Annotated in this window: 54 protein-coding genes and 3 pseudogenes (2 of these 57 only partly in view); 27 read left to right on the forward strand and 30 right to left on the reverse strand. The window is 57.7% G+C overall.

Annotated elements, in window-relative coordinates:
* From LRS40_RS04120 to LRS40_RS04130, 3 genes and pseudogenes are all read right to left on the reverse strand, one after another.
* A protein-coding gene (locus LRS40_RS04120; RefSeq protein WP_231313157.1) for a penicillin acylase family protein crosses the window boundary here: on the reverse strand, positions 1-1,984 show its 5' portion. Its footprint begins 554 nt before the window's first position; only the first 1,984 of its 2,538 coding nucleotides appear in the window; it begins with the start codon at positions 1,982-1,984; its stop codon lies off the left edge, out of view.
* 224 nt (positions 1,985-2,208) lie between these two features.
* Positions 2,209-3,579, reverse strand: coding sequence for an NAD-dependent succinate-semialdehyde dehydrogenase (locus LRS40_RS04125; protein ID WP_142488100.1), 1,371 nt, complete (start codon positions 3,577-3,579; stop codon positions 2,209-2,211).
* Between the two features lie 131 nt (positions 3,580-3,710).
* Positions 3,711-3,845 (reverse strand): annotated as a pseudogene (locus LRS40_RS04130) (type VI secretion system tube protein Hcp); the annotation flags it as partial.
* A gap of 57 nt (positions 3,846-3,902) precedes the next feature.
* On the opposite strand from LRS40_RS04130, the gene LRS40_RS04135 reads away from it, so the two are divergent.
* The 3 genes and pseudogenes from LRS40_RS04135 (at position 3,903) to LRS40_RS04145 (ending at position 5,903) form a co-directional block, all read left to right on the forward strand.
* A protein-coding gene (locus tag LRS40_RS04135) for an IS1-like element IS1B family transposase (protein ID WP_095033700.1) occupies positions 3,903-4,600 on the forward strand; the annotation gives its coding sequence in 2 pieces (ribosomal slippage) (positions 3,903-4,152 and positions 4,152-4,600; 699 coding nt in all).
* Positions 4,601-4,622: 22 nt separating this feature from the next.
* A pseudogene (locus LRS40_RS04140) lies at positions 4,623-5,330 on the forward strand (restriction endonuclease subunit S); the annotation flags it as partial.
* A 237-nt stretch (positions 5,331-5,567) separates the two neighbouring features.
* Complete coding sequence (locus LRS40_RS04145; RefSeq protein WP_231313158.1) at positions 5,568-5,903, forward strand: SymE family type I addiction module toxin; 336 nt, start codon at positions 5,568-5,570, stop codon at positions 5,901-5,903.
* Positions 5,904-5,959: 56 nt separating this feature from the next.
* Here the strand turns inward: LRS40_RS04145 and LRS40_RS04150 are convergent, their stop codons facing one another.
* Positions 5,960-6,766 (reverse strand): hypothetical protein, encoded by an 807-nt coding sequence (locus LRS40_RS04150; protein WP_231313159.1) that lies wholly within the window; start codon positions 6,764-6,766, stop codon positions 5,960-5,962.
* Complete coding sequence (locus tag LRS40_RS04155) at positions 6,729-7,727, reverse strand: type IV toxin-antitoxin system AbiEi family antitoxin (RefSeq protein ID WP_231313160.1); 999 nt, start codon at positions 7,725-7,727, stop codon at positions 6,729-6,731. Before LRS40_RS04155 ends, LRS40_RS04150 begins: the two co-directional genes overlap by 38 nt.
* A 114-nt stretch (positions 7,728-7,841) precedes the next feature.
* Between LRS40_RS04155 and LRS40_RS04160 the strand changes: the two genes are divergently transcribed.
* Both LRS40_RS04160 and LRS40_RS04165 read left to right on the forward strand, forming a co-directional pair.
* On the forward strand, positions 7,842-8,585 hold the full coding sequence (locus LRS40_RS04160; protein ID WP_231313161.1) for a metallophosphoesterase: 744 nt from the start codon (positions 7,842-7,844) through the stop codon (positions 8,583-8,585).
* A gap of 103 nt (positions 8,586-8,688) precedes the next feature.
* Entirely contained in the window at positions 8,689-9,969 is a 1,281-nt protein-coding gene (locus LRS40_RS04165) for a DUF445 domain-containing protein (RefSeq protein ID WP_231313162.1), read from the forward strand.
* 3 nt (positions 9,970-9,972) lie between these two features.
* On the opposite strand, the gene LRS40_RS04170 is transcribed toward LRS40_RS04165, so the two are convergent.
* From LRS40_RS04170 to LRS40_RS04210, 9 genes are all read right to left on the reverse strand, one after another.
* Entirely contained in the window at positions 9,973-11,040 is a 1,068-nt protein-coding gene (locus LRS40_RS04170) for a DUF2955 domain-containing protein (RefSeq protein WP_231313163.1), read from the reverse strand.
* 5 nt (positions 11,041-11,045) lie between these two features.
* Positions 11,046-12,113 carry an HlyD family secretion protein gene (locus tag LRS40_RS04175; protein WP_142488090.1) on the reverse strand — a complete coding sequence of 356 codons (1,068 nt, stop codon included), beginning with the start codon at positions 12,111-12,113 and terminating at the stop codon, positions 11,046-11,048.
* Complete coding sequence (locus tag LRS40_RS04180) at positions 12,113-12,580, reverse strand: MarR family winged helix-turn-helix transcriptional regulator (protein ID WP_231313164.1); 468 nt, start codon at positions 12,578-12,580, stop codon at positions 12,113-12,115. The genes LRS40_RS04175 and LRS40_RS04180 overlap by 1 nt, the downstream gene beginning before the upstream one ends.
* 115 nt (positions 12,581-12,695) lie before the next feature.
* On the reverse strand, positions 12,696-13,037 hold the full coding sequence (locus tag LRS40_RS04185; RefSeq protein WP_142488088.1) for a hypothetical protein: 342 nt from the start codon (positions 13,035-13,037) through the stop codon (positions 12,696-12,698).
* Between the two features lie 17 nt (positions 13,038-13,054).
* Positions 13,055-13,618, reverse strand: a complete 564-nt coding sequence (locus LRS40_RS04190; protein ID WP_231313165.1) for a helix-turn-helix transcriptional regulator — start codon at positions 13,616-13,618, stop codon at positions 13,055-13,057.
* Between the two features lie 307 nt (positions 13,619-13,925).
* Positions 13,926-14,315, reverse strand: a complete 390-nt coding sequence (locus LRS40_RS04195) for a hypothetical protein (protein ID WP_231313166.1) — start codon at positions 14,313-14,315, stop codon at positions 13,926-13,928.
* 295 nt (positions 14,316-14,610) lie between these two features.
* Positions 14,611-15,306, reverse strand: coding sequence for a helix-turn-helix transcriptional regulator (locus LRS40_RS04200; protein ID WP_231313167.1), 696 nt, complete (start codon positions 15,304-15,306; stop codon positions 14,611-14,613).
* Positions 15,281-15,676, reverse strand: a complete 396-nt coding sequence (locus tag LRS40_RS04205; RefSeq protein ID WP_142488084.1) for an amino acid-binding protein — start codon at positions 15,674-15,676, stop codon at positions 15,281-15,283. The genes LRS40_RS04200 and LRS40_RS04205 overlap by 26 nt, the downstream gene beginning before the upstream one ends.
* On the reverse strand, positions 15,669-15,992 hold the full coding sequence (locus tag LRS40_RS04210; protein WP_231313168.1) for an antibiotic biosynthesis monooxygenase: 324 nt from the start codon (positions 15,990-15,992) through the stop codon (positions 15,669-15,671). Before LRS40_RS04210 ends, LRS40_RS04205 begins: the two co-directional genes overlap by 8 nt.
* A gap of 162 nt (positions 15,993-16,154) precedes the next feature.
* Between LRS40_RS04210 and LRS40_RS04215 the strand changes: the two genes are divergently transcribed.
* Positions 16,155-16,424, forward strand: coding sequence for a DUF1778 domain-containing protein (locus LRS40_RS04215; RefSeq protein ID WP_142488082.1), 270 nt, complete (start codon positions 16,155-16,157; stop codon positions 16,422-16,424).
* A gap of 24 nt (positions 16,425-16,448) precedes the next feature.
* Positions 16,449-16,949: a GNAT family N-acetyltransferase gene (locus LRS40_RS04220; RefSeq protein ID WP_231313860.1), complete on the forward strand. Its 501-nt coding sequence runs from the start codon at positions 16,449-16,451 to the stop codon at positions 16,947-16,949.
* Between the two features lie 88 nt (positions 16,950-17,037).
* On the opposite strand, the gene LRS40_RS04225 is transcribed toward LRS40_RS04220, so the two are convergent.
* On the reverse strand, positions 17,038-18,453 hold the full coding sequence (locus LRS40_RS04225) for an aldehyde dehydrogenase family protein (protein ID WP_231313169.1): 1,416 nt from the start codon (positions 18,451-18,453) through the stop codon (positions 17,038-17,040).
* Between the two features lie 100 nt (positions 18,454-18,553).
* Between LRS40_RS04225 and LRS40_RS04230 the strand changes: the two genes are divergently transcribed.
* Positions 18,554-19,456 carry a LysR family transcriptional regulator gene (locus LRS40_RS04230; protein WP_231313170.1) on the forward strand — a complete coding sequence of 301 codons (903 nt, stop codon included), beginning with the start codon at positions 18,554-18,556 and terminating at the stop codon, positions 19,454-19,456.
* Here LRS40_RS04230 and LRS40_RS04235 read toward each other — a convergent pair.
* Positions 19,443-19,922: a carboxymuconolactone decarboxylase family protein gene (locus tag LRS40_RS04235; protein WP_231313171.1), complete on the reverse strand. Its 480-nt coding sequence runs from the start codon at positions 19,920-19,922 to the stop codon at positions 19,443-19,445. The genes LRS40_RS04230 and LRS40_RS04235 overlap by 14 nt on opposite strands.
* 100 nt (positions 19,923-20,022) lie before the next feature.
* Here LRS40_RS04235 and LRS40_RS04240 point away from each other — a divergent pair, with 100 nt between their 5' ends.
* Positions 20,023-21,414 (forward strand): PLP-dependent aminotransferase family protein, encoded by a 1,392-nt coding sequence (locus LRS40_RS04240; RefSeq protein ID WP_231313172.1) that lies wholly within the window; start codon positions 20,023-20,025, stop codon positions 21,412-21,414.
* A 115-nt stretch (positions 21,415-21,529) separates the two neighbouring features.
* Positions 21,530-21,784: a DUF4282 domain-containing protein gene (locus LRS40_RS04245; RefSeq protein WP_142488077.1), complete on the forward strand. Its 255-nt coding sequence runs from the start codon at positions 21,530-21,532 to the stop codon at positions 21,782-21,784.
* A 90-nt stretch (positions 21,785-21,874) separates the two neighbouring features.
* Here LRS40_RS04245 and LRS40_RS04250 read toward each other — a convergent pair whose 3' ends face one another.
* Complete coding sequence (locus LRS40_RS04250; protein ID WP_142488076.1) at positions 21,875-22,036, reverse strand: DUF1127 domain-containing protein; 162 nt, start codon at positions 22,034-22,036, stop codon at positions 21,875-21,877.
* A gap of 176 nt (positions 22,037-22,212) precedes the next feature.
* Here LRS40_RS04250 and LRS40_RS04255 point away from each other — a divergent pair, with 176 nt between their 5' ends.
* Positions 22,213-23,628 (forward strand): PLP-dependent aminotransferase family protein, encoded by a 1,416-nt coding sequence (locus LRS40_RS04255; protein WP_231313173.1) that lies wholly within the window; start codon positions 22,213-22,215, stop codon positions 23,626-23,628.
* 98 nt (positions 23,629-23,726) lie between these two features.
* Here LRS40_RS04255 and foxA read toward each other — a convergent pair.
* The 3 genes and pseudogenes from foxA to LRS40_RS04270 form a co-directional block, all read right to left on the reverse strand.
* A pseudogene (gene foxA / locus LRS40_RS04260) lies at positions 23,727-25,836 on the reverse strand (ferrioxamine B receptor FoxA).
* Between the two features lie 120 nt (positions 25,837-25,956).
* Complete coding sequence (locus LRS40_RS04265; RefSeq protein ID WP_142488073.1) at positions 25,957-26,937, reverse strand: helix-turn-helix domain-containing protein; 981 nt, start codon at positions 26,935-26,937, stop codon at positions 25,957-25,959.
* 147 nt (positions 26,938-27,084) lie between these two features.
* Positions 27,085-27,318: a DUF2171 domain-containing protein gene (locus tag LRS40_RS04270; protein ID WP_106995659.1), complete on the reverse strand. Its 234-nt coding sequence runs from the start codon at positions 27,316-27,318 to the stop codon at positions 27,085-27,087.
* A gap of 212 nt (positions 27,319-27,530) precedes the next feature.
* On the opposite strand from LRS40_RS04270, the gene LRS40_RS04275 reads away from it, so the two are divergent.
* The 4 genes from LRS40_RS04275 to LRS40_RS04290 all read left to right on the forward strand — a co-directional run bounded on the left by LRS40_RS04275 (position 27,531) and on the right by LRS40_RS04290 (position 32,067).
* On the forward strand, positions 27,531-27,716 hold the full coding sequence (locus tag LRS40_RS04275; protein ID WP_142488072.1) for a DUF2767 domain-containing protein: 186 nt from the start codon (positions 27,531-27,533) through the stop codon (positions 27,714-27,716).
* A 385-nt stretch (positions 27,717-28,101) separates the two neighbouring features.
* Entirely contained in the window at positions 28,102-29,436 is a 1,335-nt protein-coding gene (locus tag LRS40_RS04280) for a DUF262 domain-containing protein (RefSeq protein WP_231313175.1), read from the forward strand.
* The gene (locus LRS40_RS04285; RefSeq protein WP_231313176.1) at positions 29,426-31,378 is read left to right on the forward strand and encodes a DUF262 domain-containing protein; all 1,953 of its coding nucleotides are present in this window, start codon (positions 29,426-29,428) and stop codon (positions 31,376-31,378) included. Before LRS40_RS04280 ends, LRS40_RS04285 begins: the two co-directional genes overlap by 11 nt.
* 29 nt (positions 31,379-31,407) lie before the next feature.
* Positions 31,408-32,067 (forward strand): hypothetical protein, encoded by a 660-nt coding sequence (locus LRS40_RS04290; protein WP_231313177.1) that lies wholly within the window; start codon positions 31,408-31,410, stop codon positions 32,065-32,067.
* Between the two features lie 51 nt (positions 32,068-32,118).
* On the opposite strand, the gene LRS40_RS04295 is transcribed toward LRS40_RS04290, so the two are convergent.
* Entirely contained in the window at positions 32,119-33,240 is a 1,122-nt protein-coding gene (locus LRS40_RS04295; RefSeq protein ID WP_231313178.1) for a cupin domain-containing protein, read from the reverse strand.
* A 206-nt stretch (positions 33,241-33,446) separates the two neighbouring features.
* On the opposite strand from LRS40_RS04295, the gene LRS40_RS04300 reads away from it, so the two are divergent.
* On the forward strand, positions 33,447-33,743 hold the full coding sequence (locus LRS40_RS04300) for an SH3 domain-containing protein (RefSeq protein ID WP_231313179.1): 297 nt from the start codon (positions 33,447-33,449) through the stop codon (positions 33,741-33,743).
* Here the strand turns inward: LRS40_RS04300 and LRS40_RS04305 are convergent.
* A complete protein-coding gene (locus LRS40_RS04305; protein WP_156262814.1) occupies positions 33,740-34,510 on the reverse strand; it encodes a DeoR/GlpR family DNA-binding transcription regulator in 771 nt (256 codons plus the stop codon). The two genes, LRS40_RS04300 and LRS40_RS04305, sit on opposite strands and share 4 nt — an antisense overlap.
* Before the next feature lie 98 nt (positions 34,511-34,608).
* Here LRS40_RS04305 and LRS40_RS04310 point away from each other — a divergent pair, with 98 nt between their 5' ends.
* The 6 genes from LRS40_RS04310 (at position 34,609) to LRS40_RS04335 (ending at position 38,390) form a co-directional block, all read left to right on the forward strand.
* Complete coding sequence (locus LRS40_RS04310) at positions 34,609-34,767, forward strand: hypothetical protein (RefSeq protein WP_156262813.1); 159 nt, start codon at positions 34,609-34,611, stop codon at positions 34,765-34,767.
* Positions 34,764-35,921, forward strand: coding sequence for an MFS transporter (locus LRS40_RS04315; protein WP_231313180.1), 1,158 nt, complete (start codon positions 34,764-34,766; stop codon positions 35,919-35,921). Before LRS40_RS04310 ends, LRS40_RS04315 begins: the two co-directional genes overlap by 4 nt.
* 1 nt (position 35,922) lies before the next feature.
* The gene (locus tag LRS40_RS04320) at positions 35,923-36,309 is read left to right on the forward strand and encodes a VOC family protein (RefSeq protein WP_231313181.1); all 387 of its coding nucleotides are present in this window, start codon (positions 35,923-35,925) and stop codon (positions 36,307-36,309) included.
* 155 nt (positions 36,310-36,464) lie between these two features.
* Positions 36,465-36,926 (forward strand): helix-turn-helix domain-containing protein, encoded by a 462-nt coding sequence (locus LRS40_RS04325; protein WP_106995644.1) that lies wholly within the window; start codon positions 36,465-36,467, stop codon positions 36,924-36,926.
* Entirely contained in the window at positions 36,926-37,501 is a 576-nt protein-coding gene (locus tag LRS40_RS04330) for a PIN domain-containing protein (RefSeq protein ID WP_142488063.1), read from the forward strand. The genes LRS40_RS04325 and LRS40_RS04330 overlap by 1 nt, the downstream gene beginning before the upstream one ends.
* Positions 37,502-37,790: 289 nt before the next feature.
* Positions 37,791-38,390: a response regulator transcription factor gene (locus LRS40_RS04335; RefSeq protein WP_231313183.1), complete on the forward strand. Its 600-nt coding sequence runs from the start codon at positions 37,791-37,793 to the stop codon at positions 38,388-38,390.
* Positions 38,391-38,399: 9 nt separating this feature from the next.
* Here the strand turns inward: LRS40_RS04335 and LRS40_RS04340 are convergent, their stop codons facing one another.
* The 5 genes from LRS40_RS04340 to LRS40_RS04360 are packed head-to-tail and all read right to left on the reverse strand — an operon-like array spanning position 38,400 to position 45,670.
* Positions 38,400-44,003: an ATP-binding sensor histidine kinase gene (locus LRS40_RS04340; RefSeq protein ID WP_231313184.1), complete on the reverse strand. Its 5,604-nt coding sequence runs from the start codon at positions 44,001-44,003 to the stop codon at positions 38,400-38,402.
* Positions 44,004-44,059: 56 nt separating this feature from the next.
* Complete coding sequence (locus LRS40_RS04345) at positions 44,060-44,428, reverse strand: response regulator transcription factor (RefSeq protein ID WP_142488060.1); 369 nt, start codon at positions 44,426-44,428, stop codon at positions 44,060-44,062.
* A gap of 26 nt (positions 44,429-44,454) precedes the next feature.
* A complete protein-coding gene (locus LRS40_RS04350) occupies positions 44,455-44,712 on the reverse strand; it encodes a DUF1427 family protein (RefSeq protein ID WP_142488059.1) in 258 nt (85 codons plus the stop codon).
* Complete coding sequence (locus LRS40_RS04355) at positions 44,709-44,918, reverse strand: DUF1427 family protein (protein WP_032616311.1); 210 nt, start codon at positions 44,916-44,918, stop codon at positions 44,709-44,711. Before LRS40_RS04355 ends, LRS40_RS04350 begins: the two co-directional genes overlap by 4 nt.
* A 59-nt stretch (positions 44,919-44,977) precedes the next feature.
* Complete coding sequence (locus LRS40_RS04360; protein WP_142488058.1) at positions 44,978-45,670, reverse strand: hydrolase; 693 nt, start codon at positions 45,668-45,670, stop codon at positions 44,978-44,980.
* 239 nt (positions 45,671-45,909) lie between these two features.
* On the opposite strand from LRS40_RS04360, the gene LRS40_RS04365 reads away from it, so the two are divergent.
* From LRS40_RS04365 to LRS40_RS04380, 4 genes are read left to right on the forward strand one after another with little or no spacing between them, the layout of a single operon-like run.
* Positions 45,910-47,781: an amidohydrolase gene (locus LRS40_RS04365; RefSeq protein WP_231313185.1), complete on the forward strand. Its 1,872-nt coding sequence runs from the start codon at positions 45,910-45,912 to the stop codon at positions 47,779-47,781.
* A 5-nt stretch (positions 47,782-47,786) separates the two neighbouring features.
* The gene (locus tag LRS40_RS04370) at positions 47,787-48,197 is read left to right on the forward strand and encodes a DoxX family protein (RefSeq protein ID WP_370649956.1); all 411 of its coding nucleotides are present in this window, start codon (positions 47,787-47,789) and stop codon (positions 48,195-48,197) included.
* Entirely contained in the window at positions 48,194-49,804 is a 1,611-nt protein-coding gene (locus LRS40_RS04375) for an MFS transporter (protein WP_231313187.1), read from the forward strand. Before LRS40_RS04370 ends, LRS40_RS04375 begins: the two co-directional genes overlap by 4 nt.
* 30 nt (positions 49,805-49,834) lie before the next feature.
* Positions 49,835-50,656: an alpha/beta fold hydrolase gene (locus tag LRS40_RS04380; RefSeq protein ID WP_142488055.1), complete on the forward strand. Its 822-nt coding sequence runs from the start codon at positions 49,835-49,837 to the stop codon at positions 50,654-50,656.
* A 52-nt stretch (positions 50,657-50,708) separates the two neighbouring features.
* Here the strand turns inward: LRS40_RS04380 and LRS40_RS04385 are convergent, their stop codons facing one another.
* The 3 genes from LRS40_RS04385 to LRS40_RS04395 all read right to left on the reverse strand — a co-directional run bounded on the left by LRS40_RS04385 (position 50,709) and on the right by LRS40_RS04395 (position 54,233).
* Entirely contained in the window at positions 50,709-51,134 is a 426-nt protein-coding gene (locus LRS40_RS04385) for a FosA8 family fosfomycin resistance glutathione transferase (protein ID WP_231313188.1), read from the reverse strand.
* Between the two features lie 160 nt (positions 51,135-51,294).
* Positions 51,295-52,719 carry an aminobutyraldehyde dehydrogenase gene (gene patD, locus LRS40_RS04390; protein ID WP_231313189.1) on the reverse strand — a complete coding sequence of 475 codons (1,425 nt, stop codon included), beginning with the start codon at positions 52,717-52,719 and terminating at the stop codon, positions 51,295-51,297.
* A 32-nt stretch (positions 52,720-52,751) separates the two neighbouring features.
* A complete protein-coding gene (locus LRS40_RS04395; protein WP_231313190.1) occupies positions 52,752-54,233 on the reverse strand; it encodes an APC family permease in 1,482 nt (493 codons plus the stop codon).
* Positions 54,234-54,586: 353 nt separating this feature from the next.
* Between LRS40_RS04395 and glaH the strand changes: the two genes are divergently transcribed.
* Positions 54,587-55,401, forward strand: the 5' portion of a protein-coding gene (gene glaH / locus LRS40_RS04400; protein WP_231313191.1) for a glutarate dioxygenase GlaH. It continues 163 nt past the right edge of the window; the window shows 815 of its 978 coding nt (coding positions 1-815); it begins with the start codon at positions 54,587-54,589; its stop codon lies beyond the right edge, outside the window.

The raw sequence follows: 55,401 nt of genomic DNA on the forward strand, positions 1-55,401 counted from the left end.
TGGCGCTATACCATTTGTTGAACGGCTCCGGCACCGCCGCCGCGACGGTCTGTTTCAACATGCTGCTCAGCCAGACGTTTAAAATCGCCGAGCCCGGCTGTTGCAGCGTTTTGCCATCCTCGTTGAGAAGGTTCACCCCATCCCAGTCGCTTAACCGTTTTACCAGCTGCTGGCGCGGATCGTCACCCGGCAACTGTGCCGTGGCGTTTTGCAGAGCGGGTAAAAACAGCCGGCGGGTCAGATCCTGACGGCTGGTCTGCCGGATCAGATCCCAGGCCTGCTCGTAAGTAAAGGTGGGTTGTTTATCGATAAGCTGGCTAATCTCGGTCACGCGATCCGCGCTCCCCCATAAGAAGGCAAACAGATCCGAGGCCGGATAGCCCTGCTGGGGTGAGTTATTCCAGTTGGCGATATAGCCCGACTTCGGGTTATAGACCTTAGGATTAAGATCGAACGGCAGCAGCCCCTGCCAGTCCCACTTGCCGGTGCCCGGCACCGGCAGACGCGGATCGTGCCCTGGCTGACGCTGCGGATAAGCCCCGCCATGCACGTAGCCAATGTTGCCGTCGATATCGGCGTAATACCAGTTGATGGTCAGGGCCTGCTTCGCCGCCTGCTGCGTCCACTCCTGCCAGTTTTTCGCCTTCATCTGATGGGTCCAGGCCAGCAGGGAGGCCACCTCTTTGCCGTCCCAGGCCCGCGCTTTGGCATACGCCGTTTGCGTGGCCGAGTCGGTTTTTATCACGTTGCCATGTAGGGTGCGATAGACGGTAAAGGTCTCTGGCTGCCCGTCTTTAACGACGATTTTCTCTTCGCGGCTGAGCATCTTGATCCACTCGCCATTATGCAGGTACTGCCCTGGCTTTTGATCGGAAAGTTGTTCCACAAAAATGTCGACATCATCGCCAAAACCGGCGGTAGATCCCCATGAAATGGTGCCATTATGGCCAAACACCAGCCCCGGATAGGCAAAGGGCGTATTGCCCGTGACATCATAACCCGCGCCGTGCAACCCAATACCGTAGGTGTACGCCGGCGCATACCAGCCGAACTGCGGCCCATTGACCATGATCGCTTTGGCATCCTGGGTTTTGCCCTTACCCAGCACCCACATGTTGCTGGTGGTGGGATACCCCGCCAGGCCGTTGGCTCCGCCGTGAACAAACTGCGCCATGATCGTCTCGCGGTTCTGCGCCGTGGTCAGCGCCAGCAGGCCACCATCATCACCTTTGGCCGGTCGATCCAGCATTGGCGGCGACATATCGTAACGCGGCAACAGGGCGGCGGTTTGCGTGGTGTTGAGATCGAACTTAACCGGATACTGACTCTCCTGCGGAGCGATGGTGGTCGGCGCCGCCGGATTGACCAGCCATTTCAGCTGGTTGAAGACCGCCATTCCCTTGTCGCCATACTTATCTTTTAACGCCGTCAGCAGAGCGAGGTTGTCGATCTCGCTGGTGGCGTCAGAAAAACGGTTCGCCATGGTCCCGACAAAGACCATCGCCACATCAAAAGGCTCCCAGCGTTTTGGCGTAAAGCCGAAGGTGGAGAATTGTTTTGGCAACAGTTTGCCGGGATCGCCGTTCACCCGGTCGATCCAGGCGTTCATCCCATCGGCATAGCCCTGCAGAATGGCTTTATCATCCGCACTGAGCGCAGCGATTTGCGCGCGGATCGAATCCGGCCAGTAGTTCTGGCGGATATCCTTATCGAATTTAACAAAAGTACTGCCGAGAACTTCGGCAACCTGTCCCTGGGTGCTGCGACGCGCCATCTCCATCTGGAACAGGCGATCCTGCGCCACCACATAGCCGTAGCCATAGAACAGACGGTAGGTGTCATCGGCGTAGATGTGCGGCATGCCGTATTGATCGCGCACGATTTTGACTTCGGTTGCGGGATGTTCAGCTCGTGCTGTCAGGGTCCATGTACAGGCCAGGGAAGCCACAATACCGTTCACGATCATACGATTTCTGTTTATCATTGTATCCTCTTGCAGGTGTATGATTAGCGAATTCATACTAGCAACGGGCCAATGGTTATCCAGAATTGCGGGATGGTTTCTCTGCGAACTGTGAGGGCGCTAGCTAATTTATGACACACAAATAATTCTGTATCACATTTATTCGAATCACTTAACGAGCCTATGGACTGCGGGTTGGTTCCCTCTCCCCTTTGGGGAGAGGGTCAGGATGAGGGGGAAAATACCTACCGGCGGATGACCACCAGCTTCTGGTTCACAAACTCTTTAATCCCCAGATCCGACAGCTCGCGACCGTAGCCGGAGCGCTTCACGCCGCCAAACGGCAGCTCGGCGGCGGTATCGGTGAGCCAGTTGATCCACACCATCCCGGTCTCGATTTTCGAGGCCATCTTTTTAGCGCGATCGATATCCTTACTGAACACCGCACCGCCCAGGCCGTAGTGCGAGTCGTTGGCCAGCTTCACCGCCTCGTCATCGTTTTTCACCACGTAGATCTGCGCTACCGGGCCGAAAAACTCTTCAAAATACGCCGGGTTATCGCGGGTAATGTTGGTCAGAATGGTCGGCTCAAAGAAGCTGCCTTCACGCTGGACCGGTTTGCCGCCGAAATGCAGCGTCGCGCCATTTTTCACCGCCTCGTCCACCTGTTTCGTCAGGGTCTCAAGCGCCTCTTTCGATGACAGCGGCCCGAGTCGGGTGCTCTCGTCGAGCGGATCGCCTATTTTGATGTTGCGGAATGCCTCGGTGTATTTCGTCAGGAACTGCTCGGCCACCTTCTCGTGCACGATAAAGCGCTTGGCGGCAGTACAGACCTGTCCGGCATTGGCAAGGCGGGCGTTGACGCCGATCTTCACCGCTTTCTCCAGATCCGCATCGTCCAGCACCACGAACACGTCATTACCGCCCAGTTCGAGGGTCGATTTCTTGATGTGCTTCGCCGCCTGAGCGGCCACCACGCTACCGGCCTTCTCGGACCCGGTCAGGGCCGCGCCCTGCACGCGATCGTCGGCGATAATATTCGCCACCTGATCGGAAGAGATAAACAGGTTAGTCCATGCTCCGTCCGGCGCACCGGCTTCGCGCACCAGATGGGCGAAGGCCTCCGCACAGTGCGGAACGATGCTGGCATGTTTGGCGATCACCGGGTTACCCGCCGCCAGGTTCGGGGCCAGCACGCGCATCAGCTGGTAGTAAGGGAAGTTCCACGGCTCCACGGCCATCACCACGCCGATCGGATGGTGCTCCACCCACGCCTCGCCCATCTCAGAGGGGTATTTCACCGGGGCGAGAAATTGTTTGGCATTATCCGCGTAGTAGCGGGCAATCTGCGCGCAGAGCTTCACCTCGCCGCGGCTCTGGGCAATGAGTTTACCCATCTCCTCGCTGGCAATTTTTGCCAGCTCTTCGCTACGGGAATCAATCAGATCCGCCAGCTTGTGCAGCACCGCCAGGCGCTTGTCGATGCTGCCTTTTGACCAGTCGGAATGGTAGAGCGCGTCGGCGGTACTCAGCGCCGCCTCGACATCAGCATCGGTATGAGAAGGATATTCTTTGATGAGTTTGTTGTTGGCAGGATTCACTGTCTTATAGGCCATTGTTGCCTCCTTTTTTACCGCGTTGGGTATTAAGGGTAGTCAAAATGGCTGAGTTCGCAGGTAAAGTTAGGTATACAGGTAACGCCACCGGGAGGGTGGCGTTAGAGATTAAAGCCTTAGAACACAGCCATCTATGCGACGCAGCGTTCGTTCCAGCTGTCTTTAAAGACAATATTTCCGTCAACATACTTCCACTGAATAGACTCGTAGCGAAGCTCAATATTTTCTAAATGAGTTCCTGTACCAGAGCCGGGATGAAGACTGGGTGGGTGATGCTGCCAACTTACTGATTTAGTGTATGATGGTGTTTTTGAGGTGCTCCAGTGGCTTCTGTTTCTATCAGCTGTCCCTCCTGTTCAGCTACTGACGGGGTGGTGCGTAACGGCAAAAGCACTGCCGGACATCAGCGCTATCTCTGCTCTCACTGCCGTAAAACATGGCAACTGCAGTTCACTTACACCGCTTCTCAACCCGGTACGCACCAGAAAATCATTGATATGGCCATGAATGGCGTTGGATGCCGGGCAACCGCCCGCATTATGGGCGTTGGCCTCAACACGATTTTCCGCCATTTAAAAAACTCAGGCCGCAGTCGGTAACCTCGCGCATACAGCCGGGCAGTGACGTCATCGTCTGCGCGGAAATGGACGAACAGTGGGGATACGTCGGGGCTAAATCGCGCCAGCGCTGGCTGTTTTACGCGTATGACAGGCTCCGGAAGACGGTTGTTGCGCACGTATTCGGTGAACGCACTATGGCGACGCTGGGGCGTCTTATGAGCCTGCTGTCACCCTTTGACGTGGTGATATGGATGACGGATGGCTGGCCGCTGTATGAATCCCGCCTGAAGGGAAAGCTGCACGTAATCAGCAAGCGATATACGCAGCGAATTGAGCGGCATAACCTGAATCTGAGGCAGCACCTGGCACGGCTGGGACGGAAGTCGCTGTCGTTCTCAAAATCGGTGGAGCTGCATGACAAAGTCATCGGGCATTATCTGAACATAAAACACTATCAATAAGTTGGAGTCATTACCGATCAATTCTTGTATTGGTGAATTAGCACAAGTACTAACCGGAAAAACACCTAAGCGAACCAATAATAGTTACTGGGAAAATGGCACAATCCCTTGGCTGACAAGTGCGAGTACTGGTAAGCATTTTGTAGAAAATGCAGAACAATTCATTACAAAGACAGCATTAAAAGAGTGCAGTCTTAAAATATTTCCTCGTGGAACATTACTGTTGGCGATGTATGGTGAAGGGAAAACACGTGGTCAAGTTACTGAATTAAAGATAGATGCAACATGCAATCAAGCCTGCGCGGCGATAATATGTAATCAAGATAAAATTGAGCTTCAATTTTTGAAACTACGATTAATAGAAAACTATCAAAAAACGCGTAAAGCCGCCGCAGGTGGAAACCAACCAAATCTAAACTTAAATAAGGTAAGGGAAATTCCTGTCATAGTTCCTTCTCTAAAAGAACAAGCCGAAATCGTCCGCCGTGTCGAACAGCTCTTCGCCTACGCCGACACCATCGAAAAGCAGGTCAACGCCGCTCTGGAGCGCGTCAACAACCTCACCCAGTCGATACTGGCGAAAGCCTTCCGGGGTGAACTGACCGCCCAGTGGCGTGCAGAAAACCCGGATCTGATCAGCGGTGAAAATAGCGCCGCAGCATTACTGGAAAAAATAAAAGCCGAACGGGCAGCCAGCGGCACAAAAAAAACCGCACGTAAAAAATCCTGACTCTTATTATTCGCGCACCTCCGGGTGCGCTTTTTATATTATCCCGCCAGCACACCGCATTCATAAACAGCAAAAAAGCGCACCAGTAAACGCCATAACCCCTCTTATTTTTACCGATTATCAGCTGGACTTAATTTGACCACTGGTTATATTAGCAGGGTTATTTAGCGCCCCCGCCGCGTGCTGCAACACGCAACGGGGACTCATCACAACCCCTATTTAGAGAGAATAGAGACTATGACTGACATCGATTCTATTGCAGAACTGATTAAACCTGTAGTGTTTCCTTCCACCCTGCGCAGTTATACCGTGTCGTATGTGAGCAATTATCCAAAATACGATCGTTCCCCGGCGCTGATATTAAAAGGCCAGTGGCTGGAAAAAGCAGGTTTTCCTACCGGCAGAAAGCTGGAGGTGCGGATGATGGAGGAGTGTATCGTCATTACCGCCAAAGCCATGGAGCCGACGCTCGAAGACACCTTCCGCCGGGTGCAGAATCTGTCTAATCGCAAACAGCAGCAGATCCTTGAGTTTATTAACATGGTCGAGCGGAATAAAAATACCTTCCGCTAAGCGTCACCCGGCCCACGGTAACCCGGCGGTTACCGTGGGGAATATCCGCAAGTTCACTACCCCAGAAGGGTTTGCCAGAAATCACCCACCAGCCGTTCAATGCGTTCTTCAGAAACATCAACCCGTTGCCTTACCATGACGTCCACCAGTTTTTGCATATCAAACTGGCGCAGGCTTTCCCGGTTTTCGGCTGACATCAGCGTCGCGACATCACTTCCCGCCAGCAGTGCCCCCATGCGCTCTGGATCCCAGTCAACAGAATCACCCCACTCTTCATTTTCATATAACCGGGCCTCCTCCACGTACTGGTACTCATGCAGAATTTTGTAAATATCGACGGCGTCTTTTGTGTATTCATCGCCGCGAGTACGCCAGGCAAAAAGCTTTAACAACAGCAAACCCGGCAAGGAACTGAATCGCACGTCGCCGCAACCAGGTATCTTAACTGTCAGCGTATTCGCGTAAGCTTCTGCAAAACCTTCTACCGACATCGTCACTGCCAGTTCGGGAGGCCAGCGAATTTCGTTTCCCTGAGCAACCTCGCCAAAAGGTAAAATATCAATCTCTACCCCTTCCCACAGCACCCGCTGTACGTTGCCAGGAATGTCTGTGGCACCCTGTGCCAGCATGCTGTTTTTCAGCAGGTTAAACTGCGCCCAGTCTCTTATCAGCACCGCAATATCAATATCACGCGTATGTCGCCCGGCACTTCGGCCATGCACATGGGTAAGAAGCACTTCACGCGCCATTGCGCCTGCGACAAAAAATTCGCTTCCGGTCTCATTACAAATACGCGTAATCCGTTCCAGCGTGGCACGAATATCCTCAGAAAGAGGGCTTTGCAATGTGCAGGTATTGCTCATTAATTCTTCTCGCGGTTTCAATATTTCGATCGTCATTCGATGCCAGCAGCTCAGCGACGGTTAATAATGCCCAGGCGCGCTCATCAATCGTAAAGGTTTCACCCCAAAAACGTTGAATAAGCAGCCAGTTACCCGTTGGTGACGGACGCAAACCCAGCGCTTTCCATCGTTCAGTAAACGGATGGGATGTGAAAATCTCGAATTTCTCAGGGTATAAATATCCACCGCTGAGTTTATGCCCTGCAACCTCACCGGCCCAGCATTCGCCCTCAAGTAAGGATGCATTTTGCCACGGCAGCTCGCCCGTCAACCTCAGGGTTTTTAGTTTTGGTCGAAGAACGATGGGATACTCTTGCACCCACAGCCAACAGAGCTCGTTGATTCGCGTAAAACGTCGGCCATCGTTACTTTCACGGTACAACTTTTTGCTGGCCAGATAATCAAAGCCTTTGCTCACCATGCCCAGAGAAATACCGGCTAATCCTGCAATTTCCCGATAGGTGTAGTTGATTGCCTTTTCATCGGATAACAGCACAAACAGCAGTTTCATAATGCCGATGGAAAGTGAGCCTGAATGTTCAGTGCGCCTTTCGCTCTTCTTCCCTGAGACATGCACATAGAGGCCCGGTGCAGAGATAAAAGCGTTACCTGCACCGTCAATAAAGTTCAGCGCATTGTCGATGCAATACTGCTGATGCGCAGGTGATAAATAAAGGCAGATAAGGAGCCCGGCATGCCTTGCCCCCACGCTATCGACCCTTTCCCGCCACTTTTCAAGCCACTCGCTGCGCGGCTGTGTTTTGACTTCAGTACAAAAGGACATTTCTCTGCCGTCAGACATGCTTAACAACAGAGTACCGTCGAAGGTATTTTGTACAGGCAAAGGGGTATACTGGAATCGTCCTGGAGCTGCGGGCAACTGCGTAAGGGCGGTTTCAACTATCTCAATTTCATTGCTCATTTTGTTCACGCCTTTATTTGTGTTCACGCTTCATGAACACCATGATTTTATGAACAAACCGTCATTTCATGCAACTACTGTTTACTCTTCAGGACGTCATTGCAGGGAAGAAAGATGATTCTCACACTGCTTTACAACCCCATCGGTCGGGATTTTATTATTGGAGATTTGCACGGTGCCCTTCCGATGCTGAATGCTTTGCTGGGGCATGTTCGTTTTGATTCGACAAAAGATCGTCTTATTGCGGTGGGCGATCTTTTCGATCGGGGGGCATCACCGAAAGACTGCCTGTTTTTACTCAATCAGCCATGGTTCCATACAGTTCGCGGTAATCACGAACACAACTTACTCCTCTGGAACAATGCCGTTTCACAAGAACAAAAACAGGCAGCACGGTCGCAGATCCTCGCGGCTGGTGGGGAATGGTTTTTCGCGTTGCCAGAACCTGAACAGACGTCATTGTGTCACCTGATTGCCGGGTTACCGCTGGTCATTCTGCTTTCATCACGCGAACAACGCTACTGTGTGATCCACGCTGAGGTGGCACAAGGTTACGATGATATCGATGCCTTTCTGATGGCATTGCTGGATGAGGAACCCGCCGTTTTACGCAACTGCTTGTCAGGGAGATGGCGTCACAGAACAGCAGACAGATGTCCGATAGCGAATATCGACTGGGTTGTCTGCGGACACACCACTGTCTTACCGACCAACAGGATCAGAGGGAATAGCCTTAACCTTGATTATGGACTCCCTTCCACACACCCAATGTCGGCACTGGGTATGTACGAAACGGGGACAGACTCGCTGTGGCTTTGCAACCAACAGCTTCAGGTTGCGAAGCACAACGACACATAATCCGTTCACGAACACTTTCCGTTCATGATTCGTGAACAAATTAAATTCGTGAACATCGCCACGCTTTTGCATTTTCCCCGTTCCTGCCTCTATCCTTAACCCTATGGAAAAACTCGCTGAACTCAAACGCGCCAAGCTCCTGGCGCTGTCGCTGCTGCTGATTGCCGCCGCGACCTTTATCGCCACCCTCTTCCTGCCACAGACTTTCTGGGTGCGGGGGGTGAAAGCTATTGCCGAAGCGGCGATGGTCGGCGCCCTGGCCGACTGGTTTGCCGTGGTGGCCCTGTTCCGCCGGGTGCCGATCCCCTTTATCTCGCGTCATACGGCAATTATCCCGCGCAATAAGGACAGGATTGGTGACAATCTTGGCCAGTTCGTGCAGGAGAAATTCCTCGATACCCAGTCGCTGGTGGCGCTGATCCGCCAGCATGAACCGGCTCTGCTTATCGGTAACTGGTTCAACAAGCCGGATAACGCCCAGCGCGTCGGGCAGCATATCATGCAGGTGATGAGCGGTTTCCTTGAGCTGACCGACGACGGGCGCATCCAGCGGATGCTTAAGCGGGCGGTGCATAAGGCGCTGGATAAGGTCGATTTCAGCGAAACCAGCGCCGCGATGCTGGAGAGCATGACCAAAAACAGCCGCCATCAGGTACTGCTGGATGCGGTGATTAACCGCCTGATTACGCTCCTGCAACGCGACAGCACCCGCGACTTTATCGCCGCGCAAATCGTTCACTGGCTGAAGACCGAGCACCCGCGCAAGGCGATGATCCTGCCCACCGAGTGGCTGGGAGATCAGAGCGCCGAGCTGGTCTCCAATGCGGTGAATGCCATCCTGGATGACGTCAGCCACGACCGCACCCATCAGATCCGTCAGGCCTTCGATCGCGCGGTGCTTAAGCTGGTGGATAATCTGAAAAACGATCCTGAAACCGCGGCCAAAGCCGAGAACATCAAAGAATATCTGAAGAACGACGAGGCCTTTAACCGCTATCTGGGGGAGATGTGGGCCGACCTGCGCCAGTGGCTGAAAGCCGACATGCAGAGCGACGACTCCCGCGTGAAGCAGCGCCTCGCCAACGCTGGCTTGTGGTTTGGTGAAACCCTGGTGGCGGACACCAACCTGCGCGCCTCCCTGAACGAGCATCTGGAGCAGGCCGCCCATCGCGTGGCGCCGGATTTTGCCCGCTTCCTCACCCGCCACATCAGCGACACGGTCAAAGGCTGGGATGCCAAAGATATGTCCCGGCAGATTGAGCTCAACATCGGCAAGGATCTGCAGTTTATCCGGGTCAACGGCACCCTGGTGGGCGGCACCATCGGGCTGATCCTGTTCCTGTTGTCGCAACTGCCCGAGGTGCTGCCCCTGCTCACCCGGTAAGGGCTACGGATTACGGATCACGTAGCGCGTCGGGGCAAAGCAGTTAAGGATCAGGTGCATCAGGAACACCAGGGTCAGGGTCGCCACCAGCGCCACCGTCACCGAGACGATACGGTAGAGATCGCTGAACACCAGGTCGCCGTCAGGGTGCATGTTCTGGCCGAACATAATCCCGATAGTGGTGATGCTGGCAAAACCGACTCCGGCCCCGACCTTCTCCATCACGTGCAGGCGGGCGCCAAACGCCAGACCAAGGCCGATCAGCGGCATCAGCAGCAGCATGTGGCTGCTGTGATCGTACAGCACCAGCTGCACCACCAGAATGTACAGGCAGCCGAGCACCACCCCGACCACGCGCCACAGGGAGCTCATCACCGCCCCGCGGTAGTGCATCGGGAAGAGTATCAGGACCCCGGCCATCAGCGCCGACAGCGAATCGCTGAGATCGCTTATCTGGAACACTACAAAAATCAGCGTCGCCACGGTGCCGGAGAGCAACGACTCATGGCGCACCCGGGCGGCATCTTTCTCCAGACGCGGCGGCGGCGTACGCGGTTCGACATCCGGCAGCAGATAGTGCATCAGCGCGCTCAGGCACACCGCCATCACGCTGGCTTCGAGATTAGAGAATAAAAGCGTGTGCCAGTTAGTGGTGGGGTAGCTCATAAAGTTGAGCATGGTGCTCTGGCACACCACCCCCATCGAGCCAAACAGAAACAGCGGCCCCTGGCTCATAAAACGAAAACGCATCACGTAGAGGCCAAACACCACCAGGGTCATGATCAGCGGCCACTGCGCCAGATAGCCGATAATAAACACCATTTCGAGGCAGTTCAGCGCGGAACTGAACACAAACTGTTTAGCGACGTGGCGGTTAAACACCGGCACCAGCGACAGGAGCATAATCGGGTAGATCACGAAGAAGACCCCGTAGCTGGTGTTGTAAAAGCTCGACACGCTCAGGGCAATCATCCCGGCAAACACGATCCGCAGCGTCTGACGAAAGTCGTTGGCGGTGTAGACGATGTTGCCGTGCGGGGTAAAGACCCGCGCCAGGGTATTAATAGACATGATGATCAGTAGACATAGTGCAGCAGGCTGACGAGGTGGATCTGCATCCCGGAGAAGAAGCGGGCAAACGGACCTTCGCTGTTATAGAGCTGCACGGTGGCGCGCGCCCCGGTCGGCAGGTGCTTCGGCAGGGCTTCGTCCAGCGCCACGTGGATGCGCATGCGCTGGGCATCACGCACCCAGCGGTTGGAGGTCTCGGGCTCCGACAGTTGGCCATTGACCGCCTCCTGTCCCGCTAAAATACCGGCGTCGCTGCTGGTGACGTGAGCGCGGAATACGCGGCCCGGGAAGGCGTCAAATACCACCGCGGCATCGGTGTCCTGGTGGGTATGGCGCAGGCTCTTTTCGCGGAAATCGGCGACGATATCGCTCTGGTTGTTCACCAGCGCCAGCGCCGCCGAGCCGGAGGCGGCATAAAAGCCGGGGCTCAGCTGGACGTTGCTGACCGTGCCGTCAGCTTCGGCGTAGATCTTCGTCCAGCCGAGGTTGAGTTCGGCCTCGTCCAGCGCGTTGCGGTATTTTTGCAGGGTCACGTTACGGCTTTCGTCACGCTCGCCGCGCTCAATGCGCAGCTGATGAATGCTGGCGTCCAGATTGGCAACGGCCTGCTCGCTGCTCTGCCACGTAGTGCGGACTTTATCCAGATCCGCCTGGGAGACGTTCTGCAGGGTGCTGAGTTTCTGATAGCGATCAAAGGTCACTTTATCGTTGCGGGCGGTGAGCTGGGCGGTTTTCAGGCTGGCCTGGGCCGCCACGATTTGCGCATCCAGCTGCTGGTTGGCGAGACGCGCCTGCTGCAGGGCAATCTCGGCGGCCTCGACCTTATTGCGGAACGGGGTCGGGTCGAGCTCAAACAGCAGATCGCCCTTCTTCACCTGGCTGTTGTTGTGCACGTGCACCGCCGCCACATAGCCGGAGACGCGCGCCGATACCGGCGTCACCACGCGCATCACGGTGGCGTCCGGCGTCAGCGGGATCCAGATATCCGCGACAATAAAATAGACAAACATCAGCAGGAAAGAGGCAATACTCACCCTTACCCAGCGGGCAAACTTTTGTTCAGGGGTCATGATTATTCGGTCTTGTTATCTTCTTCGCGGATTGTCCGCAAATTGCAGGCGATTTGATTGAGTGTGGCGCTAAAAATGTCGAGATGCTCCGGGGCGATATTCTGCGATACCCGCGTCTGGAACGTTTCGATTACCTGGGTCAGCGTTTTCAGCACCGTGTTCCCCTCGGGCGTGAGCGTCAGCAGCCGGATGCGCTTGTCATAAGGCGATGTGGTGCGCAGCAGGTAGCCCTGCTTTTCCAGCTGTGAAAGGGTGCGCATCAGCGGCGGCAGTTCAATACCCTGCACTTCCGCCAGTTCGCTCACCGAGACGTTATCCCCCAGCTGCTTCAGCTGCATCATCACCGTCCAGCTCGACTGGGTTAACCCGGTCTCAAGAATGGCGTCGTCAATCACCGCGCGCCACTGACGCACAATCATTGCCATCCGCATGCCCATTGGCCTGCGGCAGAACAGATCTTCTTCACGCATGGGGAAACCTCGCTTCACACGCTGAGAAGATAATAGTTATCAGGGTAAGTATCAAGAAACGAGGATCTAAACAGCAGGAATTGCGAAAGCGGGCCCTGCCTGCGCACGATCGATCTTATCTGGAGGAAACATGCCTCTTGCGGAGATACGCTTCAACAGATAACCACTCGGTCAGGCGCTTATAAAGGAGAAGAATGGCCATCGGTAGCAGGGCGTTGATCCCCTGGCTGGTATCAGGGCCGGCAGGCGACATTTTTCCGGCGCTGTTAAACGGCACGTTGGCCAGCCTTAACAGACTAAAATAGTCCATGCGTAACAGATGCGGGAGGCTCTCCTGAGTGATCTTGCACAGACATTCGCGGTAAATACGCCACTGTTTCTCTTCGCTATCGGCAGTTTCGATCAGGATCAACAACGCTTTTTCCAGACTTTTTTGTGCAGTAATCATTCTTTCCATACAGGTCCCTTACACCATCAAACACGTTCATCAAATTTCTTATACAACCCGGTCAGACTGGTCACGGCAAACTTACGATAAATATTGCGTCGATGATGGCTGACGGTTTTTCCGGTCACATCCAGGTAGCGCGTAACCTCTTTATTCTTTTTTCCCGACACAATATAAGGCAGCAGCATCGTCTCCATTTTGGTTAAAGGTTGTTGTTTTTCAAGATGATGCCAGCGAATATTTTTAAAAATAGTCACCGGCTGATCTTCCAGCGCAAAGTGTGCAAGGCAGGCGCGTAGCTGGCGTACAGCACTTTTACAGTCGATGGTGTAATCAGCGATGGTGTTAATTAAAATATTATCAATCGTGCTTTCGTAGCAGACATCGCGGGTGATAAAAATAAAATAGCTCTGCTGATAACGATTTTTGACCTCCAGCAGGGCATTCAGAACGTTAATGTCGGATTGACCATAATCCACCACAATGGCTTTTGTCCGGACCAGATCGTCTTTTGTCGCGTCGTTAATATCATCCAGATAAAGCACCCGTTGAAACGACGGTGAGTCGTTCATAAGCTGATCGGCCAGCATGGCAAAGCCCTGCTGAAAATATCTACAGGATGTTAATACTATAATCATCGTCTATATCCCTGGCATCACTGTGGATTCATTCATAATCATCGAGAATGTAATAATTTTCAATTAACACTTTTCCCGATGATTATAGGAATAGTCTTAAGCGCTTCGCGGCAATTCGTGCCTTCCCTTACAAAAAAGCCTATTTCTGGGGAATGTTATGCTGGAATTACAGAGGGCTATCTGTCTGTTAAGACTTTTCCAATAAAAAAGAGAGCCGCATACCCGAGGATGCAGCTCTCTTTTTATAGAGGAAAGAATATTAATTGATCACGCTATGCGAAGGATTCTGAGTTCCATTATTCGCGTCAGAAAATAAGAGAAACTGTGACGCCGAAATGTACTGTTCAACCGCATTCCAGGCCACCACGTCGGTATACAGCTCCGTAATCTGAGTCAACAGACACTGATGCCCGTTCACGCCTGGCGCATAAGCGATTGTATTACCGTTACTTGTTTCGATAAGCACAGCCAGAAAGGCTTTAACATCCTTAAGCGCCTTGCGCAGCGTAAGGGGGACATCGTTATGGCCGAGACGTGAAATATAATTTTCTGACAGACAGGCAAGGCTGCCGGGTGTACAGGCCGTATTCGATAATGAAATAATACTCTGGAACAATACGCTTTCGGCGTAACTTTTTATTTTAGACACAATATATTCCCTTCCCTGTTAATAAATTACATCTTATAAGCATTCGAATGGTGAGCTGATAACAGCATCGGCTAATTTTTCATGCCGGGCTATTTTTGGCAAGCGCAAAAATTATAAACTTTGACATGAGACAATTCTCAAGGTTTATTTATTTAGATAAGAAATGATTTTTATTTTATATATAGTTCAGATGAATAAATAACCGTAGAAATGGTTGATGTTTTCTTACCTGGGCTGCGGGTCGTGCGGTCGGTGTTTTTGCAGGCCCGGCAAGCTTGCGCCGCCGGGCGTTTCCTCAGCGGCTAAAATGCCGATCGATGGCACGCTGGCCGGACGGGGTCACGCTCACGTCGCGAAACCCCGCTACCCGCTGGATCCAGCCTTTGGTGTCCATATGAACCAGCAGCGCCGCGCCCGCCTCACCGCCCAGATGGAAGCGGCGCTCGCTCCAGTCCAGACAGGCGCAGCAGGCTTTACGCCGCGTATTGGCATTAAGCGCGATCCCCAGGGAGAGGAACGCCTCGCGCCCGCTCAGAGTGAGGGCCGATCCGTCCGCCGCCAGCCAGCCTGCCGCCTGCATAAAATCATATATCTTCACCGCGACCGTGCCCGCCAGATGGTCGTAGCAGGTGCGAGCGTGACGCATCGATTCCGGTGCCGTCGTCTCCGGCGGCGTGATCCGCCCCCACGACAGCCCCATCATCTGCTCCACCAGCGCCGCAACGTCATGCCCCGCCAGCCGGTAGTAGCGATGCCGCCCCTGAGAAAGACAGGTTATCAGCCTCCCCTCCAGCAGACGGGTGAGATGCCCGCTGGCGGTAGAAGGCGCCACATCCGCCACGGCGCTGAGTTCGGTGGCGGTCCACGCCCGTCCGTCCATCAGGGCGCAGAGCATTTTTACCCGTGACGGGTCGGCCATCGCCGCGGCGACCGCAGCCACGGCCAGCTCCAGCGTGGCGCTGTTATCAGGAGGTAAACTGGTCTTTAGCATTGGCAACCCACGGCCCGGTGATCTCTGCGGCCAGCTTATCATTATCCGTCAGCAGAATAAGGTGGTTCGCATGATCGCTGTACTGGGTCAGGATGGACACCCCCTGCGCAGCCAGCGCGGCGGCAATCTCTCCCAGCTCGCCGGGGCGCTCCTGTTTCAGCTTTCGGATCAGCGGTTTTCGCACCGCCTGCACGTTAAAACCGCCGTCGAGCAGCACGCGCCGGGCTTTTTCGCCCTCCTCCACCAGAAAATGCGCCTCCACGCCAAAGACGCCCCCGCCCTCGAGCCCCACGCCGTTGCGCCCCAGCAGCTGACCAAAGCGCGCCAGTTCGCCCGGCACAGTGTTGAAAATCACATGAACGTCATACATCGGCGTGTCCTCCGGTCTCTGAGGCGTATTCCCGCACCACCTGCGCCACGCGAATCCGGTAACAGGCAAAGATCGACGCCCGCCCTTCGGCCTGCGCGGCCTGGTGAAAGACGTTTTGCTTCCACTTCAGGATAGCTTCCTCATCCCGCCACCAGGAGAGGGAGAGGATTTTGCCGTCGTTGGTCAGGCTCTGGAAACGTTCGATATCGATAAAGCCGTCGATATTCGCCAGCAGCGGTTTTAGCCCGGCGGCCAGCTGCAGGTAACGCGCCTGATGCGCGGGTTGCGCTCTGGCTTCAAACAGGACTGCAATCATGAGGATCTCTCCGTTGTGATGTTAAGGAGAGGATGCAGGAAAGAAAAACGTGATGCTTCGGTGAGGAGCGAAATGTTATCGCCCGGATTGAAAAAAATCCTGTTCAGTTTTATAGTTCGTGTACGGAATTTATCCGTACATAAAGATAACCCCGGAGTAAAAATGCCAGCACTGAAAAAACAGCGCATCGACCTCAGGTTAACTGACGAAGACAAAGATCTGATCGAAGAAGCTGCGGCGATGACTAACCAGACAATCACCCAGTTTATGGTTAACAGTGCCTCGGAACGGGCTGCCGAAGTCATTGAGCAGCATCGCCGCCTGATCCTTAATGAAGATTCGTGGAAACGCGTTATGGATGCACTCGACAACCCGCCAGAGCCCAATGAGAGGCTGAAACGCGCAGCAAGACGTCTGCAAAACATGGAGTAAGACGTGGCTAATCTGACGATAAGGATGTTTTCGCAAACGACTCACTATGATTTAACAGGCTTCAACTGCGGGGAAGATACCCTCAACCGTTTTCTGTGTGAGCATCTTGCACGCCAGCACGTTGGGCGCTTGTTACGCGCTTATCTTCTCGTCACCGATGACCCTACGCCTAAAGTGCTGGGCTACTATACGTTGTCCGGCAGTTGCTTTGAGAAAGAGACCCTGCCATCAAAAACGCAGCAGCGCAAAGTGCCCTATGTCAATGTACCCAGCGTCACGTTAGGGCGCCTCGCAATACACCAGGATCTGCAGGGTCAGGGCTGGGGGATGACGCTGGTAACACATTCCATGAAAGTGGTCTGGCTGGCGTCGCAGGCTGTGGGCATTCACGGCATGTTTGTGGATGCGCTCAACGATAAGGCGAAAGATTTTTATCTGACGCTCGGCTTTATTCCTTTAACGGGTAGCAACGCCGATGCTCTTTTTTATCCCACAAAATCCATTGAAAAGCTGTTTGCCGAATAAACCGCGAATTGCCGGGTGGCGCTGCGCTTACCCGGCCTACTAAGGCACTAACTGTAGGCCCGGCAAGCCTGCGCCGCCGGGCGGTGTTTTAGCCGAGGATCGACTTCGGTTCCATAAACGCGCTGATCCCCCATGTACCCATCTCGCGCCCCACGCCGGAGTGTTTGAACCCACCAAAGGGGGCTTTGGGCTCATGGGCGAGGGTATTCACCAGCACGCGACCGGACTGGATCTGCGCCGCCACGCGGCGGGCACGAGCCACATCGCCGCCCAGCACCAGCGCGCTCAGGCCGTAGTCGGTGTCGTTGGCAATGGCGATGGCTTCGGCCTCGTCGCGATAAGCAATCACACACAGCACCGGACCGAAGATTTCATCCCGGGCGATGGTCATCTGATTGTGCACGTCGGTAAACAGCGTCGGGCGGACAAACCAGCCGTCCCGGGTGCCTTCCGGCCGCCCTTCTCCGCCCGCCAGCAGGCGCGCCCCCTCCTCCAGCCCTTTGCGGATATACCCCTGCACCCGCTGCCACTGTTTCTCGCTCACCATCGGGCCGACCCCGGTGGCGCTGTCGCGCGGATCGCCGGACTTCACCGCTGCGATGGCCTGAGCCAGCGCCTGCTCGAATTCCGCTTTCCGCGACTGCGGCACCAGAATGCGCGTACCGGCCACACACGCCTGCCCGCTGTTCATCAGCCCGGCCTGCACCGCCAGCGGAACGGCCTGTTTGATATCGGCATCGTCGAGGATCAGGGTCGGGGATTTGCCGCCCAGCTCCAGGGTGACGCGGGTAAAGTTCTCCGCCGCGTTACGCAGGATCGCTTTGCCGGTCTGCGTTGAACCGGTAAACGAGATTTTCGCAACAAGAGGGTGACGGCTGATGGTCTCCCCCACCGTGTCGCCGCGCCCGGTGACGATGTTAAACACCCCCGGCGGCAGGTCGGCGGCGTGCAACGCCTCGGTCACGATCTGCGTCTGCAGGGCGCTGATCTCGCTGGGCTTGATCACCGCCGTGCAGCCTGCGGCCAGCGCTGCCGCCAGTTTGCCGCAGATAAAGCCCGCATCGCTGTTCCACGGGGTGATGAGCCCGGCGACGCCGAGCGGCGTCATCTCTACCCGGGCCGCCCCGGCCGTCATCACGAATTCAAACGCCTCCAGCGCCGCGATAGCCTGGCCGATCGCCTCCGCCGGATAGCTCGCCATCCACGCCGAGCGCGACGCGGGGGCACCATACTCCTCAATCACCGCCTGCAGCAGATCGTCGTGCCGGGCCGCCACGGCAGCCTGCATCCGCTGTAGCGCGGCAATGCGTTCCTGTTTGTGGGTTTGCGACCACGCCGGAAAAGCGGCTTTTGCGGCGGCAATGGCCCGTTCGGCATCCACTGCATCGGCCAGACGCACCTGGCCCATCACCCGGGCCGTCGCCGGGTTAAAGAGATCAAAACGTTCGGTGCCGTGTGGGGTAACAAATTCGCCGTTGATATAAATCTGTTCGATGTGATGCATATAAACCTCCTCAGGCTGGATGCACCCAGTCTGGCACGCCTTCTCCGTTACGATAATCCACGCTATGCTGCAAAGGTTGTTTCGATTTTCAGGATAATCTATGCACCGTTCAGGACTGACCGAGCTGGAAGTGGTGATGGCCGTGGTGCGTCGCGGCAGCTTTCGCGCCGCCGCCCAGGAGCTGGGAATGTCGGCCACCGCCGTGAGCAACGCCGTTGCCGGGCTGGAATCCCGCCTGCAAACGCGCCTGTTTAACCGCACCACCCGCAGCGTGGGGCTCACCGACGCCGGGCAGCGCTATGTGGCACGCATCGGCCCGGCGTTGCAGGAAATTCGACAGGCAGACGAAGAGATCCACAGCGAGACCGACGAGCCTGCCGGCACCCTGCGCCTGAACGTTCCCAATAACGTCGGCACGCTGTTCCTGGATGCGCTGCTGATCGACTACATGATCCGCTACCCGAAAATGCGCGTCGAGGCGGTGAGTGAAGCGCGGATGATCGATATAGTGGCGGAAGGTTACGACGCCGGGGTGCGCCTTGCGGAGTCGGTGCCGCAGGACATGATCGCCGTGCCGCTCACCCCCGACATTCGTCAGCTCGTCACCGCCACGCCGGACTATTTTGCCCGCTACGGCACCCCGCAAACCCCGGACGATCTGCTGCATCACCAGGGGATCGGCATGCGGATGGCGCACGGGGGAATTTATCGCTGGGAGCTGGCGCGACGCGGGGAGCAGATCGCCCTGGCGGTGCCGCCGCGTTTTGCCACCTCGGATCTCTTTGCCTCGATCCGGGCGGTAAAAGCCGGGCTAGGGGTCGGATTTTTGCCGGAACTCTATATTCAGCAGGAGCTGCAAAGCGGGGAGCTGATGAGCGTGCTGGACGAGTGGTCGCAGCCCTTTGCCGGGCTGCGCCTCTACTACCCCGGCCATCGCCACGTCCCGCCGGGGCTGCGGGCGCTGGTGGCGATGATCCGCGAGCGCGGTCTTACTCGAGGTTAGCTTTGTTCAGGCCGTAGGCGCCATCCAGCGCGCCGGGTTCCATACGGGAAGTGATCCCCAGACGGTTCCAGGCGTTGATCGCCACGATCGCAAAGTTCAGCTCGGAGATCTCAATCTCCGAATAGTGTTCCGCCACGCTGCGGTACAACACGTCGCTGACGCCGTGGGGGCCGATCTGGGTCAGGGCTTCGGTGAAGGCCAGGGCCGCTTTTTCACGGGCGCTGAACAGGGGTGACTCGCGCCATGCGGTCAGATGGTACAGGCGCAGCTCGAGCTCGCCGGCAATTTTGGCCTCTTTCGAATGCATATCCAGACAGAAGGTGCAGCCGTTGAGCTGGGAGACGCGGATGTCGATCAGGTGCTTCAGCGCCGGGTCGATGGAGGTCTGGCTCACCGCCATGCTCAGGTCGGACAGCGCTTTAGCGAGGGCAGGTGTGGCTTTATGGTGGTTAACGCGAGTGCTCATTGTCTTTCTCCGGGTGTGCGGCATAGGAAATGCGATGGGGCAAATTTACGCCGTTCATGACATAGTAAAAAGATACAAAAAGCGCGAAACGAGGTAGGACATGAAGCCGGGCTATCATGAAATTTATACCCGCTATCGGGACAACATCATCCGCGGCGTCCTCAAGCCCGGCGACAAGGTGCCTGCCATCCGCGTGCTGGCGGAAGAGCTGAAGGTGGCACGCAAAACGGTTGAAACCGCCTACGCCATTCTGACCGGCGAGGGCTATCTGGTGAGCCAGGGCGCGCGCGGCACGCGGGTGAACCCGGACCTCACTCTTCCCGTCACGCCCCCGCCGCCCGACGATCCGCTTACCGGCCAACTGCCGGAATCGCTGGTCAGCCAGCGGGAACGGGCGGGCTTTTTGCGCCCCGGCATCCCGGCGCTGGACAGCTTCCCGTATAAGAAATGGCTGCTGCTGGCGGGCCATGCGGTGCGCGCCATGCGTCAGGAGGAGATGCTCAACCCGCCGGTGATGGGCTGGGGGCCCCTGCGCCAGGCGATCGCCAGCTACCTCAACATTTCGCGCGGCTTGTCCTGCACGCCAGAGCAGGTGCTGATCACCAGCGGCTACAGCGGCAGCCTGCGGCTGATCCTCGATACCCTCGCCAGCCGCAACGACAAGGTAGTGTTTGAAGATCCAGGCTATTTTATGGGCCAGCAGCTGCTCCGGCGGATCGTGCCGCGCCTGCACACCGTGCCGGTGGATCGTTCAGGCATGGACACCGGGTATCTGCTGCGCCACCACCCCGACGCCCGGTTCGTTATCGTCACCCCGTCTCACCAGAGCCCGCTGGCGGTCACGCTGTCGCTGCCCCGTAGACAGCAGCTGCTCGACTGGGCCGGGCTGAACGATGCCTGGATCATTGAAGATGACTACGACGGCGAGTTTCACTACACCCGCAAGGTGCTGCCGTCACTGAAAAGCCTCGATCGTCAGGATCGGGTGATCTACATGGGCACCTTCAGCAAAACCGTGATGCCGTCCCTGCGCCTCGGCTACGTGGTGATGCCCGCCAGCACGGTATCGGCCTTCAACGATTGCGCCGATCTGCTTGCCAGCGGCCAGCCGGTGCTGACGCAAAAGATCCTCACCGCCTTCCTCAACGAGGGCCACTTCTTCCGCCATCTGAAAAAGATGCGCGCCCTCTATCAGCAGCGCCGCGACTGGATGATTGCCGCCCTGCACGAGGTCTACGGGGATCGATTCTTCACCGAGCAGAACGACGGCGGGATGCATATCGTGGCGTTTCTAACCAAAGGCAGCTGCGACCAGGCGATCGCCCACTGCTGGCAACAGCAGCAGTTGCAGGTGAATGCCCTGTCGGCGTGGTACAGCGGGTCGGATAAACGTTACGGGCTGGTGATGGGGTATAACAACGTGCGCAGCTATGAAGAAGCCGTTGCGCTACTCACGCGGCCAAAAAGCCAAACCTGCGATCTTCTGAAATAACAACTCCCTGATTTTGCACCACAAAAAGCCGTTTCCGGATAATCATTAAGGTATGAATTACCGCCACTGCCTTTATAATCAACGCGCAAAATAAAACTTCTAAGGACAAGAAAAAATGAAATCACTACTGGGATTCGACTATCTGTTAACGCCGCGCGTGCTGGTCTTTTTCTACTGGATCGCCATGCTGTTTATCTTCATCGGCGGGCTCTACTCCATGTTTACCGAGCATCTGTTCGCCGGATTTTTCGGCATGGTGTTCAGCCTGATCGGCACCCGCGTGATGTTCGAGCTGATCATGGTAGCGTTTAAAAATAACGAATATCTGCGCCGCATTGCGGAAAACACCGGGAAATCCACCGTAGAGTGAGGCCTTTATGCCGGGTGGCGGCTACGCCTTACCCGGCCTAGGGTTCGTGCCCTTCCAGGCCCGGTAAGCGCAGCGCCACCGGGCAATACCCTACATATCAAATCGCGACAGCCCGACATCCTTGAGCTGCTCATCGCTCATCTGGCTCAGAATGCGGCGCGTGCGGTTAACGCGATACCACTTTTTCACTGCCCGCCCGATCCAGATAAACACCGCAAACGGCCGTTTAGCCCGGTTTTCGTAAAATTCCATGATGCGCTCCTCATCGTGTCTGTGGAGTTATCATCACGGAAATCGGGGCCTGCAATACAGATTCAAAAACAACTTTTGTTTAACATACAGATCCGCTAAAACAGTATCTGAATGCCGTTTTTCACGGCAATCTGTACTGCTTTTTAGATCTGTATGGTGACAACCAAGGATACAGCATGACGCGCTACCAACATCTGGCCAATCTCCTGGCACAACGCATTGAACAAGGACTGTATCGCAGCGGGGAGCGTTTACCCTCAGTGCGCGCGCTGAGCCAGGAGCACGGCGTCAGCATCAGCACCATCCAGCAGGCCTATCAGATCCTCGAAAATTTACAGCTGATTACCCCCCAGCCGCGCTCCGGCTACTTCGTCTCCTCGCGCAAAGCGCAGCCGCCCGTCCCGGCGATGACCCGCCCGGTGCAGCGTCCGGTAGAGGTGACCCAGTGGGATGAGGTGATGATGCTCCTCGATGCCCGCGCCGATAAGGAGATGATCTCTTTTGGCGGCGGCTCGCCGGATCTGAACCAGCCGAGCCTGAAGCCGCTGTGGCGCGAGATGAGCCGCATTGCCCAGCACCATCCCGGGGAGATGCTAAGTTACGACGTGCTGGAGGGGCGGCAGGAGCTGCTCGAGCAGATCGCCCGCCTGCTGCTGGACGGCGGCTCGACGGTGGCGGCGAACGAAATTGTGATCACCAACGGCTGCCACGGGGCGCTGTCGCTGGCGCTGCTTTCAGTGTGCCAGCCGGGGGATATCGTGGCGGTAGAATCGCCGTCGTTCCACGGCACCATGCAGATGCTGCGCGGGTTTAACATCAAGGCGATCGAGATCCCCACCGATCCGCAAACCGGGATCAGCATTGAAGCCCTGGAGCTGGCGCTCGAGCAGTGGCCGATCAAAGCGGTGATCCTGGTGCCCAACTGCAATAACCCGCTCGGGTTTATCATGCCGGAGGCGCGCAAACGCCAGGTGCTGGCCCTTGCCCAGCGCCACGATATCGTCATCGTGGAGGATGATATTTACGGCGAGCTGGCGGCGGAGTACCCGCGCCCGCGCACCATCCACTCCTTTGATATCGACGGTCGCGTGCTGCTGTGCAGCTCCTTTACCAAAACCGTGGCTCCCGGGCTGCGCGTCGGCTGGATTGTGCCGGGGCGGTATTACGACCGGGTGATGCACATGAAATATGCCGCGGGCGGGTTTAACGTGCCCGGCACGCAGATGGCGGTGGCGGCGTTTATCCGCGACGGGCACTACCATCGCCACGTGCGGCGTATGCGCCAGATTTATCAGCAGAATATGGAGCGTTATACCTGCTGGGTGCGGCAGTATTTCCCGGCGGAGATCTGCGTCACGCGCCCGCAGGGCAGTTTCCTGCTGTGGGTGGAGCTGCCGGAGAAGGTGGATATGGTGTGCGTCAGCAAGCAGCTGAGTCGCCTGAAGATCCAGGCCGCGGCGGGGTCGCTGTTTTCGGCGTCAGGGAAGTATCGTAACTGCCTGCGGATCAACGTGGCGTTACCGCCGAATGAGAAGAACCGTGAGGCGTTGAAGAAGATGGGCGAGGCGATTCATATTGCGATGGAGGAATAGTGCGGTCTCTTCCCCTCACCCTGACCCTCTCCCCAAAGGGGAGAGGGGATAGTCCCGTAGGCCCGGTAAGCGTAGCGCCACCGGGCAATGCTAACGACTCAGAACTTCCACGACACACTGCCAACAATGCTGCGTTCGGCACCAAAGTAGCAGTATGAGAGTGAGTTACAGGCCGCCACGTAGCTTTCGTCCGTCAGGTTGTTGACGTTCAGCTGGGCGCTCACTCCGGTCAGCCCCACCTTCGACAGGTCATAGCCTACCGCCAGATCCACCAGCGTGTAGGACGGCAGCGTGTGGGTGTTCATGCGGTCGCTGGTCACGCCGTTGACGTAACGCACGCCGGAGCCCACCGTCAGGCCGTCGAGCGGCCCGGTTTTGACGTCATAGCTGAGCCAGCCGCTGGCCATATTGCGCGGCGCATAGACCGCACGCTTGCCCTCTTCCTCCGGGCTGCTCTTCTTGTAGCGGATGTCGGTATAGGTATAGGCCGCCTGCAGGCGCAGGCTGTCGGTCAGCTGCCCCACCGCTTCCAGCTCCACCCCTTCAGATTCGATCTCACCGATAGAGCGGTACGGATCGGTCGGCTCCTCTTTGGTGGCGATGTTTTTCTGGTTGATGCGGAACACCGAGGCGCTGAACTGGCTGTTCATCCCTTCCGGCTCAAACTTCACCCCTGCTTCCCACTGCTTGCCTTCCATCGGATCCAGCAGATCGCCGTTGGCATCGGCAAAGCTGGTCGGCGTAAAGGCGGTGGAGTAGCTGACGTACGGCGCGATGCCGTTATCAAACAGATACAACAGCGCCGCGCGGCTGCTGAAGTTGTTCTTGTCCAGATCGCTGCGGGTATCGTTGAGCTTGTCGATATTCGAGACGCTCACCTGGTCGTAGCGCCCGCCCAGGGTCAGACGCCAGTTGTTCAGCGAGAGCTGATCCTGCAGGTAGTAGCCGGTCTGCCGCAGCTTGTGCTTCTCCTGGCTGTACATGGTGATGTAGTCCGGCTTCGCGCCGTACACCGGGTGGAAAGCGTCGATCGGCGGGAAGCCGCCGTAGTAGCCGGTGGTATTGTTGCTGCGATCCTGATAATCGAGGCCGATCAGCACCCGATGGTTCACCGCCCAGGTATCGAAGCTGCCGTCGATCTGGTTATCGAGGGTGATGGCATCCATCTTCTCGTCGGAGCCGGAGTAGCCGCGGTTAAGCTCGGTTTCGTTCAGCCAGCCGGCGGCATAGACCTGATTCAGCTCCACTTTGGTATGCAGATAGCGCAGCTTCTGGCGCACCGACCAGCCGCTGTCAAACATATGCTCGATGTTGTAGCCGACCATCTCCTCGCGACGATCGTACTTGTCGTAATCGTCCTCACCTTCGAAGAAGGTATTGGAGATCATCTTCCCGTTATGCGGGACCACGGTGCCGTCGTACGGCAGGCCGGAGTGGCTCCCGCCCTCGGGATCGCGGTGCAGGTAGGCCATCAGATCCAGTCGCGTGTTATCGGTGATGCGCCAGGTCAGGCTCGGCATCAGAGCGTAACGCTCTTCCTTCAGCGGATCGAACTGGGAGTCGGCATAGCGGGTCATACCGCTCAGACGGGCCGCCACGCGGTCGTTGTCGTCCAGCGCGCCGGTAACGTCAAACATCGCCCCGCGCTGATCGTTATTCCCGGCGAACAGCTTGATCTCGCCGCCCGGATCGAACGAGGGTTTACGCGAGGTGAGCGCCACGATCCCGCCCGGTGAGGAACGGCCATACAGCACCGAGGCCGGGCCGCGCACCACTTCGATATTTTCCAGGAACCAGGGGTCAACCACCAGCGAGCTGTGGGAGTTGGTGTCGCCCATCATCTTCAGGCCGTCGAGATAGACGTTATCCAGGCTGCCGTCGGAGAAGCCGCGCAGCACGATATAGTCGAAGCGGTTCGAGGCGCCAATCTGGTTGCTGTAGACGCCCGGGGTGTAGCTCACCGCCTGGCGCACGCTGGTGGCGCCCTGCTCTTCAAACTGCTCGCGGGTGACGATCGACACCGCCTGCGGGGTTTCGATATCCGGGGTCGCCAGCTTGGTGGCACCGCTCTGCATCTGCGAGGTAACAACAACGGTTTCGGTTTTCGGCGTCTCCTGCGCCATCAGGGGGAGCGCGACGCTCCCGGTAACCCATCCCACCAGCAGTGCCAGCCGCGTTTTAGCGAACATGAAAAATCTCCAAAGGCATTTCTAATTGTTAATAAGAATTATTACCTTTTTCATTTCGAAGATAGCTATGCGCGCCGCCAGAGTACGTATGCGCAATGCCAAACCGCACAAATGGCGTTGGCGATCGGGGAAAAGCGGATTAACGGTCGCTGCGCACAGCGCCGGGGCAGACGCCGTAGCGACGACGAAATGCGGTGGCGAAGTTGGTGGCGTGCTGATAGCCCGACATCCATGCCGCCTGCTGCACGCTGTGGCCTTCCAGCAGATAGCGGCGCGCCAGCCCGAGGCGGCAGTCGCGCAGGTAGTCGAACACCGTGCAGCCGTAGGCCTGGCGAAACTTGCTCCGCAGGCTGCTGGGGCTCATCGCCGCCCGGGCCGCCAGCTGGGCGAGGGTGTAGTCCTGCTCCGGAGCCTGTGCCAGCAGGTGGCGGATCTGCTCCAGCCGGGCGTGCTCCCCGCCGGACGCGCCCGCCAGTGCCGTGCCCTGCTGCTCCCGCAGGTGCAGGCCATGGCCCAGCAGCTGATACATCACCCCTTCCAGCAACAGCTGGCGCGACAGGCTGCTTCGCTCGCGCTGTCGGGCATGCTGAATACCGGCCAGCACAAAATCCGGCACCTGCCAGACAAAGGTGGGCGCGTTGAGCTTCTCCCACTGATCCAGCAGGGAGGCGAGCAGACTTTCGCGGCGGGCATCGTCGGGGTAAACGCCAAAGGAGAGGGTTTTCAGGGCGATATCGGCGTCATGACGGGCAGACATCGCCTGCTGCTCGCTCAGCCTTGCGCTGAACGCCATCCCGGGCCGTACCGCGTAAACTTCGCCGCTGAGGGTCAGGGTCACACAGCCTTCCAGCACCACCAGCACGTACAGCGGGCTACTGTGGCGGGAGGTAGTTTCATAGGGTTGCAGCACGCGCACGTCGGAATGGGTTAACGAAATGCCGGACGGGAGGGTCATCTCTTCGACATCACCGTGCAGCACGGGGCTGGTGTTGGCACAGGTATCGGTCAGCAGGGGAAAGCGGTAGTCAATGCCGTAGCGCTCGCCAAATACCTTAAAGTCTGCCACGGAAAAGGTTTTTTTCGTTGCAGCGGTCGGATTATGGAGCCTTGTGTTGGACATGCCTGCGCCTGGAGGAAGCTATTAAAAATAAAACAGTATCACTCCTTTAGCGCGGCGGCAATGCAGGTAAAATTGCCGCCTTAGCATCAATATTAAGCTCCGGCGAAACGCCAGAGCCAAATATTAATAAAGTGGATCGTCAGAGAATTACGCCTCTTGCCAGCTGGCAAACGTCTCTTCATGATTTTTATTCAGCACCACTTTATTGCCGTCAATTTTATCGACCCATTCCAGCGGGATATAATGGTGTTTGCCGCCAGATTCGGAATCGTTTTTCGCCAGCTTAATACGCTCGCCGTCAAGATGGTCAACCGTGCCGACATGGTGACCGCAGCTTGCAACAACCGGAGCATGTTCCTTGATTTCACTCTTGTTTACCATGGTTAATTCTCCTCATCATGTGTTTGCGCGTTGTGATACGAAACTAACTGTAGACCATAAATCCGTTATTTACCGCTTCATTAGCATTTCGAAACATTATTCCCGCTGCGTGTTTATGCCCTGAGTGAAATATATAAGAATGGACTGAGAAATATTCCAGACCCGGTGTTATGCCGCATAATTACCCTGACGCACTCAACACGGAGGCATATATGGTAGAAGCCAATCGTACCGAAATATCCCTGGCTCTTGGTGAAGCGGTTTTAGATGTTGTACAAAAAGGCCAGGAGGTGTCGAGAGAGAATCTGGCACGGGCCATGAAAAGTAAAGCCGAGCGCGAACCTAATGACGAGCGCCTTCTTGATTACTGGAAAGCCTGTCACATCCTCGCGGCGTAAAGATGACGGCGTGGGGCTTCGGCCCCGCGCCGCACAACTATTAGCGGGAGGCGGTAGTCAATGCCATAGCGCGTGCAGAAGCCGATAAAACAGTCGATATCGAAGAAACGTTTTGTGTATATTTTCGACGTTAGGGCGCTGTTCATAAATCAATCCGTGCAGAGCATAAACGCCTCAGTTTTAACCTTCCCCGAACATATCAATAGCTATCTGTTTTATAGAATTAATAAGATCATGCGAAACCGAAATAGTTGAGAATGAAAAAAAACCTGATGTGATGTAACGTTCAAAAACGCTATAAAAATCAGTAGATTTATCTTCTTTATGATATCTATTAGACTATCAAAAAAAACCTTCCTTCCACTATTTCCTTACAGTTATTACTATGGCCATTCTGAGTAAAAATATAGTCACGGTAAAAGAGGCTCTGGAAAAATCTCTTTCTATCCCTGATTACCAGCGCCCCTATAAGTGGCGTGAGTTTCACGTAAATCAACTCCTTGAAGATATCATTCAGCACCGACATCAATCACGGTACCGGCTAGGAACCATTGTGTCGTATAAAAACAGGCACAACAGTCCAGCAGAAGAGATCGTTGATGGTCAGCAACGGTTACTGACTTTGAGCCTCCTGTGCGCACTGCTTGATGAAAAACAAGAGTATTGTTCACCTTCACTACTGCGCCACGCCTTCAATAACAGCATTACACAGCATAATGTCGAAAAAAATGTCGAGCTTATTCGTCGTCGTCTGAGCCAGGTATCCACCGAAGATCAAAAGAGTATTTATCATTATCTCCTTCACAGTTGCGAACTGATCTGCGTGACATTAGATAATCTCAGCGAAGCATTTCAGTTCTTCGATTCGCAAAATGCTCGTGGCAAACCGCTTGAAGCCTACGATCTGCTTAAGGCCTTTCATTTACGAGAGATGGATGAAAACACCCCAGAAGAACGGCAGCGTTGCGTCAAAACCTGGGAAAACGATGTCAAACCTAAAAAGGATCGCTTTGCTCGTCCAAACCTCGATCAGTTAATGAGTAAAACCCTTTACCCCCTACGATGCTGGGCAAATGGTGAGCCTGGCCACGCTCTGACAAAAAGTCAGATCCATATTTTTAAAGGGGTTTCTGCCAACAAGAATAGCTGGCGCTACGCGACAAACCTGGTCACATTAGACAAGCTGATGGATGACTTTAACCGGGATCCCCAACGCCAGATAAATGGGGAGAAAATGCTGTTTCCCTTCCAGATCGATCAGTACCTGATTAATGGGAAACGCTTTTTTGAATATATAGATCATTACGGTTCGCTGTATGAATCGCTGTTTCACCCTCAATCCTCCCCTGTTAATGCCCTGCTGAACATTCTGACCCGGTATGAAGGTGCCACCCGCATCGGCGATCGCTATGTGCGTAACCTGTTCAACTGTGCGTTGTTCTACTATCACGACAGGTTTGGCGATGAAGAACTCGAAAAAGTCGCTGAAGTTTGTTTTGCATGGAGCTACCGGCTTCGCCTCCAGCATCACCGTATAACGGTGGAAACGATCGAGAATGCAGCTCTTAGTTCACAGGGGTTGCTACGCAGGATAAAGCTGGCACATCAGCCAGGCGATGTTCTCATTTACCTCGTTCCCATCATCTATATCGATGATATTAAAGGAACGAAAGTTGATCTTCTTACCAGTACATTAAAAGAGAAAGGCTATGTTAGATAACTCATCTGCGCAAAAGGACGTGGCGGCGCTGACGGTTGGCCAACTCTTCCGAAATGGTCATTATACGATACCGATTTATCAACGTAATTACGCATGGGGCCAGGAAGAGATTGAGCAATTAATTCAGGATATATGGGATGTTGCCCAGATAAACCGGGGAGATAACCAGTATTTTATTGGTAGTCTGGTCGTTGCGGAAAAAGGTGCTGGCCGTTTTGAAACGATCGATGGGCAGCAACGATATACCACGCTCAGCATTTTGCTTGCGGTGATGAAAAATGCGTTTTATTTACGCTTACCCGACATTGTGAAACTTAATCTTCATTTTGACTGCCGGGACGAATCAGATGCGACGTTGAAGAGCTTGTTTGAAATGGGTGACATTCCCGCCGATGAAAAGAATGTGGAACCCATGATCGCTCAAGCCTGGCGCATTATGGTGAGTTTCATTGCCAAAAAAGATATCGATCGGCAGGCCTTCCTTCGCTTTCTCCTGGAAAACGTCGTCGTTTTACGTGTAACTGTTCCTGCTGATACCGATTTGAATCATTATTTTGAGATTATGAATAACCGTGGGGAGCAGTTAGAAAAACACGAAATCCTCAAAGCCCGGTTGATGGACAAATTGGGGGAAAGTGCCAGCAATAGTGAACGCGCCGTGTTTTCTATCCTCTGGGATGCCTGCGCCAATATGCAACGTTATGTGCAATTAGGTGTGCATCACTCGCTGCGGGATCAGTGGTTTGGCCACAACTGGGATAGGATCCCGCAAGATTTTGACACCCTCCAGTCCCCACGCCTGGAGCGCGATAAAAACGACGAAAACCGTACCCTGCACGATATTATCTTCCACCCAAGGGGCAATCTCCCGGAGCCTGCCAGTAAACACGAATCTGATGAAGAACATCCTGGCACCTTTGGTTCGGTCATTACTTTCCCCAATTTTCTGTTGCAGGTGCTCCGTCTTACGTGGCCCGACACCCCTCTGGACGATAAGCGCCTGCTGGATACGTTCATCGCAAACAACCCTGATCCCCGGCAATTTATAATGCAGTTATTAAGATGCCGGATGCTATTTGATAACTATATTATTAAGCGCAAGCATGATAATGCCTGGAGCCTGCAAGCTCTAACGCGCTATCAAAAAAGCTTCAGTTATATAAGCGCCTTCCCCTCGCCGGAAAAAGCGTCAGTACGTGAGCAAAATATTCCCCTTAATGACAATCTGATCATGTTGTTATCCATGTTCCACGTTTCGTTTCCGGCGCAAATCTACAAACACTGGTTAAACGGCGCATTATTTTGGCTGAATAAATACGCAGCTCCCGACCAGCTCAATGTGAATGGTCGGGACTATCTCAATTATCTGGAAAATTTAGCAAATCATTTCTTGCTCGAGCGATTAATGGGCACTGCAAACGAGCATACCTATCGCTTCGACGTGTTGGAAAATGCGCCTATCTGCTTCCCGGCGACCCTCGACGAAGCCCCGCTGCACAGAGGCACCGCAGTACAAAACTATATCTTTAACCGCCTTGATTATCTGCTGTGGTTAAACCTTAAAAATAAACGATCTTTTTCTGGCGTGAATATGGCATATATCCAGAAGAGGCTCGAGGGCTTCGCGTTTACCTTCAGAACCTCAGTGGAACATTACTGGCCACAGCATCCTCAGGGCAATGCGCTGCCGCTTGAAAAATCTAAAGATTTAAGCGAAGGCGTCGATAATTTTGGCAATCTTTGTCTTATCAGCCACAGCAATAATTCAAAGTTAAGCAACTATTCTCCTTTAGCAAAAAAAGAGCACTACGAGGAGAGTACAAGCGTCGAAAGCCTGAAGCAGGTGTTCATGATGAGTTACGACCATTGGGGTCCCCTGGCAGTGAAAAATATCCTTCATCATAAAAATATGATGATAAATGTTCTGCTCTACCGGCACTAACAACGCGAAGAAAAAAGGAGCTGCATACAGTGACATTACTTAAATTACAAACCAGCAAAGGGGCACTGCCCACCATCGAAATTGATATGGACATGCTGGATAAATCGGGCATATCACTTAACGATTTCGTCGGCCCTGTGCTTTCTGCACTGGCTCGCTGTTCACCCCACCCGCGCTGCACGATTTACCAGTACATGACCGCCAGCGTAAATTTTATGCGCCATTGTTGGTCTGTTTTTTTGATTGTGGACGGTAAAGAAGAGATTCTGAACGCGTTTGGCGATGCCGTTCGCTATAAAAAAGAGAGTGAATCTCGTTTTAGTGATGAGATTCCCTCGTCATATGGCACTCCGCTTTATCATCTCCAGGACGGTGTCGCATGGGTGATGGAGAACGGCGACTGGAAGCTATTAGAAGCTGAAGACGACCTTACTGAGCCCGAAGGAGAGGATGACTTTGAAGAAGAGGATCCAGAAGATGTGGATACAGTCAACGCCACTCCACCCGGAAAGAAAGGTCGCCTGCGAGCAGCCCGCGGCGATGCGCGTGTGGGAAGTATCAGAAATACGATTGAATCACTCTTCGGTTTACCGGAAGGCTCCGTCGCTCTGGTCGGCCCGGACGGGCGTGCGCTACGCGCAGATGCATTTATACGCACTCTGAGAACCCGATGGGGTTATGACGATTAATTGCAGTAACTAGACTGCGTCGGCCAGACTCCCGACGCAGGCTTTCTATAATCACTCGTCAAAGAACCAGTAGCCCTGGTTAATCAGCCCGGTCAGCTCTTCCACAAACGCCGGGTTTTGCAGGGCAGCGCCCAGCTCCGCCTGGCCCAGCTCGGTGTAGCGGCACAGCGCATCCGCCGCCGCCGCGTCCACCGTCTCCAGCTGCTCGCTGTTGATAAAGAAACTGCCGCCGATATTCAGCACCCGCAGCCCGCTCAGGCGAGTCAGGGTTTCGCCGCCCAGCAGCGCGTCGAGCACCTCTTCCGGGGCATACTCCGGCTCGGCAGGGGCGATATCCAGCTCGTGGCGCGGGGTGGAGATAAAGCTGCCAAACCACTGCTTAAAGGTGTCCGGCTGGCTGATCATATCGATCATCATCTTACGCAGCCGCTCGAGCTCGTACTCTTCCACCCGGCCCGGGTGTTCGCGACAGGTCAGATCCGGATCGCTGTAGTGCTCCCCACCCAGATCGTTTTCCAGGGCGTAATCGGCAAAGCTGCTGATCAGATCCCGGCCGTTCGGGCCACGGAAGCCTACCGAGTAGTTCAGCGCCGTCTCGTGGGTAAAGCCGTCGTGCGGGAATCCAGGCGGAATGTAGAGGATGTCGCCCGGGGCCAGATCTTCATCGATGATCGGCTCGAACGGATCGACATGCAGCAGCGCCGGATGCGGGCAGAACTGGCGCATCGGCAGTTTGTCCCCCACGCGCCAGCGGCGGCTCCCCATCCCCTGGATGATAAACACATCGTACTGGTCGATATGCGGGCCCACGCCGCCGCCCGGCACGGAGAAGGAGATCATCAGATCGTCCAGACGCCAGTCCGGCAGCACGCGGAACGGACGTACCAGCTCGGCAGCCGGTGCGTGCCAGTGGTTGACCGCCTGCGCCAGCAGCGACCAGCCGGTTTCGCCTAAGCCATCGAAGTGCTCGAACGGACCGTTGCTGGCATGCCATTTACCCTCTTTATGGCTGACCAGGCGACTGTCCACTTCCGGCTCCATAGCCAGCCCTGCCAGCTCGTCGGGGCTGATAGGATCGATAAAATTGGGCAGGGCGTTCTTTAAAACGACAGGTTTCTTTTGCCAGTATTTTTCTAAAAATTCCGGCCAGTTCAGGTTGAGTTGATACGCCATGGTTAGCACCAGTGAAAAGACAAACGGGCCTGATTATAGAAAGAGGCCGGGCCAGGCTGCCTTGTCGTGGGTCAAGCGGGGATGAAATCTGCGGCATTCAGCCTTTCGCATGACACCGCCTGACAGTTTCACGCTTTATCGTGAGCGCGCGTTACAGAGCGACTTATATCGTTAATCACAAAGAGTGCACTGTTATGAGGCCTGCCATGAGCCCGTTCATCGAACTTCCCGTTTCTGCCCATGTGAAGACCCTGATGGAGGTCTGCACGCGCAAAGAGAGCCCGTCCGTGTTTGCGCCTGTGGCCCACGCGCTGCCCGCGGGGAGCCGCATCAGCGTGCAGGCGGCGGTGGTGGGCGATGCGGTACAGGGCAATCCGCACTGGTACCGGATTGATGACGACACCTTTATCTGGTCAGGGGCCTGTAGCCGAATCGACCCCTGCCCCGAGTTTCCGCCCTGCACCAGGGTCAGCTGGACGGCAGTGGTGTTTGAGGTGCGTTAGGCGCTGATCACCCGCACATCCTGTGCCGTAAAGGCCGCGATCGCCTCGTTATCCAGGCTCGCCTCTACCACCAGCACGTCGATATCGCTGCTTTTCGCCACCACAAAGCGCGCCACGCCGGGGATTTTATCGGTGGTGAGCGCCACAATGGTCTGGCTGCTCTGGCCGATCACCGCTTTTTTGAACTCGCAGTCGGCGAAGTCGAACCCGGTCAGCCCCATCCCCGGATCCATCGCGCAGCCGCCGATAAACGCCTGATCGAAAATAATCCCCTGGATCTGGCTCGCCGCCGTGGCCCCCACCGCGCCGCCGGAGCTGCGCTGGATCTGTCCGCCGGTGATGATCACCTCGCACAGAGGATGACGCAGCAGCTCGGCGGCGATGGCCGGGGAGTTGGTCACCACGGTGATCGCCAGATCCGGCGGCAGGGCCTTCGCCAGCGCGAGGTTGGTGGTGCCGGTATCAATAAAAATACAGCTGCCTGCTTTGATCAGGGTTGCCGCTTTCTGCGCGATCGTGATTTTTTTTGCGTGATTTTTTTGCTCGCGGCTGTAGAAGTTTCCGGCATCCGCCAGCTGCAATACTGCCCCACCGTAGACCTTCTTACAGAACCCCTCTTTGCTAAGCTCATGTAAATCCCGGCGAATGGTATGTTCCGACACCTGCATCCGGGTCGCCAGTTCGGCGCACACTACCCTGCCATTTTCCTGCAGGATCTGGCGGATCAGATCTTGTCGTTGTTCCGGGAAAGCTGCATAATCGAGCATAAATTATCTTCTCTGGATTTGAATCGAGCAACAATGCGCATAATGTTGCATGACGGCGCGCTCTGTCAATCCACCAGGCCCGAAACCGGAGCGTCACGATGAAATACTATGATAGTTACCGTCAGCAGGTACCCGCCACCAAACCCCATGACGGCTTCCTGTTTGAACCTGTGACCTCACATGCGCGCGCCGGGGAGAAGGTGCAGCACAAAACGCCCGCCTCCCCGTCACTGAAACCTTATAAGGATGTGAAATGACCCAGCAGACCACCGGAGCCGTTCAGCGGCTTGCCACCCGGATCGTCTTTTTTATTGCCGGCTACGTCACCGCCACCTGGGCGGTGCTGGTGCCCTATGCCAAAGCCAATACCGGCGTTAACGAGGCCACGCTCGGCTCGCTGCTGCTGTGCCTGGGGATGGGGGCACTGATCGCGATGCCGCTTACCGGGATGCTGACCAGCCGCTACGGCTGCCGTCGGGTGATTGTCACCGCGATGGCGCTCGTGCTGCTCACCACGCCCCTGCTGGCGATTATTCCGGATCCGCGCCTGCTGGCCGCCGCCCTGCTGCTATTCGGCGTCGGCGTCGGCGTGACGGACTGCGCCATGAACATTCAGGCGATCATTGTCGAACGCGATTCGCCCACGCCGGTGATGTCCGGCTTCCACGGCATGTACAGCGTCGGCGGCATCGCGGGGGCGGGGGCGATGACCCTGCTCCTGACCCTCGGGGCCAGCGCCTTTGTCGCCTGCCTGATTATCATCCTGAGCGTTATCCTGATGCTGGCCTTCAGCCTGAAAGGGCTGCTGCCGTGGGCTAACCCCGCCTCCGGCCCGGCGTTTGCTGTTCCGCGCGGCGTGGTGCTGCTGATTGGCGCCATCTGCTTTGCGGTATTCCTCGCCGAAGGGACGGTGCTGGACTGGAGCGCGGTATTCCTGACCGAAGTGCGCGGCGTGCCGGAGTCGCTGGGCGGGCTGGGCTTCACCTGCTTTGCGGTGGCGATGACGATTTTCCGCTTAACCGGCGACAAGCTGATCGCCCGCACCGGCGCCCTGCGCGCCGTGGTGGGCGGCGCGATCGTGGCCGCTATTGGCTTTGCGCTGGTGATCTTTATGCCGCTGTGGCAGCTGTCGCTGCTGGGCTACGTGCTGGTGGGTGCCGGCTGCGCCAATATCGTACCGGTGATGTTCTCCGCCGTTGGCCGTCAGACCCGCATGCCGCAGGCGGTCGCCGTGCCGGCCATTACTACTCTGGGCTATCTCGGCGTGCTCGCCGGACCCGCGATTATCGGCTATGTGGCGCACGCCACCTCTCTAACCCAGGCGTTTATGGTCATTATGCTGCTGATGCTGGTCGTCGCGGCGCTGTCCGTAACCGTCACCGCTAACCAACCCGCCCGCAGCGAGGGATAATATGAATATTGCACATGTCGCACTCTGGACCCACAACCTCGACGCCCAGGTTCACTTCTGGGAGACGGTGTTTGGCGCACGCCGCAACGAACGCTACCTGAGTAAAAACCGCCCGGGGTTTGCGTCGCACTTTATGACCCTCAGCGACGGCCCGACCATCGAGCTGATGACCGTCCCGGCGCTGGCCGGGTCACCACCGCACGCGGAGTTTGTCGGCTGGGCGCATATCGCCCTGAGCGTCGGTAGCAAAGCGGATGTGGATCGGATGGCGGAGCAGGCACGGCTAACTCACACGCTGTTAAGCTCCCCGCGAATGACCGGCGACGGCTATTATGAGGCGGTGATTGCGGATCCGGACGGGAACCGTATTGAGCTGGTGGGGGAGTGATCACCTACTGAATACTATCTGAAGTAAAAGCTCCGCAATGCGGGGCTTTTCGTTTATTTCGTTTGTTGTGTTTTTCGTTTGTTTCGATTACTGTTCTCTATGGTGTACTTTTACTCACCCTAAACCTGAAACTCGACACTAACTGGAACACTGAAATGACAAACTCACTTCTGAACAGCCTTACGTTACCGGCTCCAAAGGAGATTGAGGCAGCTGTACGCGGACAAAGGGAGCTTGCTACGTTTCTGTCCACAAAGCAGGAAACGCAGAAAATTACGATTCAGGATGCACAGGATGTGACCCATCAAATAGAGCTTCCAACCTCTTCTCTGACGCTTCTGATGAGTATCCTCGGTGAACTGGCTGCGGGCAATGCCGTCCAGGTTGTGCCCGTGCATGCTGAATTAACGACGCAGGAAGCTGCCAACATCCTGAACGTTTCGCGCCCACATATGGTGAAACTTCTGGAGGAAGGAAAGCTACCTTTCCATAAAACTGGCCGTCATCGCCGCATTCTTTTTGCAGACTTGATGAAGTACAAAGATCAGCGTGATGCAGAAAGCATACAAGCCCTTCGCGAGCTGGCGGAACAAAGTCAGGAGCTTGGATTTTACTGATGACACACTCACCCTATCCCGTCGTTCTTGATGCCTGCGTGCTATACCCATCAATGCTGCGGGATCTTCTCATGCACATTGGGAAGACTGGCTTATATCAGCCCAAATGGACTACTCAGATACACGATGAATGGCAGCGTAATCTGCTTATTAATCGCCCTGATATCACCGCAGACCAGCTGAAGCGCACCGAAATGCTAATGAATAAAGCCTTCGGCGACGCCTGCGTATCAGGGTATGAGAGTATTATTGATGGCCTTAGCCTGCCGGATCAGGATGACAGGCATGTGCTTGCCGCGGCGATTCGTTCGGATTCCGAAGTGATTGTAACCTACAATCTTGTCGATTTTCCCGGCGGAAACCTGGCTGAATTTGATGTTGAAGCGCTCCACCCGGATGAGTTCTTATCAGACCTTTTTGACCTGAACCATGCGCTGGTTCTCGAGGCGGTGAGAATGCAGCGATCGCACCTGCGTCATCCTCCCCTCAACCCAGACCAATTTTTGCAAGGCCTGCTGCAACTGGGCTTGCCGAAAACAGTGACTGAGCTGGAAAAATACAGAGTAATGATTTAGCCCTTTTTTCGGCAGGCGCCTGAACCCGCTGCGTTTATCACTCTCCCCTTCTCAATTGACGACAATTTGACCATTTCTGACCTACGCTTACCCAATGTGAAAAGTGGTTTTGAATACTCACCCCTCGCTTTCATACAGTTATCATATTGTTAAATGATAATGATAATTAATGTGTTAGAGTAGTTGCGTTCGAAAGCTGCCACCATAACCGCTTGAACATCAGGGAGGTGGTTTTCACGCTGAGCGAAAATCCTCTCATCTCTGTCAGGCTGAATCATTAGGGCTATTAATGGAACACATTGTTTACGTCGTTGATGATGATCACGCTGTCAGGCGGTCCGTGGTCGGGCTGCTGGAGTCCGCCGGGCTGAACGCCCTCGACTTCTCTTCGGCAGAATCTTTTCTGCAACACAGCTTTGAAGATGTGCCCTCCTGCGTGATCCTCGATATGCAGATGCCCACCATCAGCGGGTTTGAGGTGGCGGATACCCTGAAGGCCAGCGGGCGCGAGATCCCGATTATCTACCTCACCGGCCACGGCACCATCCCTATGTCAGTGAAGGCGATGAAGGGCGGCGCGTATGAGTTCCTCACCAAGCCGGTGGCGTCGAACGATCTGATCGACTCCATTAGCGCAGCGCTGAAGCAGGCGGAAGAGAACGCCTCGCACCTGCGCGAGCAGTACTCCCTCAGGCAGCGCCATCTCTCCCTCACCCCGCGCGAGCAGCAAGTGTTACAGCTGGCGATCAGCGGGATGCTGAACAAGCAGATCGCCGCCGAGCTGGGGGTGAGTGAGATCACCGTCAAAGTGCACCGCCGACGGGTGATGGACAAAATGCAGGCCCGCTCGCTGGCGGATCTGGTCAGGGCCGCCGGGCGCCTGACCTGAAGCCTGCCGTCAGAGCGGCTCCACGCTCGTCGCCAGCGGCAGGGTAAAGGCAAAGATACAGCCGTGCGGCTCGCGGTTGCGGGCCGTCAGCTTACCCCGGTGGCGCTCAATAATCGTGTAGCTGATGGTCAGCCCCACCCCCATCCCCTGGGCTTTGGTGGAGTAGAACGAGTCAAAGATGCGCTCGCTCATCCCCGGCCCGATGCCGGTGCCGCTGTCGGCCATTTCAAAAGTAATGCCCCCGCGCTCCGGGTTCGACGTCGACAGCACCAGGCTGCCAGGGCGATCCTTGATCTCCGCCATCGCCTCTACCGCGTTCATCACCAGGTTCAGCAGCACCTGCTGGATCTGCACGCTGTCCCCCACGATAAAGCTGTCTGCCGCCGCCAGGTCATAGCTGACGCTGATGCGCCGCTGCTCCAGCTCGCTGCGCGACAGGGTGATGATGTGTCGCACCAGATGGTGCAGATCGATGCGGGCGAAGGTTGGATCCTGCCTGCGGGTGAGGGATTGCAGGCTGCGGATGATCTCCCCTGCCCGCTCCCCCTCGGAGACAATCTCCTCCAGCCCGATGCGGGCCTTGTCCAGCCGGGCCGGATCGCGATTGAGCCAGCGCAGGCTGGCCCCGGCGTTGGCGACAATCGACATCAGCGGCTGGTTGATCTCATGGGCGATGGACGAAGTGAGCTGCCCGACGGTGGTGGCGCGCGCCACGCGGGCCAGCTCGGTCTGGGCCACGCGCATCGCGTCTTCCGCCGTCCGCTGGGTGGTGATGTCGGTGATGATGCCGTAATACTCGTTCACTTCGCTGCCCACGCCTACCGGATCGCCAATCCCCAGAATGGTGCGGGTGGCACCGTCGGCGCGGATAATGCGGAACTCGGCGCGCATGGTCAGGCCGTCGCGCACGCTCTCGGTTACCAGGGTGCTGATGCGCGGATAGTCATCGGGATGCACAAAGGTCAGGAACTCGGCCATCGAGATCATCTTCTGCTTCTCCGGCAGGCCGAGGATGCGGGCGTACTCTTCCGACATAAACATCAGATCCTGCTCCAGCTCCCAGCGCCAGCTGCCGGTGTGGCTGATCTGCTCTCCCAGCATCAGCGAGGTCTGGCTGGCCCGTAGCTCTTTCTCGACCCGACGACGCTGGAGGTTCTCTTCCAGCAGCTCGGCATAGAGCCGGGCGGTCTCCAGCGAGATGGCGGCATGCGCGCCCAACAGGCTCACCACCCGGGAGTGTTCCACGGTAAAGACCTCCGGCATCAGGCGGTTCTCCAGATAGAGCACCCCCACCAGCCGCGCCTGCTTGAACATCGGGACGCACATCACCGCCGCCCCGGAGGTCACCAGATACGGGTCCTGGCTGAAGGGGTGGAACTCCTCCGGCTTCCCGGTGTGGATCTCCTGCCCGGTGCGGATCACCGCCGCCAGCACCGTCAGCGGCATGTCGGTGGCCATCGGCACCTCTTTGCGGATCTGCACCCGCACCCCGTCGGTGGTGGTGCTGGCGCTGGCCTCGATCTCCGGAATGTTGTTGTCATTCACCCGGATCAAAAAGCCGCGCTGGGCGCCGGCCCGCTCCAGCAGGATGGTCATCAGGGTTTCGATCAGCCGTTCGAGATTGATCTCCTCCGACAGGGCGCGCGAGGCCTTGATCACGCTCTGCAGATCGCGGATCTCCTCGTTGCGGGCAAAGGCCACCGTGTCCCAGGCGTTGGCCTGTCCGGGGGCCAGCAGGAAGGGGAAATCCAGCTCCAGCTGGCGCACCTTGGACCACGCTCCGGCCCGTCCCCAGGCGGTCATCGCCCCGCGGAAATGGGCATCGGCGGCGGTGGTGTAGCCGCAGGCGTGGGCGAAGCGCCCGGCCAGCTCATGGGCCAGGGCGTTGAACGGGTTAAAACCGCCGTCGCGCGACAGGCGCACCGCCTTCTCGTACTGCTCGAGGGCGATGCTGTTCATGCCGTCCAGCCGCACGATCTCGGCGTAGATCAGCGCCTCTTTATCGGCAAAGGTGCCCGGGTTGATCCGCGCCCAGAGGGCGATTTTGTCATAGTGAAGGTGGATCTGACGGCGCAGCTCGGCGGAAAAGGTCTCCGGGGTCAGCTGCTGCGAGAGCGTCAGGGCGCTGTAAAGATGGTAATCCAGGAGATGAATATGGCCGGGGGCGGACCAGGCAAACCGCCCGGCCTGGGCGAGGTTATCTGCCGCCTGCGGGAATTCGCCGCAGGCGAAGTGGGCCATGCCGCGATAGAGCCAGAACCAGAACAGCATGGTGGAGGTCTGCTCCGTGGCCTGCTCCGGGGCGACCGGCAGCAGGGAGTGCGGCAACACCTCGCTGGCGCTCCAGTGGCCGCTCACCGGGGTGCGCAGGTGCTCCACGTAGTGGCGCTGCATCAGCAGGATCGCCTCCACGTCCTGGTAATGGGTTTTGCGCACGAAGGCCAGCCCGCGCTCGATGCTGGTCAGTACCCCGTCGAGATGATCGCCCCGGGTGAGGAAGTTGATCACCTGATGACAGGCGGCAAAGCAGGCCACCGTCATGTCCCCGTGGGTCACGGCGGAGGTGAAGCAGGCCTTGGCGCACTCGATGGTGTAGCCCAGCGGCTGGGTCCAGACGCTGAGCTGATCCAGCGGCAGCAGGGTTTTGGCCTCAAAGGCGTCGTAGCCGTGGCGGTTGACCAGCTCCCGGGCCAGGGTGCCGTACTGGAAGCCGAGGCGATATTCGGCGTAACGGTGGCCGATCAGCACCCCGAACCACGCCATCGCCGGGGCCGACGCGCCGGTAATGCCGTGATCCAGGGTCAGGTGCATCATCCGGCACAGCAGGATGAAATGCAGGCGCGAGCTGGTAAAGCTGGCAAACAGGCTGGCGCTGTTGAGCAGGTTCATCACCGCTTCGGTGTCGCCGTCGGTCATCCGCGGCAGCCCGGCAAAATGGCCCTGCGGGTTATCGCCGACGCGGTTGCACAGGCTGTGCCAGGCCTCGTCGCACTCGGCGGCCTCCGGGTAGCGGCTGACGTGAATGCCAAACACCGCCAGCCAGCTCAGGGCCGCCTCCAGCGCCAGCCGGTTGTCGGACTGGCGCATATAAACTTCGGCCAGCAGGTTGGCCGCCAGCGCTTTTTCCGCCAGCCCGCCGGGGGAGCTGAGAATGCGGTCGCAGAGTCGGCGGGTGGCATCGAGATTGCCCAGCGCGAACTGGCACCCGGCCTCCTCGCTGTCCAGCGTGAAGTCGCTGGCGCTCTCCGGCAGCGCACCGGCGTTACCCAGCGCGCGGGCGGTCTGGATATAGCTCAGGGCCGAGAGGTAATCCCCCGAACGGCGGGCGCGGCGGGCCGCCAACAGGCTCAGCTCGCGGAACATCTGGCGCTGGGGGGCAGGTTGAATGCAGTCCAGCGCCGCCGTGACGTGATGCACGGCGCGGAACAAGATCTCGTTGCCCGCCGCCTGACGGGCCGACTCCGCCAGCAGGCTGGCGGTGGTGAGGTGCAGACGGCTGCGCTCGGCATTATCCAGCAGGGCGAAGGCTGCCTCCTGAACCCGGTCATGGGTAAAGGCATAGCTGTCGGCGCTGAGCGTGATCAGCTGCGCCGTTACCGCCGGATGCAGGGCATAGCGGATCTCCGCCACCGACATCGCCACCACCCGGCAGACCATCTCCAGCTCGCCGCTGCCGCCGAGGCAGGCGATGCTGCCCAGCAGCCGCCGGGTGTCGTCCGGCATCTCCTCCAGCTGCTGCAACACCAGCGTGACCACGTTTTCGGTGTAGTGCCGGGTGCGGATGGCGTGCAGATCGTAGTGCCACTTATCCTGATATTTGTTGTGCATCACCAGCCCGTCATCGACGATGCGGCGAAAAAATTCATGCACAAACAGCGGGTTGCCGCCGGTTTTTTCGTGGATCAGCCCGGCCAGATCGAGGGTGCTGGCCGAGCGGGTATGGAAGATGTTCCCCAGCCAGCGCGACACCGCTTTCACCGACAGCGGCTCCGGGCGCAGCTCGGTAGTGTTGCGCGAGGCCAAGTGCATATTCGCCAGCTGGTGATGCAGGGCGCTGTCCGGCAGCGAGCAGGCATCCCGGTGCGCCACCACCATCAGCAGCGGCACGGCGCTGGCGTGGATCAGCAGGTATTCCAGAATTTGCAGGCTGGCGGGGTCGATCCAGTGGATATCGTCCAGCAGCAGCACCAGCGGGCAGCCCGCGCTGGCGAAGGCTTTCACCAGCGCCAGCACCATGTGGCTGAAGCGCGCCTGGGCGTCGATGGAGAAGGTATCGCTGGAGAAGCGCGGCTTGTTATCCAGCAGCAGCCGCAGCTCCGGCACCAGGCTGACGGCTAAAGCTTCGTAGCCCTCCAGCTCGCGGGACAGGCGAACCTTCCACTGGGCCACCTCCTCCGCCGGCAGCCCCAGCAGATGCAGCACCAGGTTACGAAACGCCGAGGTCAGCGCCGCATAAGGCAGCGTGGGGGAAAACTGATCCACCTTGCCCACCGCCAGCAGCACGCTGCGGTGTTGCAGGGCCTTCAGCCCCGAGGCGATCAGTGACGATTTGCCGATCCCCGACGGGCCGCTAATCGCCACGAATCCGGCGATGGCATCGCGATTGACCCGCTCAAAGGCGTGAAGCAGCTCCGCCGCCTGGGGATGGGCGGTATAAAGGGTGTCGGTAAGATGAAACGCCGGAGAGCGATCCTGTAAACCGGGGGTAAAGGCGGCGATCTCCCCGTCGTCGCTCAGGGTCGCCTGGCAACGACGCAGATCGGCAATCAGGCCATCCACGGTCTGATAGCGGTTCTCCGGTTTTTTCGCCAGCAGCTTGAGAACGATGGTCGACAGCATGGCGGGCACGCCGGGACACACCGCGCCAGGGGCGCGGGGCTCGGAGGCAATGTGATAGTGCGCCCACTTGCCCTGATCCTCGCCGCCCAGCTCAAACGGCAGGCTGCCGGTGAGCAGCTCGTAGAGCACCACCCCGAGGCTGTAGAGATCGCTGCGGTTATCCACCGAGCGATGGGTGCGGGTGGTGTGCTCCGGCGACATGTAGGCGGGAGTACCGCCCACCACCGCCAGCCGGGATTGCAGGATCTCTTCCGAGGTGCCGGACGACAGGCCAAAGCCCCCCAGCCGACAGCGGTTGTCCTCGTGAATAAAGATATTGCCGGGCTTGATATCCCCGTGCACCAGGTTGCGCAGATGCATCAGGCGCAGGGGCAGGCTGATGCGGATCGCCAGCTCAAGAAAGCTCTGGATGCAGGCCATCGGCGCGCCGACAATTCGCGTCAGCAGCACAAACGAAAAGGGGGCATAAACCAGTGCAAAGCGCCCGTGGTACTGCGTGCTGGCCACCGGGCGGATGGCCCAGTCGTCGCTCAGGTACTCCCGCAGGGCAAACTCGTTGCGCAGCAGGCGCGTTGCGCTGGCCTCTTCTTCATCGCTCACCCCGGTGGCGATGATAAACGACCCGCCGGAGCTGGGCAGGCGGGCATTCAGCCAGCAGAGGCTCCCCTCCTGCCCCAGCGGGGTAAAAATGACGTCTTCTTTAAGCACAAAAGCCCGCCCTTCCGCTAAATTTTCGGGGGCAGGCCAGCGAGCAGGCAGCGATGTATTGGTCATCCACGTTCCTTTTTTTCTTCGTTAATGGTTCTCGTGGGATTGGTTTGCAGGTGTTGTCAGGTGGCGAGCGCGCGTTGAATGTGCGCCAGCAGCACATCGACATTAATCGGCTTGCGCAAAAAAGCAACAGCGCCGTGATCAACAGCGTAGCGCTGGATGTTGTCATCCGCATGACCGGAGATAAAAATAAGCGGCGGCGGCGAGGGGGCGATAAGGCGCAGTTTGTCGAGCATCTCGAGTCCGTTCATCCCCCGCAGGCGGATGTCGGCAATCACCAGCGCGACCTCTGCCAGCGCGGTAGGGTGGCTGAGAAACACTTCCGCCGAGTCGAAGGCCTCTGTGGCATACCCCTCCGACTGCAGCAGGTTGCTTAAACCGCTGCGGACAGACCGTTCATCATCAATGATGGCTATGCGCTGCGGCATGCTCGTGTTCCTCAAACTAAAGGTGATTAACCCTCGCTACCGTCGCCGGGACGGGCCGGAGGTGCAGTGCCGCTGATTTTGGGGACGCATTCGTGACGAAACCACGCCATCGTCAGCTGACGGCTGAACAGGCGGCGGCCAATCGGGATCAGCTGTTCCCCCACCAGCATGCCAAACAGCCCCAACAGGGCGACAACCGGCGGCGCGGGCGAGTGTACATCAATTGCGGCATAAATCACCCCTGCCAGAATTCCACAGCTCAGTGAAACGACCCAGGCTTTCATGACGAGGCTCCTGTGGAGAGGGTGACGGGCGCCTTTTGCGCGGTGTCGTCAGCATGCAGAAAATGGCGGGTGGCCTGTTCGCCAGCCAGCATCCCCAGCAGGCCAATCAATGCCAGCGCGGGCGGGGCGGGAGAGCGGACTTTCAGCAGCGCGTACAGCAGGCCGATTAACACGCCTGCCGCGAGGGAAATTAACCCAGTACTCATGATGGACTCCAGAGAGGTCAGCAGCAGGCCGGATGAGGGCCCAGCCTGCCGCTGAAAACTTAGCGAACCGGGGCCGGAACGGGCGCCAGGGTTTCGTGCTCGCTCTTCTGGCGAGACGGGGCTTTGTGCACCATGGTGTAGGCGTAATCCACGCCCATGCCGTAGGCACCGGAGTGCTCACGCACGATATCCATTACCGCGTTGTAGGTCTCTTTGTGCGCCCAGTCGCGCTGCCACTCCAGCAGCACCTGCTGCCAGGTTACCGGGATCACGCCGGCCTGGATCATGCGCTGCATGGCGAAGTCGTGGGCCTCTTTCGAGGTGCCGCCGGAGGCGTCCGCCACCATGTAGATCTCGTAGTCGCCTTCCAGCATTGCGCACAGGGCGAAGGTGTTGTTGCACACTTCGGTCCACAGGCCGGAAACCACCACTTTCTTCTTGCCGTTGGCCTTCAGGGCGTCACGCACTTTCTGGTCATCCCAGGAGTTCATGGAGGTACGCTCAAGAATGTCCTGGCCCGGGAAGACGTCCAGCAGCTCCGGGAAGGTGTTGCCGGAGAAGCTCTGGGTTTCAACGGTGGTAATGATGGTCGGGATGTTGAACACTTTGGCCGCTTTCGCCAGCCCTACCACGTTGTTTTTCAGCACCTGACGATCGATAGACTGCACGCCAAACGCCATCTGCGGCTGCTGGTCGATAAAGATCATCTGACAGTTATCGGGGGTTAACACTTCGAGTTTTGAGTTAGACATAATGGTATCCAGTGAGGTGAACAGGTGAAATCCGTCGCGGAACACTGCGACGATGCGATGCCTGTATCCTGGATGACTCTTCGCCCTGGCGTAATTATCTCTTTGTATAATTAACCTTTCGTATAGTTATACGCAGGTATAGTTATACTTTGGTATAGCTATCCCATTGTATAACTGGTTTTTTCCGGTAACCGGTTCCAATAATCCTGACATTTCCCCTCTCTCAGTCAGGAGCAGTTATGACTTCCTCTGCTAAAGCAGATTTGATTCTGGTGAATGGCCAGTTTCATACCGTCGATCGTGAAAATCCTCTCGCCGAAGCGGTCGCCGTGCGCGACGGCAAATTCCTTGCCGTAGGCACCGCTGCGGAAGTAATGCAGTACCACGACGACGCCACTAAAGTCGTGGATCTGAAAGGCCACACCGCTATCCCCGGCCTGAACGACTCGCACCTGCACCTGATCCGCGGCGGGCTGAACTACAATCTCGAACTGCGCTGGGAAGGCGTTCCCTCGCTGGCCGACGCCCTGCGGATGCTGAAAGAGCAGGCCCTGCGCACCCCGTCACCCCAGTGGGTACGCGTGGTGGGCGGCTGGAACGAGTTCCAGTTCGCCGAGCGCCGGATGCCGACCCTGGACGAGATCAATGCCGCCGCGCCGGATACTCCGGTGTTTATTCTGCACCTGTACGACCGCGCCCTGCTCAACCGCGCGGCGCTGAAGGTCGTCGGTTACACCAAAGACACGCCGAACCCGCCGGGCGGCGAGATCCAGCGCGACGCTAACGGCAACCCGACCGGGATGCTGATCGCCCGTCCGAACGCCATGATCCTCTACGCCACCCTCGCCAAAGGGCCAAAACTGCCCCTGGAGCAGCAGGTGAACTCCACCCGCCAGTTTATGCGCGAGCTGAACCGTCTGGGCTTAACCAGCGCCATTGATGCGGGCGGTGGTTTCCAGAACTACCCGGAAGACTACGAGGTGATCGCCGAGCTGCACGAGAAAAAGCAGATGACGATCCGCATCGCCTACAACCTCTTTACCCAGCGCCCTGGTCACGAGCTGGAAGACTTCGAGAAGTGGACCGACATGCTCAAGCCGGGCCAGGGCACTGACTTCTTCCGCCATAACGGCGCGGGCGAGATGCTGGTCTTCTCCGCCGCCGACTTCGAAGATTTCCTCGAGCCGCGCCCGGATCTGGCTCCCGGCATGGAGGACGAGCTGGAGCGCGTGGTGCGCCATCTGGTGGAGCATCACTGGCCGTTCCGCCTCCACGCCACCTACGACGAGTCCATCAGCCGGATGCTGGACGTCTTCGAGAAGGTCAACCGCGAGATCCCGTTCGACGGCCTGCACTGGTTCTTTGACCACGCCGAGACCGTTACCCAGCGCAACATCGACCGCATCAAGGCCCTGGGCGGCGGCATCGCCGTGCAGCACCGTATGGCCTTCCAGGGCGAGTACTTCGCCGAGCGCTACGGGATGGAAGCGGTGCGCCACACCCCGCCGGTTACCCGCATGCTGGAGACCGGCGTGCCGGTAGGTCTGGGCACCGACGCCACCCGCGTGGCGAGCTACAACCCGTGGACCGCGCTCTACTGGCTAGTCTCGGGCCGTACCGTCGGCGGGATGCAGATGTACGATCACAGCGCCCGTCTGGATCGCGACACCGCCCTGATGCTCTGGACCCAGGGCAGCGCGTGGTTCTCCAACGAGCAGAGCCAGAAAAGTCAGATCAAAAAGGGCCAGCTCGCGGATCTCGCGGTGCTGAGCAAAGACTTCTTCCGCGTGCCGGAAGAGGAAATTAAAGGCATCGAGTCGGTGCTGACGGTGGTGGACGGCAACATCGTTTACGCCGCAGGCAGCTTCGGCCCGCTGGCGCCGCCTGCCATCCCGGTCCTGCCGGAGTGGTCGCCGGTGGTCAAGGTGCCGGGTCACTACCGCAGCGCGCCACCGCAGGCCGCCCGCGTGGGGATTAACACTATGCACCACTGTAGCGGCCCGTGCGGAGTGCATAACCACGCGCACGATTTCGCCCGCACGGCAGAGATGCCGGTGGCCGACGATAACGCCTTCTGGGGAGCGCTGGGCTGCAGCTGCTTCGCGTTCTGATCATGATGAACTCACACACACAGACCCTGCCCCGGATTGACCTGGGGCTGTTCTTCCTGCGGATCGCCGGCAGCCTGCTGCTGCTGTACGTGCACGGCCTGCCGAAGATCGTGCATTTCAGCGAAGAACTGACGCGGATCGAAGATCCCTTTGGCTTCGGGCCGTACTTCAGCCTGATCCCGGCGATCGTCGCCGAAGTGATCTGCCCGATCCTGATCCTGTTCGGCGTGGCGACCCGGCTGGCCTGCGTGCCGATCGTTGCCGTGCTGCTGGTGGCGATGCTGGTGGTGCATCCCGGCTGGTCGATTGCCGAAGGTCAGTTTGGCTGGCTGCTGCTGATCATCTTTACGACGCTGGCGATCACCGGCCCCGGCGCGTGGCGGGTCCGTTCGCGGGCCACGGAGAGATTCGCATGACCCAGATCACCGACGCGCACGTGGAGCATCCGCCTGCCCCGACGATGTCCACCTGGCAGCCGCTGCACCAGCGGGTGTTCCGCATGCTGTGGATCGCCACGGTAGTGTCCAACGTGGGCTCGTGGATGAGCGACGTGGGGGTCAACTGGAGCATGCTGACCCTCAGCGCCGATCCGCTGGATATCGCCCTGGTGCAGGCGGCAAGCAGCCTGCCGATGTTCCTCTTCGCCCTGCCCTCCGGGGTGATGGCGGATATCGTCGACCGGCGTAAGTACCTGCTCTTCTCCCAGCTGTGGATGTTTATTGCCGCCGCGGGGCTGGCGATCCTCTCCTTTACCGGGCAGGTCACGCCAACGGTGCTGCTGGCCGCGGCGTTTCTGCTGAGCGTCGGTAGCGCCATGAGCTCGCCGCCGTTCCAGGCGGTGGTGCCGGATCTGGTCAGCAAGGCGGAGCTGGGCCCGGCGGTGGCGCTGAACTCGCTGGGGGTCAACATCAGTCGCGCCATCGGCCCGGCGCTGGGGGGCTTTTTGCTCTCGCTGGCCGGACCCTGGATGGTGTTTCTGCTCAACGCTCTGTCGGTACTGGGCGTGGCCTGGGTGCTATGGCGCTGGAAACCTGCCGCCTCGGTGCAGCGCCTGCCGCCGGAGCACTTCTTCTCGGCGGTACGCGCCGGGGTGCGCTACGTTCACGCCGCCCCGGTGCTGCGTAACGTGTTGATCCGCACCGTGGCAGTCTTCGTCTTCGCCAGCGCGGGCTGGGCGCTGTTGCCGCTGGTGGCGCGTCGGGAGCTGGGCCTCGGCCCGGCGGGGTACGGCATTATGCTGGCCTGTATCGGGCTGGGGGCGATTGCCGGGGCGGTGCTGCTGCCGCGTCTGCGCCAGCGCCTGAACGCCGATCGGCTGATGGTGGCGGCGAGCCTGGTCTTCGCCCTCACCATGCTGGCCCTGGCCTTTGTGCGCCACTTCTGGCTGCTGAACCTGTTTGAGTTCTTCACCGGCTTCGCGTGGATCGCAGTGCTCTCCACCCTCAACCTCGGGGCGCAACGCAGCGCCGCACGCTGGGTGAAGGCCCGGGCGCTGGCGGTCTATCTGACGGTGTTTTTCGGCTCGATGACCGCAGGCAGCGCCATCTGGGGACAGATTGCTTCCCACGTTAACACCGCCACGTCACTCTGCGTGGCGACGGTCGGGATGCTGCTGGCCAGCGCCACGGTGCTGCGCTGGAAGCTGGAGAAAGATCCCAACCTGAACCTCGATACCAGCGGCCTGATTGCCGACGACGCGCGGGAGAGCATCCCCAACGAGCGCGGCCCGGTGCTGGTCTCCTGCGAGTACCTGATCGATCCTGAAGCGGCCAGCGACTTCCTGCAGGCGGTCCACGAGCTGCGCCGGGTGCGCCGCCGCGCGGGCGCCATCAGCTGGGCGGTGTATGAAGATATCGACCAGCCGGGTCTCTATATCGAGACCTTCCTGATGGGCTCCTGGGTGGAACACCTGCGCCTGCAGGAGCGCCACACCATGAATGACCACCTGCTGCAAAGCCGCGTGCTGGCTTTTCATCAGGGCGATGCACCTCCGGCGACCCGCTACCTGGTAGCGCCGGTTTAAAACCTAAAACAGCACTTTGAGGAAGAGACTATGGCGACGATTAAAGCGAAAGACGGCACTCAGATTTATTACAAAGACTGGGGTGCAGGTAAACCGGTGCTGTTCAGCCACGGCTGGCCGCTGGATGCCGACATGTGGGACAGCCAGCTTAACTATCTGGCGGAACGCGGTTTCCGCGCCATCGCCTTCGACCGCCGCGGCTTTGGCCGTTCGGATCAGCCGTGGAATGGCTATGACTACGACACCTTTGCCTCCGACATCAACGACCTGATCACCGCGCTCGATCTGCGCGACGTGACGCTGGTGGGCTTCTCGATGGGCGGCGGCGACGTGAGCCGTTATATCGGCACTTACGGCACCGATCGTGTGGCAGGCCTGGCGCTGCTGGGTGCAGTGACGCCGATCTTTGGCAAATCCGACTCCTACCCGCAGGGCGTGGATCAGTCGGTGTTCGCTGGCATTCGTGACGGGCTGCTGAAAGATCGCGCCCAGTTCATCAGCGATTTCGCCACCCCGTTCTACGGCATCAACGCCGGGCAGAAAGTCTCTGAAGGCGCGCTGACCCAGACCCTGAACATCGCCCTGCTGGCCTCGCTGAAAGGGACTATTGACTGCGTGACCGCCTTTGCCGAAACCGACTTCCGTGCGGATATGGCGAAAGTCGACGTTCCGACGCTGGTGATCCACGGCAGCAACGACCAGATCGTACCGTTCGAAACTACCGGTAAAGTGGCGGCGGAGCTGATTAGCAAGGCGGAACTGAAGGTGTATGACAACGCGCCGCACGGCTTTGCGCTGACGCATCAGGACCAGCTGAATGAAGATCTGCTGACGTTTGTGAAGTCGCTTTAAGTTCAGCGCTTAATGCCGGGTGGCGCTACGCTTACCCGGCCTACTTTCCCTGTTAATCCTCATCCGACGTAAAAACCATTCCCGCGTAAGGCTTCTCCCGACACGCCGCCAGTCGCGCGGCCAGATCCCCCACGTGCAGTTCCAGCTTGTGCCCGTCCGGGTCGAGAAAGTAGAACGACTCCCCTTCGCTTTTGTTCTCCTTCCAGACGATAACACCTGCGTCCTGGAGCTTTTGCGTGAACGCTGCGAAGTGCTCTTGTGCGATGGAGAAGGCGTAATGGGTGTAGTCGCTGTTCTGCGGCGGGATGAATGTGCGCGTGTCATCATACGACAGACAGAGCCAGAGATCGCCGCAGGTGAGATAAGCACCGGTGTGCCATTCGGCGTGCAGGCGCAGGCCAAGAAGATCGCGCCAGAAGGTGATGCTGGCCGGCAGGTTGCTGACGGCGAGGGTCAGGTGGTTGAGGGAACTGAGCATGGGATCGGGTCCTGGACAGGGGTTAATGTTACCTCTTTAGCATGTTTATCGGTGCATAAACAGAAGCGAGCCTGTCAGCATTACCGCCGGGTGGCGCTGCGCTTACCCGGCCTACAAAACCTGTAGGCCCGTGCAAGCGGAGCGCCGCCGGGCAATGCAGTTAGTGCTTCACCATCACATGCCGTACCACGGTGTAATCCTCCAGGCCGTACATCGACATATCCTTGCCGTAACCGGACAGCTTCTGCCCGCCGTGCGGCATCTCACTCACCAGCATAAAGTGAGTATTCACCCAGGTGCAGCCATACTGTAAGCGGGCGCTCATGCGGTGCGCACGGCCCACGTCCCGGGTCCAGACCGACGAGGCCAGGCCGTACTGTGAGTCGTTGGCCCACTCCAGCACCTGCTCTTCGTCGTCGATCATGCTGACGCTCACCACCGGGCCGAAGACCTCGCGCTGGATGATCTCATCCTCCTGCTTCGCCCCGGCCAGCAGGGTTGGCTGATAGTAATATCCGCCGCCGCCCGCCACGCTTCCGCCGGTCACCACGTGGATGTGCGGCAGGGCTTTGGCGCGTTCCACCGCCTCGCTGACGCGGGTCAGATGGGCGGCGGAGCTGACCGGCCCGAGCTCGGTGGTCTCATCCTCCGGGGCCCCCATTTTCAGGCTGGCGACGGCGACGCCCAGCTTTTCCACAAGCGCGTTATAAACCTCTTTCTGGGCATAGATACGACAGGCCGCAGTACAGTCCTGCCCGGCGTTGTAGAACCCGAAGGTGCGCACGCCTTCGACCACCGCGTCGATATCGGCGTCGTTAAAGACAATCACCGGCGCTTTGCCGCCCAGCTCCATATGGGTGCGCTTAATCGACGGCGCGGTATGGGAAATAATGTGCTCCCCGGTGGCGATGGAGCCGGTCAGGGAGACCATCCGCATCTTGTCGTGGCCGGTCAGCGGGTCGCCCACGGTTTTACCCCGGCCAAACAGGACGTTAATCACCCCGGCCGGGAAGATATCTTTTGCCAGCTCGGCCAGCTTCAGGGCGGTCAGCGGGGTGATCTCCGACGGCTTAAGCACCACGCAGTTCCCGGCTGCCAGCGCCGGGCCCAGCTTCCACGCCGCCATCATCAGCGGGTAGTTCCAGGGGGCGATGGAGGCCACCACGCCCACCGGATCGCGGCGGATCATCGAGGTGTGCCCTTCCATGTACTCCCCTGCGGCGAGGCCGTTCAGGCAGTGGGTTGCCCCCGCAAAGAAGCGGAACACATCGACAATGGCCGGGATCTCGTCGTTCAGCACGCAGTGCAGCGGTTTGCCGCAGTTCAGCGACTCCAGTCGGGCGAAGGTGTCAGCGTTCTGCTCAATCACATCCGCCAGCTTCAGCAGGCACTCCGCGCGCGCTTTCGGCGTGGTCTGGCCCCACTGGCGGAAGGCGCGATCGGCGGCCTGCACCGCGGCGTCCACCTGCTCCGGGCTGGCCTCGGCAATCTCGAGCAGCACCTCGCCGGTGGCCGGGTTGTAGACGGGCTGCTTCTCACCTGAACCCGCAATCAGTTCGCCATTGATCAATAAGTTGTCTTGCATAGCCGACTCCATTGTTTTTATGTTCCGGGAAATTACAGAGGTTGTCCTGCGTTAAGCCGTTTTGCATGCTCGATCGCGTCATTTTCCGGCGCGTTTGAGCGCCCGAACGGACGGGCCAGCGCCATGTAAATCAGACCAGAGATCACCACCACCGCCAGGCCCACCAGCACCGTCCAGCGGTCGATAAAGCTCGCGCTCTCAGCCGGTTGCGCCAGCAGCCAGATGCCGCACAGGCCGTAGGCCAGCGCCAGGATATTGACCAGCATGCCCCAGCCACCGACGCTCCACTCCCCGGCCGGTTTCCAGCCCTTCAGCCGCTGGCGCAGCGCCGCCAGCACCACCATCTGGAAGGAGATGTAGATCCCGATAACCGCAAAGGCGGTGATGCGCGCCAGGTTATCCGGCTGGAAGTAGACCCACACGCAGATGAGCACCGGCAGCAGGCAGCTGACGATCATCGCGTTATCCGGGACGCTGTTTTTCGACAGCTTCGACATCCAGGCGCTACCCGGCAGCATCTGATCGCGGGAGAAGGAGAAGATCAGGCGGCTTAACGCGGCCTGCAGGGAGAGAATGCACGACAGCATGGCGATCACCGCGATGATGATAAACACCGTGGCGCCAGTCTCGCCGAGGGCTTCGTTGAGGATCGCAGGGATCGGATCGGCAATTTGGCCGTTAACGATATTCATCAGGTTCGGGGAGGCCAGCAGGTAGCCGAGGATCGAGACCATCGCCGAGAGGGCGCCAAACACGATGCTGAGGATCATCGCAATCGGGATCTTTTTGCTCGGGTTTTTCACCTCTTCCGCCACGTTGCCGCAGGCTTCAAAGCCGAAGAACATAAACAGGCCGATCAGCGCCGCCGCCATAAATGCCGGCTGGTAGCTGCCGTCTTTGGCGATCACCCCCATCGAGTCGAAGACTACCGAGAAGGGCTGCGCGCGATGGAACAGCAGCAGATAAATCCCCAGCGCAATCACGCTGACAATTTCACACCAGAAGCCAATCCGGGCGACCCGGGCGAGGTTTTTGGTCCCCGACATGTTGATGGCCATCATCATCAGCAGCAGCACCACCGAGGTGATCAGCATGTTGCCGGCCGAAGTTTCAAAGCCGAACAGCGATCCGACGAAGGTGGCGGTATATTCCGCCACCGAGGTGATGGTCACCACCAGCGCCCAGAGGTAGATCCAGGCGGCGATCCACGCATATTTCCGGCCCCACAGGCGACGCGCCCAGGGATAGAGACCGCCGGTAATCGGATACTGCGACGCCACTTCGCCAAACACCAGCGCCACCAGCAGCTGTCCGCAGGCCACGATTGGGATCCACCAGATGGCCGGCGGCCCCGCCAGCGTCACCGCCAGGGCAAACAGGGAGTAGACCGCCGTCAGCGGCGAGAGGTAGGTGAACCCGAGCGAGAAGTTAGAGATAAGGCCGATGGAGCGGTGAAATTGCTGTGTATTATCGCTATGAATTGCTTCACTTTTCTTGCCAGAAGTCTGTTCCATACGTTTATTCTCTGTGATGGGGTTGAGTCGCAGGTAACACGAATCAAGGTATAGAAGAGCGCCTCAAGGCCGTACAGCGTTGCCCTCGCGATTTGTTAAGATTTGTATGGATATGTCACGTTTTTGTTAAGGATAAACCGCATTTTCCGTGAGCCGTATCACGTCAGGTCTGCGAGATCGCGACCTGAGCCCGCCTTTTCCAGGCCATTTCCCCTGTTTTTCACGCCTTCATCACAAAATTCAAACAATCAGCACTGAACAGGCCCATTTCGTCAAAACGTAGATATTTTTAATTTATGGCTACGAAATGCACTGCCCTGTCTCCTGAATACTTTCTGAGAGGATTGATTCTGATGAATGCACTTACCGCCGTAAAACAGCCCGACGAGGCGTTGTCCCGGACCATCACCGGTTTCAGCATCACGACATCCGTGCAGTCTCCGCGCTTGCTGGAGCTGACGTTCTCAGCGGAGGTCACGCAGCAGTTCCTGCGGGAGGTGGAGCAGTGGCCCATTCAGGCCCTGGAGTACAAATCGTTCCTGCGCTTTCGGGTGGCAAAGATCCTCGATGACCTGTGCGGCAACCAGCTCCAGCCCCTGCTGCTGAACACCCTGCTCAGCCGTGACCAGGGCGCGCTGTTAATCGACGCCGAGGGGGTGGATAACGTCACTCAGGCCGACGAGATGGTGAAGATCGCCACCGCGGTCGCGCACCTGATCGGACGCTCCAATTACGACGCTATGAGCGGCCAGTACTACGCCCGCTTTACGGTGAAAAACGTCGATAATTCCGACAGCTATCTCCGCCAGCCCCACCGCGTGCTGGAGCTGCACAACGACGGCACCTTCGTCGACGAAGTGACCGACTACGTGCTGATGATGAAGATCGACGAGCAGAACATGCAGGGCGGCAACTCCCTGCTGCTGCATCTCGACGACTGGGAGTCGCTGGATACCGTCTTCAGCCATCCGCTGGCCCGTCGCCCGCTGCGCTGGACCGCGCCGCCGAGCAAAAACGTGGCCGCCGATGTGTTCCACCCGGTGTTTGACGTCGACCAGCAGGGCCGCCCGGTGATGCGCTATATCGACCAGTTCGTCCAGCCGAAAGATTTTGAAGAGGGCGTCTGGCTGAGCGAACTTTCTGACGCGCTGGAGGGCAGCAAAAACAT

Origin of the sequence: Leclercia sp. G3L (assembly GCF_021117075.1) — a bacterium.
Lineage (GTDB): Bacteria > Pseudomonadota > Gammaproteobacteria > Enterobacterales > Enterobacteriaceae > Enterobacter > Enterobacter adecarboxylatus_C.

What these genes read in the sequence shown, in the direction of transcription:
- LRS40_RS04125 (WP_142488100.1), bottom strand. Translation starts at nt 3,579, where the DNA reads ATGGCCTATAAGACAGTGAATCCTGCCAACAACAAACTCATCAAAGAA.
- LRS40_RS04145 (WP_231313158.1), top strand. Translation starts at nt 5,568, where the DNA reads ATGACTGACATCGATTCTATTGCAGAACTGATTAAACCTGTAGTGTTT.
- LRS40_RS04150 (WP_231313159.1), bottom strand. Translation starts at nt 6,766, where the DNA reads ATGAGCAATACCTGCACATTGCAAAGCCCTCTTTCTGAGGATATTCGT.
- LRS40_RS04155 (WP_231313160.1), bottom strand. Translation starts at nt 7,727, where the DNA reads ATGAGCAATGAAATTGAGATAGTTGAAACCGCCCTTACGCAGTTGCCC.
- LRS40_RS04160 (WP_231313161.1), top strand. Translation starts at nt 7,842, where the DNA reads ATGATTCTCACACTGCTTTACAACCCCATCGGTCGGGATTTTATTATT.
- LRS40_RS04165 (WP_231313162.1), top strand. Translation starts at nt 8,689, where the DNA reads ATGGAAAAACTCGCTGAACTCAAACGCGCCAAGCTCCTGGCGCTGTCG.
- LRS40_RS04170 (WP_231313163.1), bottom strand. Translation starts at nt 11,040, where the DNA reads ATGTCTATTAATACCCTGGCGCGGGTCTTTACCCCGCACGGCAACATC.
- LRS40_RS04180 (WP_231313164.1), bottom strand. Translation starts at nt 12,580, where the DNA reads ATGCGTGAAGAAGATCTGTTCTGCCGCAGGCCAATGGGCATGCGGATG.
- LRS40_RS04185 (WP_142488088.1), bottom strand. Translation starts at nt 13,037, where the DNA reads ATGGAAAGAATGATTACTGCACAAAAAAGTCTGGAAAAAGCGTTGTTG.
- LRS40_RS04190 (WP_231313165.1), bottom strand. Translation starts at nt 13,618, where the DNA reads ATGCTGGCCGATCAGCTTATGAACGACTCACCGTCGTTTCAACGGGTG.
- LRS40_RS04200 (WP_231313167.1), bottom strand. Translation starts at nt 15,306, where the DNA reads ATGCTAAAGACCAGTTTACCTCCTGATAACAGCGCCACGCTGGAGCTG.
- LRS40_RS04205 (WP_142488084.1), bottom strand. Translation starts at nt 15,676, where the DNA reads ATGTATGACGTTCATGTGATTTTCAACACTGTGCCGGGCGAACTGGCG.
- LRS40_RS04210 (WP_231313168.1), bottom strand. Translation starts at nt 15,992, where the DNA reads ATGATTGCAGTCCTGTTTGAAGCCAGAGCGCAACCCGCGCATCAGGCG.
- LRS40_RS04215 (WP_142488082.1), top strand. Translation starts at nt 16,155, where the DNA reads ATGCCAGCACTGAAAAAACAGCGCATCGACCTCAGGTTAACTGACGAA.
- LRS40_RS04220 (WP_231313860.1), top strand. Translation starts at nt 16,449, where the DNA reads ATGTTTTCGCAAACGACTCACTATGATTTAACAGGCTTCAACTGCGGG.
- LRS40_RS04225 (WP_231313169.1), bottom strand. Translation starts at nt 18,453, where the DNA reads ATGCATCACATCGAACAGATTTATATCAACGGCGAATTTGTTACCCCA.
- LRS40_RS04230 (WP_231313170.1), top strand. Translation starts at nt 18,554, where the DNA reads ATGCACCGTTCAGGACTGACCGAGCTGGAAGTGGTGATGGCCGTGGTG.
- LRS40_RS04235 (WP_231313171.1), bottom strand. Translation starts at nt 19,922, where the DNA reads ATGAGCACTCGCGTTAACCACCATAAAGCCACACCTGCCCTCGCTAAA.
- LRS40_RS04240 (WP_231313172.1), top strand. Translation starts at nt 20,023, where the DNA reads ATGAAGCCGGGCTATCATGAAATTTATACCCGCTATCGGGACAACATC.
- LRS40_RS04245 (WP_142488077.1), top strand. Translation starts at nt 21,530, where the DNA reads ATGAAATCACTACTGGGATTCGACTATCTGTTAACGCCGCGCGTGCTG.
- LRS40_RS04250 (WP_142488076.1), bottom strand. Translation starts at nt 22,036, where the DNA reads ATGGAATTTTACGAAAACCGGGCTAAACGGCCGTTTGCGGTGTTTATC.
- LRS40_RS04255 (WP_231313173.1), top strand. Translation starts at nt 22,213, where the DNA reads ATGACGCGCTACCAACATCTGGCCAATCTCCTGGCACAACGCATTGAA.
- LRS40_RS04265 (WP_142488073.1), bottom strand. Translation starts at nt 26,937, where the DNA reads ATGTCCAACACAAGGCTCCATAATCCGACCGCTGCAACGAAAAAAACC.
- LRS40_RS04270 (WP_106995659.1), bottom strand. Translation starts at nt 27,318, where the DNA reads ATGGTAAACAAGAGTGAAATCAAGGAACATGCTCCGGTTGTTGCAAGC.
- LRS40_RS04275 (WP_142488072.1), top strand. Translation starts at nt 27,531, where the DNA reads ATGGTAGAAGCCAATCGTACCGAAATATCCCTGGCTCTTGGTGAAGCG.
- LRS40_RS04280 (WP_231313175.1), top strand. Translation starts at nt 28,102, where the DNA reads ATGGCCATTCTGAGTAAAAATATAGTCACGGTAAAAGAGGCTCTGGAA.
- LRS40_RS04285 (WP_231313176.1), top strand. Translation starts at nt 29,426, where the DNA reads ATGTTAGATAACTCATCTGCGCAAAAGGACGTGGCGGCGCTGACGGTT.
- LRS40_RS04295 (WP_231313178.1), bottom strand. Translation starts at nt 33,240, where the DNA reads ATGGCGTATCAACTCAACCTGAACTGGCCGGAATTTTTAGAAAAATAC.
- LRS40_RS04300 (WP_231313179.1), top strand. Translation starts at nt 33,447, where the DNA reads ATGAGCCCGTTCATCGAACTTCCCGTTTCTGCCCATGTGAAGACCCTG.
- LRS40_RS04305 (WP_156262814.1), bottom strand. Translation starts at nt 34,510, where the DNA reads ATGCTCGATTATGCAGCTTTCCCGGAACAACGACAAGATCTGATCCGC.
- LRS40_RS04310 (WP_156262813.1), top strand. Translation starts at nt 34,609, where the DNA reads ATGAAATACTATGATAGTTACCGTCAGCAGGTACCCGCCACCAAACCC.
- LRS40_RS04315 (WP_231313180.1), top strand. Translation starts at nt 34,764, where the DNA reads ATGACCCAGCAGACCACCGGAGCCGTTCAGCGGCTTGCCACCCGGATC.
- LRS40_RS04320 (WP_231313181.1), top strand. Translation starts at nt 35,923, where the DNA reads ATGAATATTGCACATGTCGCACTCTGGACCCACAACCTCGACGCCCAG.
- LRS40_RS04325 (WP_106995644.1), top strand. Translation starts at nt 36,465, where the DNA reads ATGACAAACTCACTTCTGAACAGCCTTACGTTACCGGCTCCAAAGGAG.
- LRS40_RS04330 (WP_142488063.1), top strand. Translation starts at nt 36,926, where the DNA reads ATGACACACTCACCCTATCCCGTCGTTCTTGATGCCTGCGTGCTATAC.
- LRS40_RS04335 (WP_231313183.1), top strand. Translation starts at nt 37,791, where the DNA reads ATGGAACACATTGTTTACGTCGTTGATGATGATCACGCTGTCAGGCGG.
- LRS40_RS04340 (WP_231313184.1), bottom strand. Translation starts at nt 44,003, where the DNA reads ATGACCAATACATCGCTGCCTGCTCGCTGGCCTGCCCCCGAAAATTTA.
- LRS40_RS04345 (WP_142488060.1), bottom strand. Translation starts at nt 44,428, where the DNA reads ATGCCGCAGCGCATAGCCATCATTGATGATGAACGGTCTGTCCGCAGC.
- LRS40_RS04350 (WP_142488059.1), bottom strand. Translation starts at nt 44,712, where the DNA reads ATGAAAGCCTGGGTCGTTTCACTGAGCTGTGGAATTCTGGCAGGGGTG.
- LRS40_RS04355 (WP_032616311.1), bottom strand. Translation starts at nt 44,918, where the DNA reads ATGAGTACTGGGTTAATTTCCCTCGCGGCAGGCGTGTTAATCGGCCTG.
- LRS40_RS04360 (WP_142488058.1), bottom strand. Translation starts at nt 45,670, where the DNA reads ATGTCTAACTCAAAACTCGAAGTGTTAACCCCCGATAACTGTCAGATG.
- LRS40_RS04365 (WP_231313185.1), top strand. Translation starts at nt 45,910, where the DNA reads ATGACTTCCTCTGCTAAAGCAGATTTGATTCTGGTGAATGGCCAGTTT.
- LRS40_RS04370 (WP_370649956.1), top strand. Translation starts at nt 47,787, where the DNA reads ATGAACTCACACACACAGACCCTGCCCCGGATTGACCTGGGGCTGTTC.
- LRS40_RS04375 (WP_231313187.1), top strand. Translation starts at nt 48,194, where the DNA reads ATGACCCAGATCACCGACGCGCACGTGGAGCATCCGCCTGCCCCGACG.
- LRS40_RS04380 (WP_142488055.1), top strand. Translation starts at nt 49,835, where the DNA reads ATGGCGACGATTAAAGCGAAAGACGGCACTCAGATTTATTACAAAGAC.
- LRS40_RS04385 (WP_231313188.1), bottom strand. Translation starts at nt 51,134, where the DNA reads ATGCTCAGTTCCCTCAACCACCTGACCCTCGCCGTCAGCAACCTGCCG.
- patD (WP_231313189.1), bottom strand. Translation starts at nt 52,719, where the DNA reads ATGCAAGACAACTTATTGATCAATGGCGAACTGATTGCGGGTTCAGGT.
- LRS40_RS04395 (WP_231313190.1), bottom strand. Translation starts at nt 54,233, where the DNA reads ATGGAACAGACTTCTGGCAAGAAAAGTGAAGCAATTCATAGCGATAAT.